Source organism: Staphylococcus edaphicus (assembly GCF_002614725.1).
Classification (GTDB): domain Bacteria; phylum Bacillota; class Bacilli; order Staphylococcales; family Staphylococcaceae; genus Staphylococcus; species Staphylococcus edaphicus.
In genome coordinates this window covers 114,543-172,213 of sequence record NZ_MRZN01000004.1, presented here as the reverse complement: position 1 = coordinate 172,213, position 57,671 = coordinate 114,543, and the positions used below count along the sequence as shown (strand labels likewise).

Annotated in this window: 54 protein-coding genes and 1 riboswitch (1 of these 55 only partly in view); of the genes, 35 read left to right on the top strand and 19 right to left on the bottom strand. The window is 33.1% G+C overall.

The window, feature by feature from the left end; all coding sequences use genetic code 11:
- The first annotated feature begins 48 nt into the window (after window positions 1–48).
- Complete coding sequence (locus BTJ66_RS04470; protein WP_099089776.1) at window positions 49–1,650, top strand: L-lactate permease; 1,602 nt, start codon at window positions 49–51, stop codon at window positions 1,648–1,650.
- Window positions 1,651–1,794: 144 nt separating this feature from the next.
- Here BTJ66_RS04470 and BTJ66_RS04465 read toward each other — a convergent pair whose 3' ends face one another.
- On the bottom strand, window positions 1,795–2,943 hold the full coding sequence (locus BTJ66_RS04465) for a glycosyltransferase family 4 protein (protein ID WP_099089775.1): 1,149 nt from the start codon (window positions 2,941–2,943) through the stop codon (window positions 1,795–1,797).
- A 392-nt stretch (window positions 2,944–3,335) separates the two neighbouring features.
- On the opposite strand from BTJ66_RS04465, the gene mqo reads away from it, so the two are divergent.
- Entirely contained in the window at window positions 3,336–4,814 is a 1,479-nt protein-coding gene (gene mqo / locus BTJ66_RS04460) for a malate dehydrogenase (quinone) (protein WP_099089774.1), read from the top strand.
- Window positions 4,815–5,055: 241 nt separating this feature from the next.
- On the opposite strand, the gene BTJ66_RS04455 is transcribed toward mqo, so the two are convergent.
- A complete protein-coding gene (locus tag BTJ66_RS04455; RefSeq protein WP_099089773.1) occupies window positions 5,056–6,438 on the bottom strand; it encodes a sensor histidine kinase in 1,383 nt (460 codons plus the stop codon).
- Entirely contained in the window at window positions 6,431–7,105 is a 675-nt protein-coding gene (locus tag BTJ66_RS04450) for a response regulator transcription factor (RefSeq protein ID WP_099089772.1), read from the bottom strand. Before BTJ66_RS04450 ends, BTJ66_RS04455 begins: the two co-directional genes overlap by 8 nt.
- 155 nt (window positions 7,106–7,260) lie before the next feature.
- On the opposite strand from BTJ66_RS04450, the gene BTJ66_RS04445 reads away from it, so the two are divergent.
- Together BTJ66_RS04445 and BTJ66_RS04440 are read left to right on the top strand one after the other, a co-directional pair.
- Complete coding sequence (locus BTJ66_RS04445; RefSeq protein ID WP_099089771.1) at window positions 7,261–8,313, top strand: ABC transporter permease; 1,053 nt, start codon at window positions 7,261–7,263, stop codon at window positions 8,311–8,313.
- On the top strand, window positions 8,313–8,981 hold the full coding sequence (locus BTJ66_RS04440; RefSeq protein ID WP_099089770.1) for an ABC transporter ATP-binding protein: 669 nt from the start codon (window positions 8,313–8,315) through the stop codon (window positions 8,979–8,981). Before BTJ66_RS04445 ends, BTJ66_RS04440 begins: the two co-directional genes overlap by 1 nt.
- A 164-nt stretch (window positions 8,982–9,145) precedes the next feature.
- Here the strand turns inward: BTJ66_RS04440 and BTJ66_RS13780 are convergent, their stop codons facing one another.
- Window positions 9,146–9,721 carry a YdcF family protein gene (locus BTJ66_RS13780; protein WP_238597582.1) on the bottom strand — a complete coding sequence of 192 codons (576 nt, stop codon included), beginning with the start codon at window positions 9,719–9,721 and terminating at the stop codon, window positions 9,146–9,148.
- Window positions 9,722–10,334: 613 nt separating this feature from the next.
- Here BTJ66_RS13780 and BTJ66_RS04430 point away from each other — a divergent pair.
- The 3 genes from BTJ66_RS04430 to BTJ66_RS04420 all read left to right on the top strand — a co-directional run bounded on the left by BTJ66_RS04430 (window position 10,335) and on the right by BTJ66_RS04420 (window position 13,953).
- Window positions 10,335–10,799 carry a MarR family transcriptional regulator TcaR gene (locus tag BTJ66_RS04430; protein WP_099089768.1) on the top strand — a complete coding sequence of 155 codons (465 nt, stop codon included), beginning with the start codon at window positions 10,335–10,337 and terminating at the stop codon, window positions 10,797–10,799.
- Between the two features lie 279 nt (window positions 10,800–11,078).
- Complete coding sequence (locus BTJ66_RS04425) at window positions 11,079–12,464, top strand: membrane-associated protein TcaA (RefSeq protein WP_099089767.1); 1,386 nt, start codon at window positions 11,079–11,081, stop codon at window positions 12,462–12,464.
- 268 nt (window positions 12,465–12,732) lie between these two features.
- The gene (locus tag BTJ66_RS04420; RefSeq protein WP_099089766.1) at window positions 12,733–13,953 is read left to right on the top strand and encodes a putative multidrug effflux MFS transporter TcaB; all 1,221 of its coding nucleotides are present in this window, start codon (window positions 12,733–12,735) and stop codon (window positions 13,951–13,953) included.
- A gap of 68 nt (window positions 13,954–14,021) precedes the next feature.
- Here BTJ66_RS04420 and BTJ66_RS04415 read toward each other — a convergent pair whose 3' ends face one another.
- Window positions 14,022–14,570 carry a TetR/AcrR family transcriptional regulator gene (locus BTJ66_RS04415; protein ID WP_099089765.1) on the bottom strand — a complete coding sequence of 183 codons (549 nt, stop codon included), beginning with the start codon at window positions 14,568–14,570 and terminating at the stop codon, window positions 14,022–14,024.
- Between the two features lie 129 nt (window positions 14,571–14,699).
- Between BTJ66_RS04415 and BTJ66_RS04410 the strand changes: the two genes are divergently transcribed.
- A complete protein-coding gene (locus BTJ66_RS04410) occupies window positions 14,700–15,347 on the top strand; it encodes an HlyD family secretion protein (protein ID WP_099089764.1) in 648 nt (215 codons plus the stop codon).
- Window positions 15,348–15,360: 13 nt separating this feature from the next.
- Complete coding sequence (locus tag BTJ66_RS04405; RefSeq protein WP_099089763.1) at window positions 15,361–17,268, top strand: DHA2 family efflux MFS transporter permease subunit; 1,908 nt, start codon at window positions 15,361–15,363, stop codon at window positions 17,266–17,268.
- Between the two features lie 107 nt (window positions 17,269–17,375).
- On the opposite strand, the gene BTJ66_RS04400 is transcribed toward BTJ66_RS04405, so the two are convergent.
- A complete protein-coding gene (locus BTJ66_RS04400) occupies window positions 17,376–18,017 on the bottom strand; it encodes a hypothetical protein (RefSeq protein ID WP_099089762.1) in 642 nt (213 codons plus the stop codon).
- Window positions 18,018–18,261: 244 nt separating this feature from the next.
- Here BTJ66_RS04400 and BTJ66_RS04395 point away from each other — a divergent pair, with 244 nt between their 5' ends.
- The gene (locus BTJ66_RS04395) at window positions 18,262–19,161 is read left to right on the top strand and encodes an alpha/beta hydrolase fold domain-containing protein (protein WP_099089761.1); all 900 of its coding nucleotides are present in this window, start codon (window positions 18,262–18,264) and stop codon (window positions 19,159–19,161) included.
- Between the two features lie 199 nt (window positions 19,162–19,360).
- On the opposite strand, the gene BTJ66_RS04390 is transcribed toward BTJ66_RS04395, so the two are convergent.
- Both BTJ66_RS04390 and BTJ66_RS04385 read right to left on the bottom strand, forming a co-directional pair.
- Window positions 19,361–19,777 carry a hypothetical protein gene (locus BTJ66_RS04390; RefSeq protein WP_099089760.1) on the bottom strand — a complete coding sequence of 139 codons (417 nt, stop codon included), beginning with the start codon at window positions 19,775–19,777 and terminating at the stop codon, window positions 19,361–19,363.
- A gap of 2 nt (window positions 19,778–19,779) precedes the next feature.
- Window positions 19,780–20,256 carry a thioesterase family protein gene (locus BTJ66_RS04385; RefSeq protein WP_099089759.1) on the bottom strand — a complete coding sequence of 159 codons (477 nt, stop codon included), beginning with the start codon at window positions 20,254–20,256 and terminating at the stop codon, window positions 19,780–19,782.
- 136 nt (window positions 20,257–20,392) lie between these two features.
- On the opposite strand from BTJ66_RS04385, the gene corA reads away from it, so the two are divergent.
- Together corA and fni are read left to right on the top strand one after the other, a co-directional pair.
- A complete protein-coding gene (gene corA / locus BTJ66_RS04380; protein WP_099089758.1) occupies window positions 20,393–21,340 on the top strand; it encodes a magnesium/cobalt transporter CorA in 948 nt (315 codons plus the stop codon).
- Window positions 21,341–21,407: 67 nt separating this feature from the next.
- Window positions 21,408–22,451, top strand: coding sequence for a type 2 isopentenyl-diphosphate Delta-isomerase (gene fni, locus BTJ66_RS04375; protein ID WP_099089757.1), 1,044 nt, complete (start codon window positions 21,408–21,410; stop codon window positions 22,449–22,451).
- Window positions 22,452–22,560: 109 nt separating this feature from the next.
- Here the strand turns inward: fni and gltS are convergent, their stop codons facing one another.
- Window positions 22,561–23,769 carry a sodium/glutamate symporter gene (gene gltS, locus BTJ66_RS04370; RefSeq protein ID WP_099089756.1) on the bottom strand — a complete coding sequence of 403 codons (1,209 nt, stop codon included), beginning with the start codon at window positions 23,767–23,769 and terminating at the stop codon, window positions 22,561–22,563.
- A gap of 280 nt (window positions 23,770–24,049) precedes the next feature.
- On the opposite strand from gltS, the gene BTJ66_RS04365 reads away from it, so the two are divergent.
- The 4 genes from BTJ66_RS04365 to BTJ66_RS04350 all read left to right on the top strand — a co-directional run bounded on the left by BTJ66_RS04365 (window position 24,050) and on the right by BTJ66_RS04350 (window position 27,150).
- Entirely contained in the window at window positions 24,050–24,373 is a 324-nt protein-coding gene (locus BTJ66_RS04365; protein ID WP_099089755.1) for a PadR family transcriptional regulator, read from the top strand.
- Window positions 24,366–24,926 (top strand): HAAS signaling domain-containing protein, encoded by a 561-nt coding sequence (locus tag BTJ66_RS04360; RefSeq protein ID WP_099089754.1) that lies wholly within the window; start codon window positions 24,366–24,368, stop codon window positions 24,924–24,926. Before BTJ66_RS04365 ends, BTJ66_RS04360 begins: the two co-directional genes overlap by 8 nt.
- Window positions 24,923–25,723 carry a DUF4097 family beta strand repeat-containing protein gene (locus BTJ66_RS04355; protein WP_099089753.1) on the top strand — a complete coding sequence of 267 codons (801 nt, stop codon included), beginning with the start codon at window positions 24,923–24,925 and terminating at the stop codon, window positions 25,721–25,723. Before BTJ66_RS04360 ends, BTJ66_RS04355 begins: the two co-directional genes overlap by 4 nt.
- A 101-nt stretch (window positions 25,724–25,824) precedes the next feature.
- Window positions 25,825–27,150, top strand: coding sequence for a Na+/H+ antiporter NhaC family protein (locus tag BTJ66_RS04350; protein WP_099089752.1), 1,326 nt, complete (start codon window positions 25,825–25,827; stop codon window positions 27,148–27,150).
- 115 nt (window positions 27,151–27,265) lie between these two features.
- Here the strand turns inward: BTJ66_RS04350 and BTJ66_RS04345 are convergent, their stop codons facing one another.
- Complete coding sequence (locus tag BTJ66_RS04345; protein WP_099089751.1) at window positions 27,266–27,877, bottom strand: DNA-3-methyladenine glycosylase; 612 nt, start codon at window positions 27,875–27,877, stop codon at window positions 27,266–27,268.
- A gap of 202 nt (window positions 27,878–28,079) precedes the next feature.
- Here BTJ66_RS04345 and BTJ66_RS04340 point away from each other — a divergent pair, with 202 nt between their 5' ends.
- The gene (locus BTJ66_RS04340) at window positions 28,080–28,796 is read left to right on the top strand and encodes a DUF805 domain-containing protein (RefSeq protein WP_099089750.1); all 717 of its coding nucleotides are present in this window, start codon (window positions 28,080–28,082) and stop codon (window positions 28,794–28,796) included.
- A 187-nt stretch (window positions 28,797–28,983) separates the two neighbouring features.
- Here BTJ66_RS04340 and BTJ66_RS04335 read toward each other — a convergent pair whose 3' ends face one another.
- Entirely contained in the window at window positions 28,984–30,600 is a 1,617-nt protein-coding gene (locus BTJ66_RS04335; RefSeq protein ID WP_099089749.1) for a ribulokinase, read from the bottom strand.
- Window positions 30,601–30,826: 226 nt separating this feature from the next.
- Between BTJ66_RS04335 and BTJ66_RS04330 the strand changes: the two genes are divergently transcribed.
- The 3 genes from BTJ66_RS04330 (at window position 30,827) to BTJ66_RS04320 (ending at window position 34,515) form a co-directional block, all read left to right on the top strand.
- Entirely contained in the window at window positions 30,827–31,726 is a 900-nt protein-coding gene (locus BTJ66_RS04330; RefSeq protein ID WP_099089748.1) for an ABC transporter ATP-binding protein, read from the top strand.
- Window positions 31,719–32,957: an ABC transporter permease gene (locus BTJ66_RS04325; RefSeq protein WP_099089747.1), complete on the top strand. Its 1,239-nt coding sequence runs from the start codon at window positions 31,719–31,721 to the stop codon at window positions 32,955–32,957. The genes BTJ66_RS04330 and BTJ66_RS04325 overlap by 8 nt, the downstream gene beginning before the upstream one ends.
- Before the next feature lie 532 nt (window positions 32,958–33,489).
- Window positions 33,490–34,515, top strand: a complete 1,026-nt coding sequence (locus tag BTJ66_RS04320; protein WP_193433009.1) for an aldose epimerase family protein — start codon at window positions 33,490–33,492, stop codon at window positions 34,513–34,515.
- A 157-nt stretch (window positions 34,516–34,672) separates the two neighbouring features.
- Here BTJ66_RS04320 and BTJ66_RS04315 read toward each other — a convergent pair whose 3' ends face one another.
- On the bottom strand, window positions 34,673–35,326 hold the full coding sequence (locus BTJ66_RS04315; RefSeq protein WP_238597583.1) for an MOSC domain-containing protein: 654 nt from the start codon (window positions 35,324–35,326) through the stop codon (window positions 34,673–34,675).
- A 163-nt stretch (window positions 35,327–35,489) separates the two neighbouring features.
- Here BTJ66_RS04315 and BTJ66_RS04310 point away from each other — a divergent pair, with 163 nt between their 5' ends.
- Entirely contained in the window at window positions 35,490–36,185 is a 696-nt protein-coding gene (locus BTJ66_RS04310; protein ID WP_167380375.1) for a ribose 5-phosphate isomerase A, read from the top strand.
- A 183-nt stretch (window positions 36,186–36,368) separates the two neighbouring features.
- On the opposite strand, the gene sdpC is transcribed toward BTJ66_RS04310, so the two are convergent.
- Entirely contained in the window at window positions 36,369–37,823 is a 1,455-nt protein-coding gene (gene sdpC / locus BTJ66_RS04305) for a peptidoglycan release complex CPBP-like subunit SdpC (protein WP_099089743.1), read from the bottom strand.
- A gap of 254 nt (window positions 37,824–38,077) precedes the next feature.
- On the opposite strand from sdpC, the gene hutG reads away from it, so the two are divergent.
- Window positions 38,078–39,007, top strand: coding sequence for a formimidoylglutamase (gene hutG / locus BTJ66_RS04300; protein WP_099089742.1), 930 nt, complete (start codon window positions 38,078–38,080; stop codon window positions 39,005–39,007).
- Here the strand turns inward: hutG and BTJ66_RS04295 are convergent.
- A complete protein-coding gene (locus BTJ66_RS04295; RefSeq protein WP_099089741.1) occupies window positions 38,997–39,872 on the bottom strand; it encodes a LysR family transcriptional regulator in 876 nt (291 codons plus the stop codon). The two genes, hutG and BTJ66_RS04295, sit on opposite strands and share 11 nt — an antisense overlap.
- Window positions 39,873–40,078: 206 nt before the next feature.
- On the opposite strand from BTJ66_RS04295, the gene hutU reads away from it, so the two are divergent.
- The 8 genes from hutU (at window position 40,079) to BTJ66_RS04255 (ending at window position 49,577) form a co-directional block, all read left to right on the top strand.
- Window positions 40,079–41,743 carry a urocanate hydratase gene (gene hutU, locus BTJ66_RS04290; protein ID WP_099089740.1) on the top strand — a complete coding sequence of 555 codons (1,665 nt, stop codon included), beginning with the start codon at window positions 40,079–40,081 and terminating at the stop codon, window positions 41,741–41,743.
- Window positions 41,740–42,978 carry an imidazolonepropionase gene (gene hutI, locus BTJ66_RS04285; protein WP_099089739.1) on the top strand — a complete coding sequence of 413 codons (1,239 nt, stop codon included), beginning with the start codon at window positions 41,740–41,742 and terminating at the stop codon, window positions 42,976–42,978. Before hutU ends, hutI begins: the two co-directional genes overlap by 4 nt.
- A gap of 118 nt (window positions 42,979–43,096) precedes the next feature.
- Window positions 43,097–44,275, top strand: a complete 1,179-nt coding sequence (locus BTJ66_RS04280) for a SulP family inorganic anion transporter (protein WP_099089738.1) — start codon at window positions 43,097–43,099, stop codon at window positions 44,273–44,275.
- Window positions 44,275–45,405: an amidohydrolase gene (locus BTJ66_RS04275; protein ID WP_099089737.1), complete on the top strand. Its 1,131-nt coding sequence runs from the start codon at window positions 44,275–44,277 to the stop codon at window positions 45,403–45,405. The genes BTJ66_RS04280 and BTJ66_RS04275 overlap by 1 nt, the downstream gene beginning before the upstream one ends.
- Before the next feature lie 75 nt (window positions 45,406–45,480).
- Window positions 45,481–46,362, top strand: a complete 882-nt coding sequence (locus BTJ66_RS04270) for an SDR family oxidoreductase (protein WP_099089736.1) — start codon at window positions 45,481–45,483, stop codon at window positions 46,360–46,362.
- A gap of 231 nt (window positions 46,363–46,593) precedes the next feature.
- Window positions 46,594–47,205, top strand: coding sequence for a flavin reductase family protein (locus tag BTJ66_RS04265; RefSeq protein ID WP_099089735.1), 612 nt, complete (start codon window positions 46,594–46,596; stop codon window positions 47,203–47,205).
- Window positions 47,206–47,338: 133 nt separating this feature from the next.
- Window positions 47,339–47,440: riboswitch (SAM riboswitch) on the top strand.
- Between the two features lie 116 nt (window positions 47,441–47,556).
- The gene (locus tag BTJ66_RS04260; RefSeq protein ID WP_099089734.1) at window positions 47,557–48,849 is read left to right on the top strand and encodes a Na+/H+ antiporter NhaC family protein; all 1,293 of its coding nucleotides are present in this window, start codon (window positions 47,557–47,559) and stop codon (window positions 48,847–48,849) included.
- 221 nt (window positions 48,850–49,070) lie between these two features.
- Window positions 49,071–49,577 (top strand): SRPBCC family protein, encoded by a 507-nt coding sequence (locus BTJ66_RS04255; protein ID WP_099089733.1) that lies wholly within the window; start codon window positions 49,071–49,073, stop codon window positions 49,575–49,577.
- A gap of 88 nt (window positions 49,578–49,665) precedes the next feature.
- Here BTJ66_RS04255 and BTJ66_RS04250 read toward each other — a convergent pair whose 3' ends face one another.
- On the bottom strand, window positions 49,666–50,439 hold the full coding sequence (locus BTJ66_RS04250; RefSeq protein ID WP_099089732.1) for a MurR/RpiR family transcriptional regulator: 774 nt from the start codon (window positions 50,437–50,439) through the stop codon (window positions 49,666–49,668).
- 216 nt (window positions 50,440–50,655) lie between these two features.
- On the opposite strand from BTJ66_RS04250, the gene BTJ66_RS04245 reads away from it, so the two are divergent.
- Window positions 50,656–52,239, top strand: a complete 1,584-nt coding sequence (locus tag BTJ66_RS04245) for an alpha-glucoside-specific PTS transporter subunit IIBC (RefSeq protein WP_099089731.1) — start codon at window positions 50,656–50,658, stop codon at window positions 52,237–52,239.
- 61 nt (window positions 52,240–52,300) lie between these two features.
- On the opposite strand, the gene BTJ66_RS04240 is transcribed toward BTJ66_RS04245, so the two are convergent.
- Complete coding sequence (locus BTJ66_RS04240; RefSeq protein WP_099089730.1) at window positions 52,301–52,831, bottom strand: hypothetical protein; 531 nt, start codon at window positions 52,829–52,831, stop codon at window positions 52,301–52,303.
- Between the two features lie 261 nt (window positions 52,832–53,092).
- Here BTJ66_RS04240 and BTJ66_RS04235 point away from each other — a divergent pair, with 261 nt between their 5' ends.
- The 3 genes from BTJ66_RS04235 (at window position 53,093) to BTJ66_RS04225 (ending at window position 55,044) form a co-directional block, all read left to right on the top strand.
- On the top strand, window positions 53,093–54,007 hold the full coding sequence (locus tag BTJ66_RS04235; protein WP_099089729.1) for a bile acid:sodium symporter family protein: 915 nt from the start codon (window positions 53,093–53,095) through the stop codon (window positions 54,005–54,007).
- Between the two features lie 196 nt (window positions 54,008–54,203).
- Complete coding sequence (locus BTJ66_RS04230) at window positions 54,204–54,848, top strand: HAD family hydrolase (protein ID WP_099089728.1); 645 nt, start codon at window positions 54,204–54,206, stop codon at window positions 54,846–54,848.
- 4 nt (window positions 54,849–54,852) lie between these two features.
- Window positions 54,853–55,044, top strand: a complete 192-nt coding sequence (locus BTJ66_RS04225) for a hypothetical protein (protein WP_099089727.1) — start codon at window positions 54,853–54,855, stop codon at window positions 55,042–55,044.
- Window positions 55,045–55,133: 89 nt separating this feature from the next.
- On the opposite strand, the gene BTJ66_RS04220 is transcribed toward BTJ66_RS04225, so the two are convergent.
- From BTJ66_RS04220 to BTJ66_RS04210, 3 genes are read right to left on the bottom strand one after another with little or no spacing between them, the layout of a single operon-like run.
- Window positions 55,134–55,319: a hypothetical protein gene (locus BTJ66_RS04220; protein ID WP_099089726.1), complete on the bottom strand. Its 186-nt coding sequence runs from the start codon at window positions 55,317–55,319 to the stop codon at window positions 55,134–55,136.
- Entirely contained in the window at window positions 55,316–55,675 is a 360-nt protein-coding gene (locus BTJ66_RS04215; RefSeq protein WP_099089725.1) for a hypothetical protein, read from the bottom strand. Before BTJ66_RS04215 ends, BTJ66_RS04220 begins: the two co-directional genes overlap by 4 nt.
- 56 nt (window positions 55,676–55,731) lie before the next feature.
- Window positions 55,732–56,577, bottom strand: coding sequence for a formate/nitrite transporter family protein (locus tag BTJ66_RS04210; RefSeq protein WP_099089724.1), 846 nt, complete (start codon window positions 56,575–56,577; stop codon window positions 55,732–55,734).
- Between the two features lie 405 nt (window positions 56,578–56,982).
- Between BTJ66_RS04210 and BTJ66_RS04205 the strand changes: the two genes are divergently transcribed.
- Window positions 56,983–57,671 carry the beginning of an amino acid permease gene (locus BTJ66_RS04205; RefSeq protein WP_099089723.1) on the top strand. The gene runs 700 nt beyond the window's last position, so the window shows 689 of its 1,389 coding nt (coding positions 1–689); its start codon is at window positions 56,983–56,985; its stop codon lies off the right edge, out of view.

The following is a 57,671-nucleotide window of genomic DNA, read 5'->3' as shown; positions in this document are numbered from 1 at the left end:
AGCTTTTTTATACTCAACAATAAATAAAGAAAGTAGAAGTGAGTCGAAATGTTCGTAGATACGTTTAACCCTTTTGATAACGTACTGTTATCATCAATTGTTGCAGCAGTACCTATTGTATTATTTCTTTTATGTTTAACTATTTTTAAAATGAAAGGGATTTATGCATCGATTACTACTGTAGTTGTTACGGTTATCATTGCGATAGTCTTTTTCAAACTTCCTGCAAATATTGCCTCAGGAGCTGTTGTAGAGGGATTTTTCCAGGGTATAATTCCGATTGGTTATATTGTTGTGATGGCAGTGTTACTTTATAAAATCACAAATGAGACAGGCCAATTTGATACGATACAAGATAGTATATCAAGTATTTCGCAAGATCAACGTATTCAATTGTTATTAATTGGATTTGCATTTAATGGATTTTTAGAAGGAGCAGCTGGATTTGGTGTTCCTATCGCTATTTGTGCGTTATTGCTTACACAATTAGGATTTGCACCATTACAAGCAGCCATGCTTTGTTTAATTGCAAATGCTTCAGCTGGTGCATTTGGTGCTATTGGTTTACCAGTAACAGTCATAGATACATTAGGCTTACCTGATAATGTGTCAGGGATGGCGGTTTCTTCTATGTCTGCTTTAACACTTGTTTTTATGAATATGCTTATACCATTTTTATTAATATGGATTATTGATGGCTTTAAAGGAATTAAAGAAACGCTACCAGCTATACTTGTGGTCTCTATTACATTCACGGTGCTACAAGCAATAATTACTGTGTTTATAGGTCCAGAATTAGCGGATATTATACCGCCATTAGGGGCAATGATGGCGCTTGCATTATTTTCTAAAAAATTCCAACCAAAACATATCTTCAGAATTAATAAAGACGAAAAGCCTCAAAAAATAAACAAACATCATCCTAAAGAAATTGTGTATGCATGGAGTCCTTTCGTTATTTTAACTGTCGTTGTCATGATTTGGAGCGCGCCTTATTTTAAATCTTTATTTGCGCCAGGTGGTGCTTTAGAAGCGTTAGTTTTCAATATATCATTACCAGGTACTTATAGTGAAATAGCTAATAAAGCCATTACATTACCACTCAATATAATCGGACAAACAGGAACAGCTATTCTACTCGTCATAATTATCACCATTTTGATGTCAAAAAAAGTTCAATTTAAAGATGGTGGACGTTTGTTTATCGTTGCATTTAAAGAGTTATGGTTACCAATTATTACTATTTGTTTTATTTTAGTTATTTCAAAATTAATGACCTATGCTGGTTTAAGTAATGCAGTAGGTGAAGGCATAGCTAAAACTGGTAGTATTTTCCCATTGTTATCACCAATACTAGGATGGATTGGTGTGTTCTTAACAGGTTCAGTAACGAATAATAATACATTATTTGCACCAATTCAATCAGCAGTTGCAAGTAATATTGGCGCGAGCGGTGCATTACTAGTGTCTGCAAATACTGTTGGTGGGGTTGCAGCAAAATTAATCTCACCTCAATCAATTGCTATTGCCACAGCTTCGGTACAACAAGTTGGTAAAGAATCAGAATTACTTAAAATGACACTGCGTTACAGTGTGGCTTTACTCATCTTTGTATGTATTTGGACATTCTTATTAAATATTTTTATATAGAATCACAGAGCTTTCAAGACAATTTACTTCTATAATAAATTATTGCTACAAAATCCCTCTAAGTAGACATTTACATGTCAGCTTGGAGGGATTTTAACTTATGTGTATAAAGATAAAATAATATAAAAGTCAGTACGATCAATATTATGTGTCAAGCATGTGTCTGAATGAGAGATATATGGCATCTGGTCCATAATTCTCAACTGTTTGATAACCATTTTCGATAATGACTTGATCTTTAAATTCTTGATTAATAAGGCGTCTTAATTTATTAGATAAAGCATTAACACTTTCATGTTCTACTAAATAGCCATTAACATTATTGTTAATAATAGAATCAGGTCCCACATTGCCATCAAAACTTATAACTACGCTACCTTGATTCATTGCTTCTAATATAACCATACCAAAGCCTTCATTACGTGAGGGAATGACTGTAAGTTCACTTTTTGATAATTGTTCATTCAATTGTTGTGTTGATCCTTGAAGAAAAATAATGTCTTGTAGATTATAGTTATGAATCAACTTGGATAAATTACCTTGTTCATGCCCCTCACCGTATATATGGACTTGGTAACCCAATTGTCTCACGTTTTGTTGAATAGGATTTATGCTTTCTATAAGTAGGTCAAATCCTTTTTCATATTCCAAACGTCCGGCAGCGCAAATACGTTTCTCTTTATTAGCATGTAAACGCGTTTCATTAATTATATTTGGAATTACAAAAGTTGGGATGTGTATATAATCTTGGTATTTTATTTTATCTGCTTCTGTTAATGTTGTTAATTTATCTAAATTTTTATAGGCATTTATGATTTCTTGTTGATAAGCTTCAGGATGTGCATCGAAATTCATGTGTTCCATACCAACTTTTTCACATTGTCTAGGTGCATGTTTAGAAATAAGAATATTGAAACTAGCACGTGTTCCAATTAAGACATCTGTATTGGTTTGTTTAATTGCTTTAATCATTTTCTTTTCTATATAATGTGAAAATTGATTAAGACCTGGTTCATATTGAGAAATATGTTTTGGTTTTGAAAATGGTGTCCATTTAGTAATACGATTAAAAAAGATGTCTTTAAAGTTAAAAGGATGAAATTGATAATTAATTATAGATTTAACTTTAATTGCTGGATTGATGTCGAAATAAGGTGAGGTATCTCCCTTGAATACGGAAACAATTTCTACATGATGTCCTTTTTCAGCCAGCACATTAGCCATTTGAGAGATAGATTTTACTGTTCCACCCATTGCATAAATGTTATGCATGAAAAAAGTGATTGATTTCATAAAAACCTCCAGTAGTACTTTACTTAAATTGAAATACATTATAGCACGAAATGTGTCGTTTATATGTATGTTTTAATATGTTTTGAAACATTGTATTAAATAAAGTATACCTTGTTTTAATAAGTATAATCATTAAATTATGATATATTCTAGTTAACACATATTAACAAAATTTGTGTAGAATTACTGAAAGCCCTTTTTTCATGTGCCAATTACGTATATAATTAAAGAGGTATGAAGTAATCGTATTATTGCATTACATACATAAATGACAATAAGACGAATTTTTTATTTTTAAGTTATAGAAAACGCTTTACTAATTTAATATATGAATTTTAAAAGTAAAGATAACGTTTCTATTAAACACATATAAAAGGGGGACTGTATTTGTTATGAGTACACAACATAGCAAAACAGATGTCATCTTAATTGGTGGCGGTATCATGAGCGCAACATTAGGAACGATTTTAAAAGAACTCGCACCTGAGAAAGAAATTAAGATGTTTGAAAGATTATCAACACCTGCAGAAGAAAGTTCTAATGCTTGGAATAATGCTGGAACAGGGCACTCTGCATTATGTGAATTAAACTATACAAGTGAAAATAAAGACGGCACAATTGATATTAAAAAAGCTGTTAAAATTAATGAGCAATTCCAAGTATCAAAACAGTTTTGGAGCTACCTTGTTAAACAGGGGCAACTCGACAACCCAGAAGCATTTATTAAGCCGGTACCGCATATGAGCTTTGTGCAAGGTGTTCAAAACGTAGACTTTTTAAAAAAACGTGTAGAAAGATTAAATAAAAATATATTGTTTAGAAATATGGTTTTGACTGATGATAAGGAGAAGATTGCTGAATGGACGCCTTTAATTATGGAAGGTCGTACATCTAATATTCCAATGGCGATGAGTTATGACAAAACAGGCACAGATGTTAACTTCAGTGCATTAACTAAAAAATTATTTGAAAATTTAGAAGATAAAAATGTAACTCTAAATTATAATCATGAAGTCGAAGACATTAAACAACGCAAAGATGGGGTATGGGAAGTTAAAGTTAAGCAACTTGACACTAACATTGTCGAAATTGTTGAAAGTGATTTTGTGTTTATTGGCGCAGGTGGCGCAAGTTTACGATTATTGCAAAAAACAGGTATTAAAGAATCAAAACATATTGGTGGTTTCCCAGTAAGTGGATTATTTTTAGTGTGTAGAGATGAAGCAATTACTAAAAAACATTTAGCGAAAGTATATGGTAAGGCACCAGTTGGCGCGCCGCCTATGTCTGTACCGCATTTGGATACAAGATATATAGATGGCAAACGTACTATTTTATTTGGACCGTTTGCTGGTTTTTCACCTAAATTTTTAAAAACAGGATCAAATATGGATTTAATTAAGTCTGTAAAACCAAATAACTTGATTACGATGTTATCTGCAGGAATTAAAGAAATGAGTTTAACTAAATATCTTATATCACAACTGACATTATCTAATGAAGAACGTATGGAAGATTTGCGTCAATTTGTTCCCAATGCCAAGAGTGAAGATTGGGAAATTGTTGTCGCAGGCCAAAGAGTTCAGGTGATTAAAGATACTGATCAAGGTAAAGGCACATTACAATTTGGTACAGAGGTGATTACTTCTGAAGATGGTTCGTTGTCTGCATTATTAGGTGCTTCACCAGGTGCTTCTACTGCAGTAGATATCATGTTAGATTTATTGAAACGTTGTTATAAAGATGATTTTAGTGGTTGGGAAGAAAAAATTAAAGAAATGGTTCCTTCTTATGGTATGAAATTATCCGATAATGAAGCGCTTTATACACAATTGAATAAAGAAATTACCAAATATTTGAAAATTAACTAATAGCATATTGAACTTACGGAATAGTATTTGAAGGGAGTTTATTTTCTATTTAATTAATAACAAAAAGGCTGAGACATTCAATGTCTCAGCCTTTTTGTTATTATATTGACAGTAGTTGACCGGATTGAACATTAATGCCTCACTTCTCAATTTATTGAGTTAGTGAGACTGATATATGCGTAGTAGCTCGGATAAACCTCTATCCTCGTCATCCATGTATGGGAGAAAGTTTTAAAATCAATCAGCTTTCTGTACGATTCCTATTTAATAGAGTAATTGTAAAAGTAGTGCCTTGATTTTTTTCACTTTCAACAGTTATCGTTCCGTTATGAAGTTCAAATATGACTTTAGCTATAGCTAAGCCTAGACCATTACTATTATCATGATTACTTGCCTTATAGAATCTTTCAAATAGACGAGTTTGCGTTTCTTCACTCATACCATGTCCATCATCAGTGATTTTACAAGTAATGGATTTAACAGTTTGGCTAAGTGTGATATCAATCGTGCCACCTATTTTAGAATATTTTATCGCATTCGTAATTAAATTTTGAAATGCTTGGTGCAATAAACGTTCATTACCATTAATGTGAACATCTTCTAAATCAGACATGATAATTAATTCTTTTTCATTTGCAGAGAATTGTTCATGTCTTATTATTTTTTTGAGCAGTTGATTTAATAGAATGTCATCTTCAAATTCTAAATGTGCACCATTATCTATTTCTGACAACAGCAATAACTCTTTTGTTAATTCACTGAGTTGCGTTGTAATTTGATATATTTCTTCAATATATTGTTCTCGTTCATCATCGGTTTTAGCAAATTTTAGTTGATCTAATAAATGATGGATGTGTGTTAAAGGCGTCTTGATTTCGTGTGACACATTTTGAACGAAGTGTTGTCTCATATCATCTAATTGTTTTAGAGAAAGACGCATTTTATCAAAACGATATTGTAACGTGCCAAATTCATCTTGGCGTGTGACGTGAATCGCTGTATCGAAGTTTCCTTGCATCAAACGGTCTGTCGCATGTTTTAACTGTTGTATAGGCTTGATAATACTATAAGTAGATGAGATGACCAATATAATAGAGAATAATAGTAATAATGAGATTAAAATAGCCAGAAATATTCTGAATTCACTAAATGTTTTACCTATGTCAGGACGCATAAAGACTGCATAAGTTTGGCCATTAGATTTATAAGAAATACCAACTGTATTTTTGGTAGTATTTTCAAAGAAACCAGTAATAATAGGGTTATAAGGTAAATCTTTAATACCATGATAGTCTTGGCCATGTATTACAGATTCAGCAGTTTTCTTACTAATATTATCTTTTCTAAATTTAGTACCATAATAAGTACGCTTACCATTTTCAGAAATTGTCATCACTTGGTAGTTTAGCTCTCCCAAATGGTTGAAAAAGGGAGCAGATGCCTCGATTTGAGATTTCTTTTGATAGTGAATTGCTCCTTTCAATGTACGCATGATTTTAGCATCATTATTTTCTTTTAAGTAATTATGATAAATGATATTCGTACAAAGAAAACTTGCAATGGCGCAGAATACCATCACTGTGATTGTGTAAATGGCTATACGTGTATAGAGTGATTTAAACATGATCATCCACCTTATAACCAAGACCTCTAACCGTGTGAATTGTAACAGAAGCATTTAATTTTTCTAGCCTTTTTCTAAGTCGTTTGATATGAACGTCAACAGTTCGTTCATCTCCTTCATAGTCAAAGCCCCATATCTTTTCAATTAAAGCATCACGATTGAAGACTTGTCTAGGATTAGAAGCAAGTAAAAAAAGTAAATGAAATTCTTTGTTTGGCAAATTCATGGATTTTGTTGAGGACTGAATTTCTAAATAAGCTTGATTCAATGTAAGATTTCCTATTGATATTTCATTGTTAGCATTAATATTGTAACGTTTAAGCACAGCTTTTATTCTAAAAATGAGTTCCTTAACCTCAAAAGGCTTTGTAACATAATCATCCGTGCCAGTTAAATAAGCTTGTTCTTTATCACTTAAAGCGTCACGAGCTGTTAGCATAATGACCGGCATGTCGAAGTCCTCTTTTAAAATTTTACATAGTTCAAACCCGCTCATGCCACTCATCATCACATCTACAATTGCAATATCGACTTGATGCGTTTCAAGGTATGTTAAAGCATTTTCTGCACTAGCTTGAACTATCGTTTTCAAGCCTTCTCGTTCAATGTAGTTTGAAACGTAGGCTAATATTTTTTTGTCATCATCGACAATTAGGCAAGTTGGCATACGCTAGGCCTCCTTCTCAAGTATTATTGCCATTATAAACGTAACTTGTTACCTATACAAATAACAAAAAATGAAATGATTAACAAAAGTTCATATTGAGTTCACATACTAAGCATAAACTCTAGATATAAGTTTTAGAGAAGGAGTGGGGATTGATGAAATTAGCTTGGCAAGAAATTAAATATTATAAATTCCGTTATATTTTAATTATGTTAATCATTTTATTATTAGGTATTATGGTGCTATTTATAAGTGGCTTAGCACAAGGGTTAGCAAGAGAAAACGTATCGATGTTAGACAACATGAAATCAGAAAAATATGTGTTGCAAGATAATAAGCAACCACAAATTGAGAAATCGATTATTAATTCGGAACAACAAAATAAAATTGAAGATATTACAGGTCAAAAACCGTTGAAAATTGCATCTCAAACATTAAAAGTTGATAAAAACGAAGAAGATGTATTGATGACTAATACGGTTGAAAATGAAAAACCAGAATTAAAAGAAGGTAAGTATCCTACTAAAAATAATGAAGTAGCAATAAATAATAAACTTACTGCTGATGATATTAAAGTAGGAGATGAAATAAAGATAAAAGATGGTAAATCATTAAAAGTATCGGGTGTACTCAATGATACAATGTATTCTCATAGCTCGGTTGTTATGATGAATAACAGTGGATTTGACGAATTAAATAAACAGGCTAGTACAATGTATCCTGTTAAAGATTTATCAAAATCACAACAAGACAAAGTTAACGATATCACTGGTGTAAAAGTCTTTAGTGAAGATGACATTACAAGTGAAATTCCAAGTTATCAAGCAGAACAAGCACCCTTGAATATGATGATTGTAAGTTTATTCGTTATTTCAGCAATTGTACTTAGTGCATTCTTCTACGTCATGACAATTCAAAAGATACCAGAAATAGGTATTTTAAAAGCAATTGGTATTAAAACGAAACATTTATTAAGTGCTTTAATTATACAAATATTAATTACAACTATGATTGGTGTGCTCATTTCTGTGGCTATCGTAAGTGGTTTGTCATTTGTGATGCCAGTCTCTATGCCGTTTCATGTTACAGCTTCTAATCTATTATTAGTTGTAGGTGTGTTTATTGTGGTAGCCATTATAGGGGCAGCATTATCATTCATCAAATTATTTAAAGTAGATCCTATCGAAGCTATTGGAGGTGGAGAATAATGAGTTTACAAGTCAAAGATATTAAAAAATCATTTGGGAAAGGCCAATCAGAAACACCGGTATTGAAAGGTATCCATTTCGAAGTGAATGAAGGCGAGTTCGTCATTCTTAATGGTGCGTCAGGATCAGGTAAAACGACATTATTAACTATTTTAGGTGGATTGCTTTCACAAAGTAGTGGAGAAATTCTTTATAATGATAAACCATTATTTGATGGAGAACAAAAAGCATCAGAATTAAGACTAAATGAAATTGGCTTTATATTTCAATCATCGCATTTAGTCCCTTATTTAAAAGTCAAAGCTCAGCTTACTACAATTGGTAAAGAAGCAGGTATGTCTAAAAAAGAGGCCGACAACAGAGCTGAAACATTGTTGAAACAAATTGGTCTAGAGCATCGTCTTAACGTATTTCCACATATGTTATCTGGTGGTGAGAAACAACGTGTGGCTATTATGAGAGCATTAATGAATAACCCTAAAATAATCCTTGCCGATGAACCAACAGCAAGTTTAGATGCTGAACGTGCAACGGATGTGATTGAAATGGTTAAAGACCAAATACAAAGTAAAAAAATGATTGGTATTATGATTACGCACGATAAACGTCTATTCGAATATGCTGATAAGGTAATTGAATTAGACGATGGTGTTATTACTAATGCTTAAAGCGTAAACATAAGTTTTGGTAAACATTGTAAAAGAACTGTCGCTGAAGTTAAACAAACTTTAGCGACAGTTCTTTTTTGACTAGAGTTATAAACGCATTTATGAAACATAGCATATTGTGAAATTCAGCAGTATTGTAGTAATTTATTTTTCATACATATAATCTATATATTGGGAATAAACCAATAGGCAATAATAGAAATGAAAAACAATGTTGCAAAATAAATCGTGAGTAACAATTTATATTGATACATTAATGCTAAGAAATCACGAATTAATGCAACTTCAAAAAAGTGGTAGGGTGTATGGCTACCGACACCAGTCAATTTTAAATTGTACTTTTGTCCAAACCGTAATGCGCGCATAATATGGAATTGGCTTGTGACACAGACGATTTTAGGAACAGTATCAAATTGACTATCAATGAGCGATTTTGTAAATTGAATATTTTCTGACGTACTTGTGGATTGGTCTTCTAATACAATTCGATCTGGTTTAACGCCTTGACTAATTAAATAGCGTTGCATGGCTAAAGCTTCGGAAATAGGTTCATCAGGCCCTTGTCCACCACTTAAAATAAACGTAGCTTGAGGTTGTTGTTTATATAGAGTTAGGGCTTGGTCCAAGCGGCTACCTAACATAGGTGTCACATGCTCAGTAAATATACCAGCACCTAAGACAAGAATTGTATCAAAATTATATTTAGGTTTATTATTTAAAAAGTTTGACGAACAACTCACGTAACAAATGAAAGTAAATATTGTACTAAAAGCTATAGCAGAAATCCATAAAAAAATCACATTAATACCAAATGGAATAAAACTAATGTAAAAACATGCCAGAGTGAATACGCTGAGTTTGAAAACCACATAATAAAGGCGTTTTAAGAAGCGCGCGCTCATGCGATGTTGCATTAAATGTTTATGTTTAATATGTAGTAATAAGGCACCTAAAAACGTTACAATAATTAAATCAATGGGGATGGCATGCTCACCAATATGTATAACAACGACGCTATATCCTAGTATTACATTAGCAATATAGGTTGAGAGATGCGCGGAAAATTTAAAGTTTAGAAACATACATAGATATATGATAAATATAACCGTACAAATAGATAAAGTTAACATGCTCATGCCTCGCTCCAGATTAATATAGTATATTAAATGTAGTGTAATCTTTAAAAATAATCAAATTTAATCATTAATGCACAAGTGAGTAAGTAAAAAAATGAAATAATAAACGTATAAATTGCAATTTTCGCCTTTTATATATAATAAAATATTGATATCATTAACATAATATAAAAAACAAAATTAAACGACTTGAACTAGGATTATAGGGGTGTAAGTTATGGTGAAAAATTTAGGTAATCATATTGAATTTATGGGTGAATTTATTGATGATGTTAATACGCTATTAGCAAAGTTACTAAAAGCATTGAGAGAGCAATATAATGTTTCAAAAGAACAAGCTAATGTGATTTTGATGTTAGAAAGTGAAAAAACGATGACATTGACCGAAATTACAGAGAAACAAGGTGTTAATAAAGCTGCTGTAAGTCGAAGAATAAAAAAATTAATTCAGGCAGAAGTTGTAGCATGGGACAAAGCAGAAGAGCGTACAGATCAACGGTTAAAATATATTAAATTAACTGAAAAGGGTAAGCAATTTAACCGAGAAAGTAAATCTATTATCAACGAAATCGTGAGTGATATGTTACACGATTTGTCTGATGAAGAAATAGAGCAGGCAAGATATGTACTTGAAATTATTGATCGACGACTTAAACATTTTAATATAAAAAACCAATCCTAATCATGTTTGAGCTCGTCTAATATCAACATATGGATAACCTTTTTAGGAAAAGTGAAATAATTGTGTCTAGGTCATTGAAACTGCACTATTAGACTAGCGATGTATATCATTTTATCTTTAGGTTACATATAATATGGTAAGTAATATAAAATCGATTGTCAGCGATGTGTCATTTATATTAATAAAATTAGTAGTAGCAAGCTTTCATATTGTTTCATTTTAATTTATGATAAAATGATATGATGATGTATGAATTCATAAGAAAAAAGAGGTGATAAAATGCAGAAATGTCCTAATTGTGGTGGGAATATGAGAAATGGACAAAGAAAATGTGCACATTGTGGGCATCACATCACTGATGACAACACAGAAAAACTAACACGTTCATCAAAAGATAGTAAAAAAAGTGCAAATATAAGAGCGCGTAAAATTATTCCCTGGGGAATTGCATTCTTTATCATTATCTTACTTATCATTATCTTCTTCTTATTAAAAAACTTCAATTCACCTGAAGCACAATCAGAAATATTAATAAATGCAGTTGATAATAATGACACGCAAAAGCTTTCAACAATCTTAAGTACGCAGAATAATAGTGTAGATGAAACAGAAGCAACTGCATATATTAAATATATAAAAAATGAAATTGGTATGAATAAATTTGTAAAAGATGTGAACCAAAAAATTAAGAAATTAAATGAGAGCGAAACAAAAGAGGCTGATTTTGTAACTGCCAAAAATGGAGAAAATGTATTACGAGTCAGCAAAAATGGTAGACGCTATTTAATTTTTGATAATATGAGTTTTACTGCACCTACGAAAGAAGCTATCGTTAAACCTAAATATGATACTATATATAAATTTAAGTCTGATGATAAGCAAAAGAAAGTAAAAGCTGATAAAAATAAAACAACTTCGTTGGGTAAATTTATTCCAGGTGATTATATACTTGAGACTAAAAAAGAGACAGATAATGGCCAATTTGAGGGTCAATTAAAATTCAACTTTAATAATAGCAATAATGAAACAATAGATGTCCGTGAAGATTTCAATGAAGCTTATCTTCAAGTTGAATTAAGTGGTGCATCTAAAATTGATAAAGATACCGTGAAAATAAAAGTGAATGATAAGACATACGATTATGCTAAGGCGAAAGAAATTGGTCCTTATCCAAAAACAAAAGATATTACTATTTCTGCTGAAGGTGAAGCTAAGAAGAAAACATTTAAATCTGCAGAAACAATTGTGAAGACAGATAATCTAAAAGATAAAACCAAAGTGACATTAAATTTTGATGATGATGAAATACAATCCTATGTAGATAAAAAAGAAAAAGAAGAGAATAGCTTCAGAAACAAGGTGGCGAGTTTTTTCGGTAATTTCACTACTGCGATGAATAGTGCACATAGCCAAAGTGACTTTTCTTTAGTGTCAACTTATTTAAAGAAAAATACAGATAATTATAAATCGACAAAAAGTGGTGTGAAGTCTAATCGTGTTTTCTATACACCACAACCTCAAATAACTGAGATTGTTAAACAAGGTCATACGTTTTATGTTACTGCCCAAGCTTTGAAAGAGAATGGTCAATACGGAGAAGTTGATTACGAATTAGAGGGCGATGGAGATGCAGATAATTTAAAAGTTGTAAAATATTCAGAGTGACACGATAAAACTTATTTAAATGTTCAGTTATGAGCATGTTTCATAGAAGTCTAATCTAATAAATGTGTTAAATACCAAAAAACGAGATTCAGAAATCCTAATTTATAAATGGGTTTCGGTCTCGTTTTTTTATTTAAAGTCATGAAATATGGAAGCAAGTGTTTAAAAGTATCGATGTTAAAGATATAATAATGATAATTAATATAAATAGATTGTATTAAACTTTTATATAAGTGATAAGAAGTAGATTACTTTGAGGGGAACTGAAATGATTAATAAACAAGAACAACATAAGCAGTCAATATTTTTTGTCGTTATTTTAGGGGCTTTAACGGCAATAGGTGCATTATCTATAGATATGTTTTTACCAGGATTGCCTCAAATACAATCGGATTTTAGTACGACAACCTCGAATGCACAATTAACTTTATCATTCTTTATGATTGGTTTAGCTCTAGGAAATTTATTTGTTGGTCCAATTTCTGATGCAATAGGACGAAAGACACCATTAATTGTGTCGATGTCATTGTTTACATTGGCAAGTATAGGCATTATTTTTGTCGATAATATTTGGCTCATGATTGCTTTAAGATTTGTTCAAGGCTTCTGTGGAGGTGCTGGTGCAGTTATATCAAGAGCCATATCAAGTGATTTATATAGCGGAAAACAATTAACAAAATTTTTGGCATTGCTTATGTTAGTTAATGGTGTTGCACCTGTCATAGCACCTGCTTTAGGTGGCGTTATACTATCATTTGCTACTTGGCGTATGGTTTTTGTTATTTTAACTATATTTGGCATTTTAATGTTATTAGGTTCGCTATTTAAAATACCTGAATCTTTAAAATCAGAAGATCGTGACAGCCCACATGTTGGGAGCATTTTTAAAAACTTCAAACAATTATTAGTCACGCCACGGTTTGTATTACCAATGTTGATTCAAGGTGTAACATTCATTATGTTGTTTAGTTATATTTCTGCATCTCCATTTATTACACAAAGAATTTATTTTATGTCGGCGCAACAATTTAGCATTATGTTTGCAGTTATCGGTATAAGCTTAATTATTTCTAGCCAACTGACAGGAAAAATGGTTGATTATATAGATCGTCAAACATTATTAAGAATATTAACTATTATACAGTTATTCGGTGTCTTAATCGTAACCATAACATTGACAACGCATTTATCAATTTGGGTGTTATTTATCGGGTTTATCACACTTGTGGCACCAGTTACCGGCGTTGCAACTTTAGGTTTTGCAATTGCGATGGAGGAACGTACAGGTGGTAATGGCAGTGCTTCTAGTTTATTGGGATTAGTACAATCTTTACTAGGGGGGATTGTTTCTCCAATAGTGGGGATGATGGGGGAAAAGAGCTATATTCCTTACGTTACAATCATTGTGTTAGCGGGGATTATGTTAATTATTTTGCAGTTTATAAATTATTACGTATTTAAACGCATACCATCTCAAAATAGTAGATAATCCAAAAAGTGCACGGAGCAAACAGAATAGGTTGCTTCGTGCACTTATATGTTAATGGGTATGCGTGCTTACCGTCTTAGTTTAATAGCATTGGCTAGTAAAATTTGCGCAAGTTCATCAGGTGTTTCGATACACCCCTCACGTATCCAAAAGTAGACAATACCTATTTGTCCGCCAATAGCATACGTAACGAATTGTTTTTTCTTTAGTATCGTTGTATAGTCCACAAGCATATTAGTATAGGTCTCTTTAGTGATCTTTACATAGTCTGTAAATAAATCTCGATTAGGATGCGAAACAAAAATAGCATGGAAAAAACCGTAATGACGTTTTATATATGATAATATAATTTTGAAAAATTGGTAGAGTTTGAAATGATTTATTTCATCTTTACCGAAACTGAAGTAAAGGGCATTTAATAATTTCTTATATTTTTGAAGATGATATGTTTGAATGGTAGATAAAAGATCATATTTATCAACAAAATAATCATAAAAGGTCGTTCGATTAATCCCACTATATGCACAAATCATTTTAATGGTTATATCTTCAAAAGGATGTTCTTCTAATAAAGTAACCATATTTCGGATAATCTTTTTTTTGGCTTTCTGTTTCATATTATCTCCCTCAAAAATTGTATAAACTAATGTACCCGACACATTTTATAGAAGTGTCGGTGTTTTTTTGTTTTATATGTATCTATAATATATAAAGTGAATTTTAAAAGCAAATAGGAGGAAAGAGTAATGAAGAAAATGGTATTAATTAACATCGTTACCATTGTAGTTCTTGTAATTATAGGAGTAGTCGGTTTCCATTTTTATAATCAAGCTACAGGATTTGTAAGTACTGATAATGCGAAAGTAGATGGGCAACAAATTAAAATATCTGCACCAGCATCAGGTGAAATCAAATCATTCGATGTAAAAAATAACGAAAAATTGAATAAAGGTGATAAAGTTGCTGAAATCGCAGCTAAAGGTGAAGATGGCCAATCACAAAATATGGATGTTAAAATGCCACAAGATGGTACAATCGTAAAAACAGATGGCATGGAAGGTTCTACGGCTCAAGCAGGGACTCCAATTGCTTATGCTTATAATTTAGATGATTCTTACATTACTGCAAATGTGGATGAAAAAGATATTGCAGATGTTGAAGAAGGCAAAGATGTAAATGTAAAACTTGACGGCGAAGATGCTGAACTTAAAGGTAAAGTAGAAGAAGTTGGTAAAGCTACAGCTTCAAGTTTCTCAATGATGCCTTCATCAAACACTGATGGTAATTATACAAAAGTATCTCAAGTTGTACCTGTGAAAATTTCACTTGATTCAAAACCATCTAATAATGTTGTTCCAGGAATGAACGCTGAAGTTAAAATTCATAAAAATTAAGGGGGGTCTTTAAATGACAATGGCCTTCATTATAATTTACGTAGTCATAGCGCTCATTTTAATTGGTTTACTCAATGTGTTTCTTTCAAAAAGAAAGCAAAATAAAGTAAGCCGACAAGTGGAACAAACAAAGCATGAAAGTAATATTTCTAATGAAAATTATCAATCTAAATTTAAAGTAAACGATACGGAAGATTCTGATGAATCATCCAAGGAGTCAAATTTAACAAGCGAAGTTGAGAACGAAAGTAAAAGCGAAAGTAAATCTTCAGATGATGAAGATAGCACGTTTGATTCTGTAATTAATGATACAGAAGTAGAACAGCAAAATGATTCAGATCACGAAGCGATTAATCCAAATTCTGAAGAAGCTAAAGTAAATGAAAAGCTAAAGGAGAAACATAGCTCATTTATGTTTGGTAAAGGTACGAGTCAAGGTAAAGTGCTGGTTGCCATGATTTTTGGTATGTTTATAGCGATATTGAACCAAACATTACTTAATGTAGCGCTACCTAAGATCAATACGGATTTCAATATTTCGGCTAATACTGGTCAATGGTTAATGACAGGGTTTATGTTAGTAAATGGTATCTTAATTCCTATCAGTGCCTACTTATTCAATAAGTATTCATATCGTAAACTGTTCTTAGTTGCCATGACCTTATTTACTATTGGTTCATTGGTATGTGGTCTTTCAGGATCATTTACCATTATGATGGTAGGTCGTGTATTACAAGCTATTGGTGCAGGCATATTGATGCCATTAGGTACAAACGTGTTTATGACGATTTTCCCACCTGAAAAACGAGGCGCGGCAATGGGAACACTTGGTATTGCCATGATTTTAGCACCAGCTATTGGTCCAACATTATCAGGTTATATTGTGGAAAATTATCACTGGAATGTAATGTTCTATGGTATGTTCATTATTGGTTTGGTATCTTTAGCAATTGCGTATATTTGGTTTAGAGTCTACCAAGTAACAACAAATCCAAAAGCAGATGTACCAGGAATTATTTTCAGTACCATTGGGTTTGGTGCGTTACTATATGGGTTCAGTGAAGCAGGTAACAATAGTTGGAGTTCACCAATCGTAGTGATTTCATTAATAGTAGGTGTAATCTTTATAATTGCCTTTGTAATCAGAGAACTTACGATGCGTGTGCCTATGTTAAGCATGGAAGTATTAAAATACTCAGGCTTTACGCTAACGACAGTAATCAATATGATCGTTACAATGAGTTTATTTGGTGGTATGATTCTCTTACCGCTATACTTACAAAACTTAAGAGGATTCACACCAATTCAATCTGGTTTATTATTATTGCCAGGTGCCTTAATAATGGGCGTTATGGGTCCAATTGCTGGTAAATTACTAGATACAATTGGTATAAAACCATTAGCCCTCGTAGGTACTGCAATAATGACATATGCTACATGGGAATTAACGAAATTAAATATGAACACAACTTACGGGCATTTAATGTTAATTTATATTATTCGTTCATTCGGTATGAGTTTTATCATGATGCCTATAATGACAGCAGGTATGAACTCATTACCGCAAAGGTTGATTGCGCATGGTAATGCATTATCAAATACGTTAAGACAACTTGCAGGTTCTATTGGTACAGCATTGTTAGTAACAGTTATGTCAACGCAAACTACGCAATATGCTGCGGGTTATGCGCAAGATTTAGATAAAACGAATCCATTTATTAAAGACCGTTTACAAGAAATGGCTCAAGCAATGGGTGGCGAACAATTAGCTACTTCTCAAGTGCTAGAATTTGTTCAAAAACTTGCTTCAATTAATGGTGTGAATAGTGCATTCTTAATTGCAACCGTGCTAAGTGCACTTGCATTTATTTTAAGTTTATTCTTAAGAGGTAAAGATCACTATATGTCTAAAGAAAGCTAAACGTGCCATATTTTATATGAAAGTTACGATTTAAAGTATTAACAAAAGCCGCCTCCAATATTCATTGGAAGCGGCTTTTTTCATGCTTATGTTTAGCTTATGTCATTTTAAGCTCGATTACGTATTTTACGATTTCTGAAAAACATACTAATTAACAGAAGTGCTATACTACATCCCAATAAGATAAATGCATTATGAATTGCATCTGCTTCCGTTAAGATTTGATTTGGTTTAACAGACATATAATATTGGTTCAGAGAATCTGAAATTCTTGAGGCGATATTTTTGATAAGATAAGAAAAACCAAATGTGATGACTAACATAATTATAATAACGAATATATTCACCACTTTTAAGACGGTTCTGTTAAATAATAGTGTAAAGAAAGTTAATACTAAACTTAAGATACAGGCAATGAAGAACACGTAAAATACTAGAATCAAGCGATCGATGCTTGTTTGTAAATTATCAATCGAGTCGACATTTATATTTAAGTTAGAAATATCATTAATTGTAGTTTGGAAATTAGTAAGCTTATGAAAATTGAATGATTCTTGCGCAAACACTAAATTGAAAATGGGCTCTTTATACATACTATAACCAGCTATTGCAACTAAAATAAATACAATAGTTTGAATGATTAGGCTAACCCATGATTTTTTCTTTTTTTCAAAATGTTTCCCACGTTGCATGGGTTCACTTGTTAGAGTATGTTCAAAATCTTTAAATTGATGATTTTTCTCTACCATTTGTTACTCCTTTCATTACTATAGAAATTAGCATCTATTTATTTTATGACTTTTGCTTTGTTATAATATGCAATAACTGTTACATTTGAATTATTGAAAGCTAAACATTAAATTAACTAATTTATATTATAACTGTATTTTTTTGTCATTGTATTAATTTTACCATATTATTAATTTTAGTTAGTAGGTAAGATGAACACATGCTTATAAGTTAAAGAATAAACAAAGACAGGATTGATTATAAATGAAATCAAGGCTAGCAACGAAGTTCGTAAATAAGTATTTATTGCCACATCGATCTATCATTTTTAATACAGATCAAGCGTTTGACCAATTTTTAAGTGATCATGAGAAAATTAATAAAAAAAAACATAAACAGCCAGAAACATTGAATGTTAAATCTGATTTAGACAAAGAAATGTTAGGGGATATGCAAGTTTTTCGGTTTCGTTTTAGACATAGTCATGAGAAAAAAATACTCTATATACCTGGGGGATATAATACATTACAACCATCGGCTTTTCATTGGAGATTCATGGACAAATTATCATTGAGTACGTTATGTGAAGTTGTGATGCCAATTTATCCTAAGGCACCTAGTTACCACATAGATGACACCTATGATGCTATTTTTGAAATGTACAATAAATTGTTAACTGAAGTTAATAGCGAAGATATCGTTGTAATGGGAGACGGTACTGGTGGTGCATTAGCGCTTAGTTTTATACAACAACTAAAAGCCAGCCATCAAGCACTACCAAGTAAATTGTATTTGATTTCACCACTATTAGATGCGCAATTAGATAATAAAGATATTACAGATTCATTAGATAAAAAGGATGTCATCCTTGATAAAACGGGTATCCAACGTATCTTAAGTGTATGGTCACAGAATCTGCCATTAGATGATTCCCGTATTTCGCCAATCTATGGCGAATTAACCGACTTGCCTCCAGTATATATGTTTGGTGGTGCATATGAAATTTATTTACCAGATATGCAAAGATTTGCTAATATCTTAGCGGACAATTCACAGGAAATTCACTTTTATGAGTACAAAAAAATGGTTCATGCTTTCCCATTATTACCTATAAGAGAGTCACATAAGGTTGTGAAACAAATTGTAGAGACGTTGAAACATTAAATGATTTATAGCTAAACACATTAAAACAGGCTGAGACTATTGAAGTCAAAGCTTGTTTTTTAGTTGTAACAAATGATGATGTAAGATAGCTTAACTATAGAGAGACGCTGAGTAATAGCTAAATTAAGTAGGTTGAATATTTTAATTGTAAAAGCATTGAAAATCTATCTTATTTGGCTATCATTTTGTGAACATATATTTAGAACGAATGATTTAAGATGGTTGAATGAATAGTGTCGATAATTAATTTTTGGCCCATTAATGTATAATGATGCGCTAAAACAGCATCATAATCTTCAGTAGGCTGTTCTAGATTTTTGAACTTGGTAGCTGATAATTCGAATTCTCTGATTATATTGGCGCTATATTCAGTGAAATTGAGTTTGAAAGACGTATCGTCAGAATAGTTTTTAAGTATCATATCTATCGCATCAATAGCTTTCTTCTGTCCTTGTAAATAACTTATATCTAAACCACGTTTAATTAACTTATTATCTGGTCCATTTAAGACGAGTTGCTTATTTTTATTTAATTCGCTCAGTTCATATTTGGTATCATCAAATAAATCATATAATTGTGATTCAACTGCTGTGTGTATACTTGTAGTCTTATTCATATCTAGTCTCCTTTTCTTGAAATACTGATACGATGGCCCAATTGTTTTGGCCAATCGATTAATTGTTGATTATCATAATAAGTGCTAATTTGTTGGGCGTATGATTCAGGAAATGGTGCAGTTTTTTTAGTAGACCGATTGATGCCCAACATGAGTGCTTCATTTGTAGCAACGATTGTTCCCTGTTCATTTGTCATAATAGAAAAGAAATGAACACTTTTTTCATTATAATCATATAAATGAATGGTAATATGATAGTTATCACACCTTTTTAATTCGAAAAGGTATGCAGTGTGTTCTTCAACTGTAAACAGCGTATAGTTCAATGTTTCACGTTCATCTAAAGATAGACCGTGTTGATAATTGAATTGGTTAATTGCATCGCTAAAGACAATATTATAGTGGGCATCGTGCATATGACCATTATGATCAATCATGTCCTCACTAACTTGTTGACTCACTGTAAAAGGATTTTCCATGAATACAACTCCTCATATTTTGAAAATATAATTAAAGTTTAACATGTTTTAAGTAATGTTTTACAAAAGAAATCTAAAACATAAACACTTGCTATTTTCATGGTAAAATAAAGAAAATGAATTCAGGAGGGAAATAATGAGTATAACAATTAAATATCAAACTTCTGAACAATCGTTAGTGCAGGTGGCACATTATAAAGAGATACCAAAAGAGGCTACAGTGATTTGGTATGATTTTAACGAGCCAACCGAAGCTGAAAATGATATTTTACAAGCGCATTTTAACTTTAATAAACTTGAAATTGAAGATACGATTAATGGTACACCGAGAGCAAAATATAAAGCGTACGAAACCTATCAATATCTAGTTTTTCATGGTCTTAATGCTCAATATAGTAGTGATAAGGCATTAAATTTATATATAAAAGATAATATATTGATTACATATCATCACAGACCTTTTGCGATATTAGAGGATGTAGAACAAATGATTGTGAATCAGTTTAATAAAGAATTAGATACATCTGATGTAGTTCTTTATATTTTAGATAAAATGGTAGATAACTATTTTAAGCATATTTATGATATAGAAGATAAAGTTTTTTCATTTGAGGATCAAAATATAAGTGGCCAATCAATTCAACATATCATGGAAGATGTATTTAAAATTCGAAGTAATATAATAAAAATGAAACGTATCATTTATCCGATGAATGAATTAATCGATAATATCCAAGAAAGTAAGCTATTGCTTGTAGATAATAAAAATCATATGTATATTCAACATATAGAAGACCATATAATCAAACAACAAAATATTTTAAAAACTGCACAAGAAATGACGAATGAGATAAGAGATAACTATTCTTCTTATACGTCTTTTAAAATGAATAGCATTATGCAAGTTCTTACATTAGTATCTGTAATTTTTTTACCATTAACGTTAATTACAGGCATATATGGTATGAATTTTATAAATATGCCTGAACTTAGGTGGCATTATGGATATTATATTGTTTTAGGCATCATGTTGGCGATTAGTCTAGGATGTATTTATTATTTTAAAAAAGAAAAATGGTTTTAATACGGAATTAGCAATGCTGTTTGATATAGCCGACACATTATAAATTGATTGAAAGTAGGAGTAGAAGATGAGCGATAATAAAAGAGAACAAAGAAAAAATGAACATGTAGAAATTGCTATGGCACAAAAGGATGCCACGATTTCGGATTTTGACGAAATACGATTTGTACATCATTCCATACCTAATATAGATGTAGATGATATAGATTTAACGAGTCATTTAAAAGACTTTACATTAGATCAACCCTTGTATATCAATGCCATGACAGGCGGTAGTGAATGGACTAAGCAAATAAATGAGAAATTGGCTGTCATAGCACGTGAAACAGGTATAGCAATGGCTGTAGGTTCTACACATGCAGCATTAAGAAACAGTAAAATGGCTTCATCTTTCAGCGTTGTTAGAGAAACGAACCCTGAGGGGATTATTTTCAGTAATGTCGGGGCAGATGTGCCAGTAGAGAAAGCAGTGGAGTCAGTAAAATTACTTGATGCACAAGCACTTCAAGTTCATGTGAACGCGCCACAAGAACTTGTTATGCCTGAAGGTAATAGAACATTCTCTACTTGGATGGACAATTTGGCTCAAATTGTCACGCGTGTCGATGTACCTGTTATTGTAAAAGAAGTTGGGTTTGGCATGAGCAAGGAAACGATTAAAGCGCTCAATGAAATAGGCGTGAAATATGTCGATGTCAGTGGTAGAGGTGGCACAAATTTCGTTGATATTGAGAATGAAAGACGCACATATAAAGATATGGATTATTTAGGTATGTGGGGACAAACGACTGTAGAATCATTGTTAGAGAGTACATCGTACCAACAAGATATGGATATCTTAGCAAGTGGTGGTGTTAGAACGCCTTTAGACGCAGTGAAATGTTTAGCACTAGGCGCAAGTGCTGTAGGGATGTCCCGCCCTTTTTTAAATCAAGTTGAAAATTATGGCATTACTGAAACGCTTAATTATACAGAACAATTCACTGATCATATGAAGAAAATTATGACGATGCTTGATGCCAAAACAATTAAAGATTTAACACAAGCACAAATGATATATAGTCCTAAGTTACAATCTTGGATTGAACAAAGAGGCTTGGATATTAGATAATTTGAAATGAAAATGGATTTTGTAAAACCTTAAAGAAATATACGAGAAAAAAGCAACGCCTATGTATGGACTATAGGTGTTGCTTTTCTTTGTTCAAATGTTCTGTAGTTTAGCTAAAGACATTTATAAATGTCGTCACAATTGGTACACCAAGTAAATCAATTAAGAAAGCTCCAACGATAGGTACTACGAGGTACGCCTTTGGTGATGCGCCATATTTTTTTGTGATAACATCTAAGTTGGCCATCGCATTTGGCGTTGCTCCTAAACCATGGCCAATAAAACCACCAACCATAACTGCAGCGTCATAGTTTCTTCCTAAACCGTGGAATAACACAAAAATCGAAAACAAGACGATAAATATAACTTGAACAAAGACGATGATAATTAAAGGTATTGCTAATTGATATATTTCGGTAAGCTGAATGCTCATTAATGCTATGGATAAAAACAAGCTAAGCGATATGTCACTTATACTATCGATGATTTTCATATCAATTATATTCAAGTTATTATATTCTGAAATGTTTCTAATAATCACAGCAATAAACATTGCACCAACATAAATTGGAATATTGATACCAGTTAACGCTGTAAATGTGTTTCCTAAATATGATCCGATAGCCATACAAATAGCAACAATTGAAAACTGTAATAAAAAAACTGTTGTGGGTGCCATGCGTTTATGTAGATGTTCATTGCTTTTATTCTCACCATAATCCTTTGTATGCGATTCTGCATATTCAGATTTTAAGTTGTATTTATTAATTAAAAATTTTACTACTGGGCCACCGATTAATCCACCTGCGACAAGACCGAGTGTCGCTGCTGCTAATGCTGCAGTTAATGCAGAATCAATCCCTGCCTGTTGTATTGTTTGACCATATGCCGCAGCATTACCATGGCCCCCTTCCATTGACATTGAGCCTGCTGTTAATCCGAGTAATGGCGGAATATTGAGTATTTTTGCTAAAGATACACCTATTAAATTTTGACAAACTGCTAATATGCCACAGAATACAAAATAAAATATAAGTACTTTACCACCTAATTTAAGCAATTTAAGTGAAGCACCTAAACCAATAGTTGTGAAAAAGGCTAACATAAAGAAATTTTGAATGAATTCTGAATCTAATTTTATTGTTAATAAGTTAGCTGACTGCAAAATTGCGACAACGATGGCAAATAATAAGCCCCCGATGACAGGTGCTGGGATACACAATTTTTTCAATATATGAACATGATTGACTATGTATACACCAAGTAGGTATAAAATACTTGCGAGTGCTAAAGTGGTAATTGCATCTAGCTCTAGCATTTTTAGTCCTCCTTAATACATTAAACAGGCATCATATATGGTATGAATACCGCTTTTAGTAAGCGCTTACAAAACCCCGTATTTTTCATTATACATTTTTAGAAAGCAGAATGATAGTTTCAACTACAATGAAGTATTAGATAGTTAATAATAATAGCAAATGAGTGAAAAAGCACAATTTACTATTCAGTACCTTGCAATGTACAGTAGTGTGTGGTATATTTTGTGGGCATACTACTGTACTATGTATAGTACTGATTTTGCTATAGGGAGGACTTCAATGAACAGTCAATTTAAAAAGGGTGCACTAGAACTTATTGTCTTATTAATAATTAAGAGAGAAGATCAGTATGGCTATTCACTGGTACAAAATGTTTCAAGGCACATGACAATTGCTGAGGGAACCGTATATCCGTTGCTTAGAAGATTAGTGAAAAGTGGAGAGTTAACGACATATTATCAACCGTCTACTGAAGGGCCATCAAGAAAATACTACCGAATTACAGAACAAGGAGAACAACGACTAAATTTACTATTGACGGAATGGCAAGCATTTTCAGGTGCTGTTAATCAATTTATAAGGGAGAGTGAATCTGATGCGTAGAACAGAATATCTTAAGCAACTAAATAAACATTTGAAGCATTTAGATGATACAGAACGTCAAGATATAATCAATGAATATGACACACATTTTTATAGTGGATTAGAAGAAGGTAAGACAGAAGAGCAAATCGCTGATGAACTTGGAAATCCAAGACAATTGGCAAAAGAATTAAATGCCACTGCTGCAATAGAAAAAGCAGAAATGAGCAATAAATTTGGTGATGTCGGTCACGCAGTATTGGCTGTGATGGGCTTGAGTTTATTAAATTTCTTTGTCATATTGATTCCTTTTATCATTCTTTTAAGCATAGTTATTTCAATGATAGTTACTACACTATCGCTCATACTTTCACCTATCGGTATAATAATTAAAGGCGCTGTAGAAGGGTTTCAATCAGTATTATTATTAGATATTTTCGTGACAGGAACAATGTTTGGCTTCGGTCTCATACTTTTTGTTATGACTTATCTCATTACTAAGGGCTTTTATTTATTATGTGTGAAATATTTAAAATGGAATATTCATGTAATGAAAGGAAGTGCTACTAAATGAAAAAACCATTGATATTGATATTTATCGTTGGCGTAATCATCACGACAGTATGTGCAGTCGGAGCCATTCAACAATTTAAGATAGAAAATAAAAAAGCAAATCAAATAACGACGAACTTTGATGAAACTTATAATAAGCAAAATATTAAAAAGTTAGATTTAGATTTAAACCATAGTAATGTGAAAATAAAAAAAGGCAAATCATTCAAAGTAGTATCTAAAGGATCAAGTAAAAGAATTAAAATGAATGCCAAAATAAAAGATGGCACATTAGTCGTGAATGATCACAAAGACAAGTCAAATATTGATATTTCATTTTTAGACATGAGGTATAACGATATTGTTATTACCCTTCCACAAAAATTAAGCAGTTTAAAAATTAAATCAGATAATGGCAGTACAGATTTGGTTGATATTGCTGCAGAAAAGACAAAACTGGATACAGATGCAGGTGATTTAACAATCAAACATGCAACATTCAAACAACTTGTGGCTTCTGGAGATACGTCAGATATAAATATAGCACACACGCAATTTCAACGTGGAGATTTTAAAACAGATACAGGAAATGTCTTGTTAAGAGGTACACCAGCAGATAAACCAATTCAGATCAGTACGGATACAGGTGATGTGCAATTGATATATGGCAAAGAGAAACCTAAAGATAGTCAAATTGACTTTAGCAGTGATACAGGGAATTTAAATATAGAGGATCGACGATTAAAAAATAAAGAGATTGGCAATGGTATGTATCGTATAGCTATTAAAACGGATACGGGAGATGCAACAATTAAATAGTGTCTCTATTTTCAAGAGATAGTGTCAATTCAATGACATTATCTCTTTTTTGATTTACTATATATATCATATAAAAATCCTAGGCTATAAGGAGTCAATTTATGGAACAATCGTTACGAAGTGAAAAACAATATGGTGCATTAGCATTATTGCCATTATTAATATTCTTGGCACTGTATATTGGCGTAGGTATTACTTTTACAATTATGGGCAAAGAAGATGCATTTGATCAGTTACCACGTCATGTTGCTATTTTAATTGGAATTGTGATTGCGTGGACTTGCTATGATAGAAAAACAGCATTCACAAAAAAAGTGCAAATTTTTACTGAACACGCAGGTAACTCAGGCATAGTAAATTTAGGATTAATATTACTACTTGCTGGTGCATTTTCAACTGTGACCTCTGAAATGGGTGGAAAAACAGCTATGGTTAATATGGGGCTGTCTGTCATTCCACCGAGTTTACTTATTCCTGGTATATTCATTATGAGTGGATTTGCTGCATTAACTTTAGGTACGTCAACAGGCGCACAGGCAGCATTTATACCAGTAGGTGTTGCAGTGGCACAAGCTGCAGATTTAAGTGTTGCGGCAGCAGGTGCAGCAGTCATTGCAGGGGCATATTTCGGCGACAACTTATCTATTATATCCGATACTACCATTGCGGCAACGAATGGCGTAGGGGCTAAAATGAGGGATAAGTTTAAGATGAACGTCTTAATTGCCTTGCCAGCAGCAATCATTACAGCAGTTTTTTATGCTATTGTAGGTGGTACTGGTAAGGTAGAAGGGGACTTGAATTTTAACTTTATTAATATTTTACCGTATATTTTTGTGTTGATAGCTGCTATTGCAGGACTTGATGTTATTCTTGTGTTAATTATTGGCATTATTATGGCTGGAATACTTGGTATGGTGCAAGGTCAATTGGGCGTATTCCAATTTACTAAAGCGATTGGTGACGGTATGGAGAGTATGTTCACCATATTCCTTGTGGCCTTCTTGGTATCTGGACTTGTAGCATTAATTCGTTATTATGGTGGCATAGATTGGATTATTAAAGCGATGAAGGCGAAAGCCAAAGGACGCAAAAGTGCTGAGTATGTTATCAGCTTAATGTCTGGTGTTCTTTCAGCTGCTTTATCTCATAATACATTAGCAATTATCATTTCTGCGCCAATAGCTAAAGAGATTGGTGACGAGTATAAAGTACCACCGAAACGCATGGCAAGCTTACTAGATATTTTTGCTTGTTGTGCATTAATGGTATTACCACATGATTCTGGCATGCTGATGGTAGAACAATACGGAGATGTATCGTACTTAGAAGTGTTAAAATATTCATTTTATCCCGTGATTTTTGTGATTTGTACAATAATGACGATTCAGTTTGGTCTTTTAGACCGAGTTAAAAAACAAGACTAATATAACGGTATCCTTATATCATTTGAATGTTATTCATTTTATAAATAACAAAATATAAAAAGAAGGGTAATTTGATATCAAGTTAATAAACTGATGTTAAATTACCCTTCTTTTTTTATGCGCGCCAGGTGGATGATGGCTGACGCATATCTGATTTTTTCATGCGTGAAACATAAGGATTACCGCTTACAGTAAATCTTAATCTTTTGTGGGTCCATTCCCCTTTATTAGGAATGCCAATACGAGCGCTTTCCTCGATTTTCTCAGGATATTTACGGTTTTTGGTATCAATTTTTAGGCGGCCTTCATTTAATTTGGAACCATCTAAATGTCTAGGTATATTAAAGGCTTTTGTCCATTTTCCTGGGCCATTAGTAAGTTCGAAACCCGTTTTACCGCGATAATAAGACATTAACTCAATGCCTTCATCAGGCTCTACAGCTCTAATAAGTACGCCTTCAGGTTGTCCTTCGACTTGTGTTACGAAATTAATAAGAAGATGCGTATGCATCACATGTGCATAAATTGTACCACCGTTCTTATATAATGATGTCACTTTAGGTGTTCTTTTACCATTGTAACCGTGGGCCGCACGGTCTTTTCTACCTAGATATGCTTCTGTTTCTACAATATAACCAGTCAGTGTTTGTTGTTCATCTTGATAAATCACACGAACACCGAGTAGGTCTTTAGCAATGGTTATGGTATCATGTTGTAAAAAATCCATTAACTGTCCTCCACTTTTAATGATATTTAATTAAATTTTTTTAATTGTTTTTAAAATATTTGTAAAATTGTGTTACTAGTCATAAGATTATTTGTTACACTATTTATTATAAGATTAGTAAGGATTTTAGATACTATCACACAAAGCATAGTATAAGATAAACCTAATTGAAAACAAAATTATTATGAAATGAGGGGAAATAATGGAACGAAGCATTGGATTTGGTCAGGCACTGAAATTATTTTGGAAAAACTATGTTAATTTTAAAGGACGGTCACGCCGTAGAGAATATTGGTATATGGCACTATGGCACCTTATATTTTTGCTGCCATCATTAATTCTAGCTGTAGCAGGATTGATTACGTTGGGCACGGGTGCAGCATCTTATTCAGACGCCGCTATGGGCACAGGCATTATTGTTATGTTCTTAGGATGGATATATTCAATCATTTATGGATTGGCGACAATTGTACCAAACTGGGCAATTTTGATTAGAAGGTTTCATGATACGGGGAGAACGATGCTTATTCCATTAATTAATCTAGGTGTTATCGTCGTAAGCTATCCGATTCTAATCGCAATAAGCGTTCGAGATCCCGATTATACGAATCCAATTAACATAGTACTTGTTGTTATTATTTACCTTGCTTATTTGGCAATAAACATTTATATGATTGTTATATGCTGTCTTGATAGTGAAAGAAAAACAAATAAATATGGTTCTAGTCATAAATATGGCAATCATATTCAAACATCAGATAATAGATTGAACTCAACTAGTTATAATGATGCTTCAAAGCATGAAGAAACAAGTGAAAATGTAATACAGACAAATAATAATGAAAATCATAACGATGAAGCGCATCATCGTAGTGTTGATGATAAAAAAGCGCCAAATAATGACAATCTCAAGTCATAATGGATATAGATAAGCATAAAAAGAGTCTGGGGCATAAATAGAAGCCCTAGACTCTTTTTACATTTGGATTGGATATTGACTGGGAGAAATTGCACTTAAACTAAGTTTTTCACACCTAATCATTCTTACTGTTGCTCAACGAAAACTTTATTAAGTAATTCAATTTCTGCCCCTCTCCCGTTTTGTTTTAATGAATGTAGGATAAATGAGGATAATCTTTACCTAGTAAATCGTGTAATGCTTTGTAGCGCTCAAATAAGTGTTGATATTGTTTTACCTTTAAATCATCTGGCTGTTTGCGATAATAAACGGGCTGTTTCATATGTTTTACTGTTTCTTTTAATGTAGGATATGCGCCACCTACATTAGCTCCTAGCATAGCTGCACCAAGTGCTGTGGCATTACTTGAGTCAATGACCACTACTTCTTTATTCAGCACATTGGCATAGATATCAACTAAGAGTTCACTTTTTATCGGAATACCACCAGCTGCATAAACTGTTTGTACAGGAATATGATTATTTTCAAACTGTTGCATAATCATTTTTGTTCCAAATGCAGTGGATTCTAAATAAGCTTTGTGAATCATTTCAAACGGAGTTTGTAGTGTTAACCCGAAAATACTACCGGTTAGGTTGCTATCACTTAAAATACTACGATTGCCATTATGCCAATCAAGCACAGTAACGTGCTGTTTCTTTATTGGTATATCAGCAGCTAGCTTTTCTAAATATTCAAGAATAGAGATACCTAATTGTGCTGCCTTGTCGACGTATGATTTAGGGGCGAGACTTGCAGAATAATTAAATAAATCGCCGACAGCAGCTTGTCCTGCTTCATAAGCGTATAGACCTGGAATAATTGCATCTTTAACTGAACCAGTAATGGCAGGTATTGGTTCTTGTTTAGGGTCGAGCATAAGATGACATGTACTTGTACCAATAACAGGCGTGAATTCACCTTGTTCAATTGCACCAACGCCTAGTACGCCTGAGTGTGCATCGATGATGTATGGAGAAATTTGTACTTGTTTTGTTAGGCCCCATAAATCTTGATAATAAGGGCTTAAACTACCTGCACTTTCACCTATATTTACAACAGGTGCTTCACATTTGGATTTAACAATATCTGGTAATTCTTGGTCTATAGCTTCAAAAAATGAATAATTAAATCCATCTGTTTCGTTGTAAAAGCCTTTAAAACCAATACCACAATTAGAACGAATATTTTTATTAGTTAATAAACTTACTAAATAATCGCCTGCTTCCATGATATAAGCACTGCGCTCTAATATTTCAGGGGACTTATTTTTAACTTCTAATATTTTAGGAATCATCCATTCGCTGTTCACACTGTGTCCGTAGAAATCTAACCAAGAAGGATTTAATTTGTCACTCACTTGTTTCATATATGTTGCTTCATCTTGCGCACCATGATGCTTCCACAATTTCACATAGGCGTGTGGGTTATCTTCTAAATCTGGATCTAAATGTAATGGTTTGAAATCTTTATCTAAAAAAACGATTGTACAACTTGTGAAGTCTATACCGATACCAATTACTGAAGCAGGATTGACCTGGCTTTCTGACAAAACATATTTAACGCCTTCTTCTAAAATAGAAGTGTAATCTTCTGCATGTTGTAAAAAATAATTGTGTGGTAACTCAGTTCCGTTTAATGACCCTGAAATGGTACCATGTGGATATGTTTTTATATATGTAGAAATAATTTCACCATTCGTTGTATCCACTAAAAATACACGACCAGAAGCGGTACCATAGTCGATGCCGATACTATAAGTCATAGTTGCATTGCCTCCTAATTGTTTTGTAAACATAAGTCAAACGACTTTATTTAACCTATGATAGTGCTTACATTTTATAATGTAAAGTTAAGCTCATTATGATAGTGATAAGATGATTATTATCATATCAATTTTACATATACGTATATATAGATTAGAAATTCATATTTTGTAGTACAAATGGTATGATCAAGTTAGACAATATATAAGAGGGTGTGGAAATAAAATGTCATTAATTATTGACCATGTAACCAAAAAATATAAAGATTTTACAGCAGTGAATGATATGTCACTATCTTTAGAAAAAGGGAAAATGTTAGGATTTTTAGGGAGAAACGGTGCAGGTAAAACGACAACTTTTAGAATGATTCTAGGATTGACACCAATTACAAAGGGGCACATCACCTACAATAATAAAGTGATAGATCGTTCTCTATACAATCGTATTGGTTATCTGCCAGAAGAACGTGGCTTGCATCCAAAGATGAAAGTAGAAGATGAATTACGGTATTTAGCAACATTAAAAGGAATGAAATCCAAAGACATTACAAATGCCATAGACTATTGGTTGAATCGATTTAATATTAAAGAAAATAGAGAAAAGAAAATAGAGGCACTTTCTAAAGGTAACCAACAGAAAATACAATTGCTGGCAAGTATGTTACATAATCCTGAGTTACTTATTCTTGATGAACCTTTTAGTGGTTTAGATCCTGTGAATGTCGAATTATTAAAGTCTGCAGTACAAGATTTAAACGATGCAGGCACAACGATTATATATAGTTCACATAGAATGGAACACGTTGAGGAGTTATGTGACAATGTTTGTATTTTAAATAGAGGAGAACTTGTAGTGTCAGGACCTATAGATGAAGTGAAATCTAATCACGGAAATAAGAGCGTGGTGATTGAAACACATCATGAAATGCCTGAAATTGATAAAATAGCCGGTGTATTAGAAGTAGATAGAAGTAAGAGAGAGATTAAAGCAAAGATTGAGACAGAAGTTGTTGCAGAAAAAATTTACGACATTGTGACACAATATGGTTTCGTTAAACGCTTTCAAGTAGTGGAACCATCACTCAATGAAATATTTATAGATAAAGTAGGTGACTTAAATGGATAAATTTTTAGCAACCTTCTCGTTAACATATAAGAGCAAAGTTAAAACAAAATCATTTATGATTTTTACTGGTATTGTTATCGTCTTAATGCTTGCAGCATCTAATATAAACAAAATTATTGATTTCTTTGATGATGGCCCAGATAAAGTAGGTGTAGTTACCTCTGATAAGGAAATCTATAATGTTCTAAAAAAACAGGGCAATCAACTGGATGAGGGTGCTAAGTTTAAAAGGGTTTCTGAGAAGCAAGCGAAAGCACAAGTAAAAAAAGAAAAACTAGATAAAGCATATCTTATTAAAATGACGGATGGTAATAAACTTTCGGGAAAAATTTTAAGTAAAGATACGACTTCAGCACAACAAAAGCAAAAATTAAAGGCCGCTTTATCTACGATTCAAACGCAACTTGTAGCGGCAAATTTGAATTTGTCACAAAATGAACTGAAGCAATTACAATCTCAAAGTGAAGTAACTTCAGAAGTAATCGCAGATAATGCGAATGATTCAAACTTAAGCGAAGCACAAAAAGGATTTAATACTATAATGGTTTATGCAGGACTGATGTTAATTTTCTTTATAGTATTTAATTATGCCAGTCAAGTAGCTATGGAGATTGCTACAGAAAAAACATCCAGAGTGATTGAAATGATTATTACAAGTGTATCACCAGTCACACATATCTTAGCTAAGATTTCTGGTGTGATTGCTGTAGCAATTACGCAAATCGTTATTTTTATTGGTGTAGGTTTCATATGCTTCTTTGCATTCGACATCAGTGACATGTTGAAAGGATTTAAAATTGAGCCAAATGAATTAACGATGCAAATATCGATCGTGGGTATTATTTCACTGATCATTGGTATCCTTTCATATGTGATATTGGCAGCAATTTTAGGGTCTATTACTGCACGTATTGAAGATATAAATCAAGCTCTAATGCCAATGACTTTATTTAGCATGATTGCGTTCTATATCTCGTTATTTAGTGTCACGAATCCTGACACACAACTTACAAAGATCACTAGTTTTATCCCGTTATTATCACCGTTTGTGATGTTTGTACGTGTTTCATCACCTGATGTTGCTATTTGGGAAATTGCTGTGAGCATTATTTTATCAATTATAACTATTTGCATTCTCTTATGGATTGCAGTAAGAAGTTATAAAAATACGATTTTAAGCTTCGATAAAGGTTTTATGAACGCAATGAAACGTATTTTCAAAATAAGTTAATTTATTTAAATTGTTAACTGTCAACGAAGTGGTTGGCAGTTTTTTAATATGTTGCTTTATACAAGTGATTTGTGCGTTGGATAGGGGATGATTTGTCAGAAATTAGGATGAAAATGGAAAAATATATAACATTTTTTAATATAGTTTGATAGAATTTACGATTAGTATAGATAAATATTTGAATAAATTGTTACAATATAAGAAAGTAATATTAAGAAATGCAAATTGGGTGACTACATTCAAATATTACATAATTACTTTTTATTTAATACAAATGTTTTTATGCATGAGGGAAGCATAAAATCTTGTATGTATATTATATGTGGTATTTCACTTGCGTGAGATAGTTTAGTGGTTTTGAGCGATAGAATGAAGATTATCTCGTATTAGTAAATTAAAGGATATTGAATGATGCCTCAATACTTGCTCAATACCCCTTGAGTAATGTATTTCGAAGGCTACATTTATGATTAAACTTTATTCATGAGAAAACTTAATTTTAAATTGTGGGTTTGAAAGGGAGTAATTAATGATGTTTGCAAAAGTTGAAAGTCAAAATAATGGTATTGATTTGATAAAAATTGATAATGAAGAAACAAAAATTGTCTTTACAAACTATGGTGCGCGAATAGTGTCATGGAAATATGATGATAACAATATTGTGTTAGGTAATGTCGTTGAAGCAGATGAATTTTATGAAGCGAATCCTTATAATTTTGGTGCAACGGTTGGACGTTATGGTGGAAGAATTGCAAATGCAACATTTGAGTTAGATGGCAAAACATATCATTTAGATGCCAATAACGGTGCACATAATATTCATGGTGGCCCTAAAGGCATAGATAAACGTTTCTTTGATTATAAAATTGAAGAACAAGTCGGCCAAGTTAAGGTCATATTTACTACTATTATTAAAAGTTCAGATGATCATTTTCCAGGTGATATAGATTTAGAAGTGATACATACTTATGATGTAGATCATAAGTGGACAATTGAATATAAAGCGACATCAACTGAGAAGACACTATTTAATCCTATGAATCATGTCTATTTTAATTTGAATAGAGATAATAATGTGATTGATAATCACATTATTTCAAGTTCTAAATTAGATATGTATTTATTAGACGACGATAATATCGTGAAAAATATGGAACCATTGGATTTAGTTGATACATTTCATGACCAAAATATTCAATTTAAAGATATCTTTGACAGTGAGTATCCAATTGTAAAAGAGCAAATGCAACGCTTCGGCGGCATAGACCATCCATTTGATATTGGTGGTAATGAAATGACTGTTGAAAATAAACATTTCATCTTAAAAGTGAATACGGATATGCCAAATATTGTTATTTTTACATTTAATGATACTACTGGTTGGGATAGTGACTTTAATATTTATAAAGCACACTCTGGCTTTACGTTAGAAACACAATCTATTCCAAATGATATTAACTTATTGGGTGACCAAGCTCCCTCCATTTTAGAAGCTAACAAACCTTTTTACTCTAAAACATCATATAAAATTTCTGAAAAACAAGTGGCTTCTTTATAGTAAGCCTATTTTAAATGCTATTTAAGGAGCAAGGTGGTCATTTAATATAGACAACATAATAGGGCAGATATCAAACATCAAATGCTTAAAGTTGATGTTTGATATCTGCCCTTTGTGTTTAAGTTATTCAAAAATAATAGGCTTAATGCTTTATATATTATTTTTGCGCACGTTTTAAAAAACGTTCAAACTTGGCAATTCTATCTTTTGTTAAATAAGGGTTGTTTAAAGCGTAATGTAAACGTTCAATGTTTTTATTATCATTGTAATAGATATCATTAAGGTCATAAACTGAAAGTATGGAGGCTTTATCAGCTGATTTGATTAATGTTAAGTGGTCATTGTCATGTACATAGCCTTCCTTTAACACGCGGAAATAGAATCCAGTTCTACAAGATGTCGACATTCTTTTGATTAAATCAGGTATTTTGTATTTTTCTTGAATTTTCCAACAAGGTTCTCTGATTTCTGAAACTTCTAAAATGGCTTCACCAAGTTGAAATTGATCACCAAAGTGTACATTTTGTTCGTCTAAATCTGTCGCGGTTAAGTTTTCACCAAACATTGCATAATTTGGTAAATTGGGGAGATCTTGTTCCCAAAGTAAATAATTTTTCTTACTGTATAGACAAACTGCTTTATTTAAACCGCCATGTCCTTTGTATTCCTGTTCATCTTCAGCGAATCCTGTATAGGTTAACCACATTTTCCCGGAAATTTTTTCTTTGTTTAACGCAGACCGCATCGGCTTTTTGGAACTATATGGTAAATCTTGTATTTTACCAGTAGATATAGCGTCTAACTCATATATCATAATTTGGCACCTCCAACAGTTGATTGATTATTATTTTAAAACAATCGGCTCATTATGCAAGTGAATATTTGAATTCATTTTGAAAATTAGTTTTCTGCCTATGTATTTTAATGAATCTCATGTACAATATAGATAAAAGTACAGTATAAAAAGGGGAAGCATGATGGATAAGAAACAGCTGAAAATGAGCACATTTAATGATGCATTAGACCAAATTAAAGATGGTATGATTGTTGGTATTGGCTCTGGAACAACGATTGAATTGCTTGTCCCAAAAATTGCAGAGAAGCTGGAACAAGAACAAATACATATTATTGGTGTATGTACCTCAAACAAGACCGCGTTGATAGCTAAAGAATTTGGCATTCAAGTTATTGAAGTCAATGATGTAGATCATATCGACATTGCGATTGATGGTGCGGATGAAATAGACCATGACTTGAACTTGATCAAAGGTGGTGGCGGTGCGTTATTCAGAGAAAAAGTGATAGACGCTATGGCCGATAGATTTGTAGTGCTAGCCGATGATAGTAAGTGTGTAGATTATCTTGGACAAACATTTAGGTTACCTGTAGAAGTAGATAAATTTAATTGGCTACTTGTAGAGAAATGTATAAAAGCATACAATGACTTAAAAGTAACGCGCAGAATGGTCGACGACGTACCATTTATCACTGATAATGGCAATTATATCTTAGATGTTGAATTAAATGAAGGTATTCAGCCTTTCGATATGCATGAATTTCTAATTCACCTTATAGGTGTATTAGAAACAGGCTATTTTTTAAATGTAACTGATCAAGCAATTATAGGGACACCTACTGGAGTGAAAATAAAAAATAAATACTCAAAATAGAAAAAGACATAGCGTTTATACATTTGAGCGCTATGTCTTTTTCTATTTTTAAAATTGTAATGTTATGGGTGTTTAAGTTATTAAATTAAAAACCAACACTACAGCTATGTAAGGTTAAAAGATAGCGAAGCGTTGGTTTATAAAAATTTACAAGTCAGTTAAATATTTTCACAGCACATATCTTTAACGACGATGTCCACGTTTACTTTTCAAATCGAATGGAGAACGTTCATGTTCAGTTTGAGTTGAAGTCTCTGTATCCTCAACTTCATTATCTTGCTGATCACTAGGATGATGTTGTGAATTTGGATGAGTTGATGCATCATCGTTGTCATTATCGGTCATTGTACTCGCATCAGATACGACGGATGACTTTCGATTAGATGCATAGCGTGCGTTTGTTTTTAATTCATCTTGAGATGATTCAGGATGTGCTTTTTCGGTAGATGCTTCTACCGCACTATTAGCACTTGTATTTGAATGGCTAGCATGATCTTTTATTGAATCATCTGAACTCAATTCTGATTTATTTAATGAAGCGCTTGGTGTATTTTCTTGGATGATATTTGAGCTACTGCTATCTTTATTTGAATGATCATGCTCAGCATCTTGTAATGACTTATGTGGTTCAGTTTGTTTTTGTGTATCAGGTACACTATTGTCATTTTCAAAAGATTGTTGCGTATCATTCGTTTGCGATGAATCAGCAGCAGAAGTGCTTGCAAAATCAGATGAGTCTTCTGTTTTGTTCGTTTGTTGATGCGTACCGTTGTCATCAAGTGAATCTTTTGTCTCTTCATCAGTTTCATTAACATGATCAAGGTAATTATTTTCCTCTACTTCGTCTAAATTCCGTTTGGTAAAGAAATAAAGGATTGTGCGGATGATTAGGCTGATCAAAATATAAAGCACAGCTACCGCAACGGTTGATAGAGCAATTACTTTCATGGCGAATATTTCGCCCAATTCTTCATTGAACAAGAATACAAGTCCAAATGACATGGCTGCATGGAATAGCGTTGCAATGTAAATCGTGCGGCCTTTCGTTGCACGTATTAACTCACCCACAATCATAGAAAATGCAAATGAATATAAAAAGCTATATATTGCAAAATCAAAACTAAAAGCAATGTTTACATTCCAAATTGCATACATAAAACCAACTATAATAGATGCGAAGAATGTGTTCATTTTAGTTTCGACAATATGTTGCAGGTAAGAACGGAAACCTAATTCTACTAAAAAGGCCATCACAACTTGTCCTATGATAATTGAAAAGATTGAAACAGATAAATCTTTAGATTGTAAAAGTACAAAGCTATCAGAAAAGATATTAAAGCTTGCCATAGCTATAATGAAAATAACAAGAGGTAAAATTAATGCTAAAATGGCACGTTCAATCACCTTTAAGCTAATTGTAAATTTTAAACTTGCTAGTTGAATACCTCTGTGTTGAAATACGACAATACAAATAAAAGCCGCTATGAATGGTGCTAGGGTACTCATATCAAAGACAAAACCTTTGAATGGGACAGAACCTTGTAAATCTTTAAGTATAATAGGTAATGCATAAGCAATAATAAAGAAAATAAATATCATCATTGCCCATTGAAAACCTGGTATACGTTTTGTATTCATTATGTAACCTCCAATAGGGTTCAGAAAAATCATTTGTACCTAATTATACATATTTATGGTAGAGAAATAAATTAAATTCCTGATTTATCATTGAAATGTAATAGTTTTAGATAATCTAACACAAAATTGAAATATTTATTACGAATTTTTGAAATTATAATAATAGTAAGTGGGTAAATATAATTATAAATTGAATTGAGAAAAATGTAAGCGTATACTTTTAGATGACCGTACATATTTAAAGGAGGAGAATTATGTATAAATTAGCACAACGTGATCTTTGGACTGGAAGAATTGATAGTGAAACGGATGAATCGCAATTTAGACACTTTCAAACAATAAATTTTCGTAATATTAAAGATAATTACAGTGAATCACGTCAAGGTGTAGGTATACTAGGTTATGCGGTAGACAAAGGAGTAGAATTAAATAAAGGACGTACTGGCGCAAAAGAAGGGCCAGATGCAATTAAAAAAATCTTTGCTAATTTGCCAGTAATTCGAAAGTGTAATGTATATGATTATGGCAATGTCGAACACGATCATAATAGATTAGAAGATACACAACAAGAATTTGCACATTACATTGCTAAGTCAATTAAAAACCATAAACAAACATTCTTGCTAGGAGGCGGACATGATATTGCCTATGCACAGTATTTAGGCACGAGAGAGGCATATCCTGATGCATCCATTGGTGTGATTAATATAGATGCACATTTTGATACGAGAGAAGAATCGGGTTCTACATCTGGCACAAGCTTTAGGCAAATTCTCGAGCAGGATAAAGCGGCAGATTATCTTGTGTTAGGAATACAGCAAGGCGGTAATACACAAGCGTTATTTGATTATGCTGAGTCAAAAAATATCGGTTATGTTTATTCAGAAGAATTACTTCACCAAATTTCTCCTCCAATTAAGGATAAGGTAGAACGTTTTGTACATGATCATGACGTTATCATGTTTACAATATGTATGGATGTGATAGATAGCGCCTTTGCACCAGGTGTTAGTGCAAGTGGTGTTCTTGGATTGTCTCCGCATATTGTACTTGAATTAGCTAAACGCATTATTCCAAATGACAAAGTATCAACGATTAGTATTGCCGAAACAAATCCAAAATATGACGTAGATAATAGAACGGCAAAATTATCAGCTAATTTCTTACATCATTTTATTCTTTAAAATTCCAGTAATGAACACATTGTTCTATGAAAGAAAGCACGCGAGACGAGTGCTTTCTTTTTTTTAAATAGTTGATATATATAGAGCGACTTAACGTAGGTCGTATATCTAATGCATCTAAATCTCTTGCATTAAACGATTGATAATAAACTCTCGGAATAACAGCATAGCCCAAACCTCTGTGCACAAAGTTTGTAGCAGCTTCAAATCGATCTGCTTCAATGATGATATTAGGATGTAAATTCATTCGGTTAAAATAGTCATCAAGATGTTTGCGCACTTGAGACCCTTTAGTGGGTAAGATTAACGGCAACGATGCAATAGAAGTCGTATGTGCATGAGGAAATGCATTTTTAGGTGTGAGTAACACATAGGATTCCTCATACAATGGAACAGACGTAATATCAACATGATTCATTTGTTCGTTGGAGAAAGCGACATGAATATCAAAGTTTATGAGCAATTCGATTATTTTACTTTGATCATGAATTTCAGACACAAGATAAGTTTGATCTGTATATTGTTTGGAATGTGCAGATAACACTTGTGAAAGCCATTGGTTCGTGGACTCTAATATAGATATTTTAATTTTAGGCGCATGTCCCATGTTAAGATCATACATTTTTTCGATGGTTTGGTGGTAGTTTTGTATAAGTTGTTGCGCGTAATTATAAAAATGAATCCCTTTTTCAGTGATTTTAATATCTTTCGTGGTGCGCATAAACAGATCATAACCGAGGTCAGCTTCCATTTTCTTAATGGTAGTTGTCAGTGAAGGTTGACTAATGTGTAAAAAATTAGCTGCCTTTGTAAAACTATTATATTTCACAACGGCAACGAAGTATTCTAACTGAATAATTTTCATGTGTGGTACTCCTTTAATATTTATCTTATAGCTTTAAACTATAAATAATTAGTTTATTTATATTGGTAGTCTATATAGTAACATACTATACTGTTCAATATAGAGGGAAACATATTTATATTACTTATCACGATGGCACGTTTACGAACGTATTTTGGCATAGTTAAACAAAGGATAAGTTCATTATAAACAAGGAGTGATTTTTCATGAGAAAAATAGTAGCAAAAAAAGGTTTAGACATTGAATGTAAAGGTTGGGAACAAGAGGCAGTACTTAGAATGCTATACAACAATTTGGATCCTGAGGTAGCTGAGCGTCCTGAAGATTTAGTCGTTTATGGTGGTATCGGTAAAGCTGCACGTAATTGGGAAGCATTTGAAGCTATCGAAGAAACATTACGTTCATTAGAAGCGGATGAGACGATGTTAGTACAATCTGGTAAACCGGTTGCTGTATTTAAAACACATGAAGAAGCACCACGCGTGTTAATTTCTAACTCAGTATTAGTTCCAGAATGGGCAAACTGGGATCATTTTAACGAATTAGATAAAAAAGGGTTAATGATGTATGGTCAAATGACGGCAGGTAGTTGGATTTATATCGGTTCACAAGGTATTGTACAAGGTACATATGAAACATTTGGAGAGCTTGCTAATCAACACTATAATGGGAAATTAAATGGCACAGTTACGTTGACGGCAGGTTTAGGCGGTATGGGCGGCGCTCAACCTTTAGCCGTTACGATGAATGGTGGTGTTGTCATCGGTGTCGATGTCGATGAAACACGCATTGATAAGCGTATTGAGACGCGCTATTGTGATGTTAAAACACATGATTTAGATGAAGCTTTACGTTTAGCAGATGAAGCGCGTAAAAAAGGCGAGCCTTTATCCATTGGTTTAGTAGGTAACGCTGTCGATACGCACAAAGCCATTTTAGACAAAGGGTTTAAAATTGATATCGTGACTGATCAAACAAGTGCACATGATCCACTTAATGGTTATGTACCTCAAGGTTATTCGTTAGCAGAAGCTGAAGCAATACGTGAAAAAGATCCTAAACAATATGTAAAGGAAGCGCAAGCTTCTATGAGAAAACATGTTGAACTGATGCTTGAATTCCATAAGAAAGGCGCAGTTGCTTTTGATTATGGTAACAATATTAGACAGGTTGCATACAATGACGGATTAGAAAATGCATTTGACTTCCCAGGATTTGTGCCTGCCTATATCAGACCGTTGTTCTGTGAAGGTAAAGGTCCATTCCGTTTTGCAGCGTTAAGCGGAGACCCAAAAGATATTGAGCGTGCAGATGAAGAAATGAGAAAAATTTTCCCAGATAACGAAAAATTAATTCGCTGGTTAGATTTAGCTCAAGAAAAAATCGCTTTCCAAGGTTTACCTTCACGAATTGCTTGGTTAGGTTATGAAGAGCGTGCCAAAATGGGGTTAGCATTAAATAAACTTGTGAGAGATGGTGAAATTTCAGCGCCAATCGTAATTGGCCGTGATCATTTAGATTCTGGCTCAGTTGCGAGTCCAAACCGTGAAACAGAAGGCATGAAAGACGGTTCTGATGCCGTAGGTGATTGGGCAATATTAAATGCATTGATAAATACAGCGGCTGGTGGTTCATGGATTTCTTTCCATCACGGTGGCGGTGTTGGTATGGGTTATTCCTTACATGCTGGTATGGTTGTAGTAGCTGATGGTTCAGAACGTGCAGACAGAAGATTAGGACGTGTATTAACTACAGATCCGGGTATGGGTGTAGTGAGACATGCTGACGCGGGGTATGAATCTGCTATTAATGTTGCAAAAGATAAAGGTATCAAAATACCGATGATTACAGGTAAAGGAGACAAATTATGAACGATTTAATCATTCAAAACATTAAAGAATTAATTTTACCAAAATCTACTGAACGGCCATTAAAAGGAAAAGAACTAGACGAATTGAATATAGTTAAAAATGGGACAGTTGTTGTTAAAGATGGCAAGATTGTCTATGCTGGAGAACATTCAGATGCTTATGAAGCAAATGAAACAATTGACGCTACAGATAAAGTAGTTTCACCAGCTTTAGTTGAAGCACATACACATCTTGTTCATGGAGGCTCACGTGAACATGAAATGTCACTAAAAAGACAAGGTGTTTCTTATTTAGAAATTCTTGAACAAGGTGGGGGCATCTTGTCTACAGTTGAAGCAACACGTGAAGCGACTGAAGAAGCATTGTTTAAAAAAGCTGAAAAAAATCTCTTAACAATGATTGAGCATGGTGTGTTAGCTGTTGAAAGTAAAAGTGGTTACGGATTAGATAAAGAAAATGAACTAAAACAATTACGTGTGTCTAATCGTTTAGCTGAAAAATACAACTTAGACATGAAACACACTTTCCTAGGTCCACACGCCGTACCAAAAGATGCTGAATCTAATCAAGTATTCTTACAGGAAATGATTGATTTATTACCAGAGGTTAAACCATATGCAGATTTTGCTGATATTTTCTGTGAAACTGGTGTATTTACAGTAGAAGAGTCAAAGAAATATATGGAAGCAGCCAAAACATTAGGTTTCGATGTGAAAATTCATGCAGATGAAATCGATCCTTTAGGTGGATTAGAGTTAGCAATTGATGAAAATGCAATCTCTGCAGACCATCTTGTGGCTTCCAGTGAAGAAGGTAAAGCTAAACTTAGACATAGCGATACAGTCGCAGTACTACTTCCAGGCACAACTTTCTATTTAGGTAAAGAATCTTATGCAGATGCACGAGGCATGTTAGACAATGGTGGAGCAATAGCTATAGCGACTGATTTTAACCCAGGTAGTTGTGTAACAAATAATTTACAACTTGTAATGTCGATTGCCGCTTTAAAACTAAAATTATCTCCAAATGAAATTTGGAATGCCGTTACAGTCAATGCTGCTAAAGCAATTGATGTAGACGCAGGTACAATCAATCAAGGAGATAAGGCGAATATTGTGATTTGGGACGCACCTAATCATGAATATATTCCTTATCACTATGGTATCAACCATGCTGAAAAAGTAATCAAAGATGGCAAAGTATTGATTGATAATCGTATAAACTTGATACAGTAAGTGATTAATGAAAAGCTGAGTCTTTAAGACTTAGCTTTTTTGATTCAAACATAGGCAGAGTTGATTAAATATTTCGACAATTATGATACCATATAATTAAAGCATTATGGAGGTGACAATGAATGTGCGTCACGTAAATTACATAAATCAATGGTATGGAGCATTAGTCACCAATATGCTTACAGGTATTCTGTTAGCACTTGCGTTATTACCAGGTGCCATTGCATTTTCCTTTATTGCGGGTGTTAGCCCAACAATAGGATTGTTGAGTACTGGTCTCATGATGCTAGTTATTAGTATTACTGGTAATCGCACACTAATGGTGTCTGCACCTAGTAGTGGTGTGTCATTAGTTGTTGCGCCCCTTATGGCAAGCCACGGGATGTCGGCAGTGATATTGGCTACGTTATTTATGGGAATGATACAAATTATTATTGGTATTTGTCGAACGAACAAATTGTTAGATTATATTCCTACTGGCGTGGTCATTGGTTTTATGAATGCATTAGGTGTTTTACTCTTTACATCGCAACTGAAGAACATATTTAATATTTCTAATGCGACCTACGTTATAGCGGTGGCATCTTTTTTAATTATTTGGATAGCCCAACGGTATATCAAACTCGTCCCGGCTCCCTTAATTGCCATTATTATCTTGACCATATGCGCATGGATGATTAAACAAGATATATTATATGTGCACCATCTGGCCCCAATACACACGCATATACCTACGTTATCTCTTCCAAATGCTTTATACGATATGGATACGATAGCTATATCATTATTATATGGTTTAACCATGGCAATCGTTGCTGTTGTACAAACCACATTAACTGCACGGATGATGGACGAGGTTACTTCCACTAAAAGTAACAAAAATAAAGAAACTATAGGTCAAGGTATTGCTAATGCAATCGTCGCTTTATTTGGCGGCTATGGTGGTAGTGCATTGGTGGGTCAGTCACGTTTTAATACAACGATGGGTGCTACTACGAGAGTATCCACAATGGTTACGGGTGCTTTTTTACTTATCAGTTTATTTGTTTTTGGAGATATCATTGGTCAAATACCAATGGCAGTGTTAGCGACAGTGTTAATTACCATTTCTCTTAATACGTTTGACAGAAGAACGATTTCATTTATAAAACTGTCACCGTTTACGAATGGCGGTATGGTTATTGTTACTATGATTATTATTTTAATTACGAATAACTTAGCCGCAGGCGTGGTTATTGTAAGTGTAATATATTATTTGATTCAAGGTTTTAAAAAAAAGAAAGGACGTGACATGTAATGCCACAATATGAAGATTATATAAATTGGAGAAGAACATTTCACCAATATCCAGAGTTATCTGATGCGGAATATGACACAACCAAACGAATCAGAGATATCTTGGAAGCATTAGATATTAAAGTTTTAGATTTACCCTTAGAAACCGGTCTTGTAGCAGAAATTGGCCAAGGTGATACACTAGTTGCGGTAAGAACAGATATCGATGCGCTGCCAATTGATGAGCAAGTAAAACATGAATTCACTTCTACAAATAAAGGTGTAATGCATGCGTGTGGACATGACATTCATATGGCTAGTGTCTTAGGTGTAGCCGCTAAGTTGAAAGAAATGGAAAACCTTTTAAATGGGCGTGTACGCATTATTTTCCAATCAGCAGAAGAGTTAGGTTATGGTGCTCTAAATATTGCTAATACAGGTGCTATAGATGGTGCGAAAGCAGTGTTAGGATATCATAATTATCCAACTTTAGATATCGGGGAGTTTGCGGTGAAATCAGGTGTTATTACCTCTTCTGTAGACCGCTTTGAATATAAAATCAAGGGTAAAGGTGCACATGCTGCCAAGCCAGAGCAAGGTAACGATCCGATGATTGTATTAGGTCAGTTGATCAACAGCGTTCAATCCATTGTCAGCAGAAATTTATCTGCGTTTGATAATGCAGTTGTGACAATTGGAGAAGTATCTTGTGGTAATACTTGGAATGTTATTGCAGACGAAGCTTATGTTCAAGGCACTGTAAGAAGCTTTGATGAAGATAAACGCTTATTAATTGAAGAGCGATTAAGATCGATTGGAAGAGGACTTTCAGAAGCATTTGGTGTAGAAATTGAAACACTTTATCATCGTTTACCAGGTGCTGTAATAAATGATGATAAATTAACTAATGATGCCATAGAGGTAGCCCAAGAGGTTGGCTATAACGTGAGTATCATGGACCAACCATTAACGATTGGCGAGGATTTTTCAGGTTTCTCGAACAAATATCCAAGTGTATTTGTCTTTATAGGTTCGAACAGTGAATATGATTTACATCATCCAAAATATGATCCAGATGAGCGTATTTTAGAAAAAGTACCGGACTATTTTGTTACATTTGTGCAGAAGCTTTTAGATGATAATGAACGATAAAGCCTTAAATAATGTATTAAGCTAAAGAAAAAGTGGGTATTTAATTATTAGTTCATAATTTAAGGAGTGTTCATAATGGCAAGCCAAGATCCAAGAACTAAATTTTCAAATAAAGATTTTCCAAAACAGGAACAACCAGTTCCAGGTTTGCAGAATAAATTAGAACCAAAGCCAGATTGTGGTGAAACGTCATATATTGGTTATGGCCGTTTGAAGGATTATAAGATGTTAGTAACCGGTGGAGATTCAGCAATCGGTAGAGCAGCTGCAATTGCCTATGCTAAAGAAGGTGCAGATGTTGCAATTAACTATCTTCCTGAGGAACAGCAAGATGCCGAAGAAGTGCAACAAGTTATTGAAGCAGCAGGGAGAAAAGCTGTTTTAATTCCAGGTGATATCAGGAATGAGCAATTTAATTACGATTTAGTTGAAGCGGCTTACAAAGCACTTGGTGGTTTAGATAATGTGACAATTGTTGCTGGCCATCAACAATATAGAGATAACATTAAAGGATTTGACACAGCTTCATTTTCAGAAACATTCGAGACCAATGTATATCCAATTTTTTGGACTGTTCAAAAAGCAATAGATTATTTACAAGCAGGTGCTACAATCACACTGACGTCATCAGTGCAAGGTTATCATCCTAGTCCAATCTTACATGATTATGCTGCTTCAAAAGCAGCAATCATTTCGTTAACAAAAAGTTTATCTGAAGAGCTGGGCGAAAGAGGCATACGTGTGAACTGCATAGCTCCAGGTCCATTTTGGTCTCCTTTACAAATTTCTGGTGGACAACCCCAATCAAAAATTCCAAACTTTGGACAAAAAGAAGTCATGGGAAGAGCGGGGCAACCCGTTGAACTGTCAGGTACGTATGTCCATTTAGCAGCTGAGGAATCTAGTTACACAACAGGACAAGTATATGGTGTGACTGGTGGAACACAATTAGATTAAGTTATGTTTATGTCATAAGTTTAGTTTAATGAATGGGAGTGGGATGAAATTGTGATGTCCCATCCGCTTATGGCTATCCATAAAAGTTGATTAACTATGTTCATGAAACGAGTATCAATTTGTGACATTGACCTATGAGTTATCGATGTGTGAGCGAGAATGAGAAATCAATTTAAATATTTGGTTTCTATCTCGCTTTTTCTTATTTTTGGGAAAGGAAGTAGACCAATTATGAAACAATATAATGCGAATGCATTAACCAAACAACAAAATTACAAATTGCTTAGTGGCAGCATTATCCCAAGACCCATTGCATTTGTAACTACGCAAGATAAAGACGGACGTTTAAATGCTGCGCCCTTTAGTTTTTTTAACGTAGTGTGTAGTGCGCCGCCTATGATTATGATCGCTACAACACGTTCGGAAGGGAGACGCAAAGATACATCTTTGAATATTGAAGATACAGCATCGTTTGTAGTGCATATTACAGATGAAGAGACGGTTGAACAAATTAATAAAACTGCTGCACCCATTGAGAGGACGCAAAATGAATTGGATCGAACACAATTAACATGTATTGAGTCGGAGTTAATCCCTGTTCCTGGTATTGAGCAAGCTAAGATCCGAATGGAATGCAAATTAGACAGAATCATTTCATTAGGCGATAAGCAAGAAGGTTCTGATTTAATTATTGGTGAAGTTGTGATGTATCATATAGATGAAACTGTCTATATTGATGATAGTAAAATAGATCCTCAAACGCTAAGTCCTGTGGCTCGTTTAGCTGGAAATGATTATGCATCACTAGGTAAATCATTTACGCTTAAGCGACCAACAGAATAATAAATCCAATGTGTGATAATGTAAGACGTAAATAGATGGATTAATGTTAAGATATATTAAAGTTTAGACAAGAATTAGGAACAGTAATTGACTAAATCTATTTAATACTGTACTGTAAAAAAATAAATTAAATAACTTATCAAGAGAAGTGGAGGGACTGGCCTGTTGATACTTCGGCAACATGATGATGCGTGTGCCAATTCCAGTAGCATTTTATGATGCTAGAAGATAAGAATAAATGTACAAAGTTTACTCTTTCTTCTGTGTAGAAAGAGTTTTTTTATTGTGTAAGTTTATTTAATGACAGAATAATGCATATTCAGGTTAAACTTAATAGAAAGTTGGTTTTGTATGGAGGAGACAAAGAAAGGCAATGCTTGGGCACTTATACCATTAATTATATTTGTTGGGATGTTTTTAGGTGTCGGTATTATTACAGGCGATTTCACTACAATGCCCCTAAACGTTGCTATATTAGTAGCTTCAATTGTGGGACTTGTATTAAATAGAAAAGAATCATTTCAAAAAAAGGTTGAGATTTTTACAAAGGGTGCAGGTCATTCTAATATTATTCTAATGATGCTCATTTTCTTACTAGCAGGCGCTTTTTCACAAACGACTGAAGATATGGGTGGCGTAAAATCTACAGTGAATTTAGGATTATCTTTGATTCCAGAGAATTTAATCATTGTAGGACTATTTGTTATTTGTATGTTTGTTTCATTATCAATGGGTACATCAGTAGGCACAGTAGCAGCTATCGCGCCTGTTGGGTTTGGACTAAGCCAAGCAACGGATGTATCTGCAGCAATAACAATGGCAACTGTTGTAGGTGGTGCGATGTTTGGTGACAACTTATCAATGATTTCAGATACGACCATAGCTGCGGTAAGAACGCAAAAGACCAAAATGAGTGACAAGTTTAAAGTGAATATTAAAATTGTACTACCAGGTGCTATAATTACGGTAATTGTACTTTGGTTTTTAACGAATGGTGCACAAATTGATGCGACTAAGAGCTATGATTATGATTTAATAAAAGTGATACCCTACTTATTTGTACTGATACTCGCATTATGTGGTGTCAATGTTATTATTGTACTAATTGGTGGTATCATGCTTTCTGCCATTATTGGTTTATTTTATGGTACATTTGATTGGACCGAATTATTGAGTTCCATTTCAAAAGGGATAATTGGTATGGAAGATATTGCTATTATTGCACTGTTAATTGGTGGCCTAGTGGCATTGATACAACACAATGGCGGCATAACATGGTTACTTAATTTTGTGCGAAATAGAGTGAAATCTAAGCGTGGCGCAGAGTTAGGGATTGCTAGTTTAGTTAGCGTTGCAGATATTTCAACAGCAAATAATACAATTTCTATATTAATGGCAGGCCCTTTAGCTAAAGATATTTCTGATGAATATGGTGTGGATCCCCGTAAATCAGCCAGTATTTTAGATATGTTTGCAAGCTGTTTCCAAGGGTTATTACCTTATAGCCCACAATTAATTGCTGCAGCAGGTGTAGCATCTATATCTCCATTTGAACTAGTACCGTTTGCTATTTATCCAATGATATTAGGTATTTGTGGCATCATCGCAATATGTTTCAGATTACCGAGATTAGATAAAAATTAAAAAAAGATTGAACAAGGTGCAAATATCAATTCAAACATACAGTTTATTATTTATTTTGGAATGCAAAATTTTGACGTTTACTGACTATTAACGATAAACTAGAGTTATTAAGGGCTTAATAAATGGATAGAAATGATTGAAATCTTAAGTTATTATAGTTAAGAAGTCTTACATCATGCGTTAAAATAGAAATAAGGGTGAAAGTAGGTGAACAATACATCATGGCTAAATATAATGTAGAGAATGAAAATGTTGAGATACGTCTTGAACGATTATTCAAAGTTGAACCAGAATTGTTATATCAAGCGTGGACGGATGAACGTTTTCTGAAGCAATGGTTTATGACATCGGAGAGAACAAATAAGTCTATCCAAGTAAACGCTGAGCAAAATGGTAACTATAAAATAATTGATGTCCGTAAAGGTAAAGAAAATATAGTTCAAGGATCTTATCTTACGTTAACGCCCTATGAATTTATTGAAATGACGATTGGTATGCCAGAGTTAAGTGATTCTGAAGATACGATTGAAGTGGAAATTTTCGAGAGAGAGCCAGGTATAACGCAAATGGTTTTTAGTTATACTGCATTTGTACCTAGAGAACGTAGGTTGACAACTTTAGAATACAAACAAAAGAAAAAAGAATATCATGATTCCACGGCACATGGTTTTGAAATGTTATTTGATCAACTACAAATTGCATTAGAAACATTTGAGGCAGATTTATAAAAGACATTAAACTTTATTTATCGTCATAAAATATTAAAGGACTTATAAGCACGCAGATACAATTGTGCTTGTAAGTCCTTTTTTTTATTCAAAACCTATCTGCGTTGAGTTCACCTTGCTCTTGACGTTCATTGTATTTACGTAATAATGTTTCGAAAAAGATGTGATAGCTGATAAAGCTTGAGTAATCTATACCATCTACAAGATAAAATGTATTACTAGATACATAGATATTATAATTCGCTTTTTGTGCGAGTGTATTATCTTTTAATGTTGTCACTGAGAAAAAATATTTTTGGCGTAGTTGTAGTAGGTTAGTGATGTCGGGCAATTGTTCAGTTTCACCAGAGAGTGAAATAATGAAAAAAATATCTTTCGGTGTTGTTTTATTTAACACCATTTTAAATTCATGTACATCATGTAAGACGATAATACTTTTATGAATTGTTAATAAAATACGTTGAGCTTCTTGAGCAACATTCATTTGTGCTAATCCTGTACCGTAAAGGTACACAGTTTCGGCTTGGTTAATTTTATTAGTAATCAGTTCATAATCAATGCGTTCTAAATAAGTAAAAGTATTCTCAATTTCTTGTTTAAATCCCTCGATAGAGTCAGAGGGTAATTGATGTGTTTGTTCCGTTTCAAATTTTAAATAAGATTTAAAATCACTGTAGCCATCAAAACCCAGCTTTCGAGTAAATCGATGAATAGTAGCATTGGATGCATGGGTATAAGTGGCTAGTTCATGTATTTTCATCGTTTTACATTGATTAATATGTGTATTAATAAAATGTGCGATATGCAAGTCATTTTCATTTAATTTACTAAAGTTGTTATTTACGCGTTCATCTAAAAACAATTGGTTCACCTCTTACTCTATGAAAATATTTTCAACTTTTGAAAATATAATCTGATTATACAAAATTATTCCGAATGGCGTCAAACCATTGTTTAAATGTAAGCGTTTCCTATAATGGTATGTGTAAGCAATTAAAATAAAAGTGAATGTATCAATGTGATATAAATTGTCGAAATTGAGAAGATTTTAATGGATAAGAAATGAGGGAATACAGTTATGAACACAATTAAACGATTTGGTAGTGCAATGATTGTACCTGTTTTAATGTTTGCTTTCTTCGGTATTGTACTAGGTTTTGCAACATTATTTAAAAACCCATCAATTATGGGGAGCATTGCTGAAGATGGAACGACGTGGTTTAAGATTTGGTCTGTAATTGAATCGGGTGGATGGACGATATTCAATCACATGGAAATCGTTTTTGTTGTAGGTTTGCCATTATCATTAGCTAAGAAAGCACCGGGACATGCTGCATTAGCAGCCTTAATGGGTTACTTAATGTTCAATACATTTATTAATGCTTTTCTTACACAATGGCCGCATACATTTGGGGCTAATTTGGAAAAGGGAGTTGAGAATGTAACCGGTCTTAAAGCAATTGCAGGTATTGAGACATTAGATACTAATATTTTAGGTGGTATTGTTATTTCAAGTATAGTGACTTGGATACATAATCGATATTATAGTAAACGTCTTCCTGAAATGTTGGGGGTATTCCAAGGACTAACATTTATCGTTACAATTTCATTTTTTGTCATGTTACCTCTTGCATTAATTACTTGTATTATTTGGCCTACTGTACAAAGTGGCATTTCTTCATTACAAGGATTTATTATTGGGTCAGGTTATATTGGCGTATGGTTATACCATTTCTTAGAGAGAGTGCTGATACCAACTGGTTTGCATCACTTCATTTATGCACCTATAGAAGTAGGGCCAGTAGTGGTTAATCACGGTTTGAAGGCAGAATGGTTTGAACATGTTAATGAGTTTGCTAAAAGTACTAAACCATTAAAAGAACAATTCCCTTATGGATTTATGTTGCAGGGTAATGGTAAAGTATTTGGAGCCATTGGTATCGCTTTAGCAATGTACTCAACAACACCTAAAGAGAATAAAAAGAAAATTGCTGCATTATTAATACCAGCAACACTAACTGCAGTGGTTGTAGGCATTACAGAGCCCTTAGAGTTTACATTTTTATTTATTGCACCATATCTATTTGTATTACACGCATTATTAGCTGCTACTATGGATACTTTAATGTATGGCTTTGGTCTCGTAGGTAATTTTGGTGGTGGACTGTTAGACTTTTTCGCAACAAACTGGATTCCATTAGCACAGAATCATTGGTTAACTTATGTATTCCAAATCATCATTGGACTAGTATTCACAGCAATTTATTACTTCTTGTTCAGATTTTTAATTTTGAAATTTAACATTCCACTTCCAGGACGCAAAAAAGACGAAGAAGATGTGAAATTGTATAGCAAACATGATTATAAAGATAAGAAAGTAGCCACGGAAACAACGTCATCTACAGGTAATGAATACAATGACAAAGCAATTTACTATCTAGAAGGATTAGGTGGCAAAGAGAATATTAAAGATGTAACAAACTGTACGACACGTTTAAGGTTGACAGTGAAGGATGCTGATAAAGTAGAGGATAGTGGCTATTTCACTCATAATCAAATGTCCCATGGGTTAGTTAAGCGAGGTACGAATGTGCAAGTGGTCGTAGGTATGTCTGTGCCTCAAGTGAGAGAAGCATTTGAAAATATTATCAATGATGTATAGTAATGAATAAGAAAAGTGCCTAAGACATTACATGATGTCGTAGGCACTTTTTATATTGGAATTAAGAAATTCTCACTTTGTGTAATAAGCGTGGTTGATAAACTGCTCCGAGAATGTCTATATTGTGTGTCGCAATTAAATTGATTAGTTTGGCAAATACAGATGGTGAACAAGAAACATTGATTTTGTTTCTATTGAAGGTATAAGATATATAGTCAGTTTGATTGAGTAGATTCATGATGTCGATGACTTTATCTTTTATAAATGCATCATGCAAACCATCTACGATTAGTTCAAAACGCTTAGATGATAATAACAAGTGATCTAATGCTAATAGTTCATCTGAATTGGCATTTTCAAGTATTTGATAAATGGCATAATTATGAAAACTTAAAAAGCTAATCATATAAGGCAACTGTTGCTTAGGTAAATTTATTTCTAAAGCATATAAATTGTTCTTTTTAAAAATTGTAAATTTAAAAGAATTACAAAATTGAATTTGTTTTAAAAGTTTTGATAAGTGTTTTCTTGTCGTGCGCTTATCAAGACCATCAATGTTTAACACAAACGTTTCGGTTCTATCTAAAAACATATTATACCCCCAATATCTATATAAAGTGTTTTATCGCTATTAATCATAATATTCTATTACGCTTAAATTTTTACAAGTTTATATTTCTATTAGATTGTACCACTCTTTTTTGAAGTAAGCACTAGGTCTTAAGAACGAAGTTGAATTTTTTTAACTAATATAGTTATTATTGAATTTAGAATATTTAGAATATTTAGTTGTTTAGCGGTTTAAAATATGATACATTTTTCTTTGTTAATACATAAAGGGAAGTGTTTAAAGATGTTATCAAAAGTTAGTAAGTTTGCCACCAACACATTCTTATTATGGATGTTGATTGCTGCAATTATTGGATTTATTTTTCCAAATCAGTTAGCTACATTAAGTGGATGGGTACCGTATTTGCTAGGTATTGTTATGTTAGGAATGGGGTTAACTATTGATCCAAAAGACTTTAAGATTGTATTTCAAGCACCACGTACAGTTATTATTGGTGTTATATTACAATATACAATCATGCCATTAACGGCGTTTTTAATCGCAAAACTGTTTCATTTGCCACCAGAAGTTGCTATAGGTGTTATTTTAGTAGGATGCTGTCCGGGAGGGACGTCGAGCAATGTGATGAGTTATTTGGCTAATGCCAACGTCGCTTTATCTGTCGCAATCACAAGTGTATCAACCTTGTTAGCACCGATTTTGACACCAGCATTAATATATTTGTTTGCGCATGAGTGGTTGCAAGTTTCATTTATGAGCATGTTCTGGTCAGTAATTCAAGTCATATTAATACCAATCATGATTGGTTTTATATTACAAAAAGTATTTAAAAACTTTGCGGCTAAATCTGCTACGGCTTTACCCATTGTATCTGTAGTTGCAATTTCATTGATTTTAGCTTCAGTGGTAGGCGGTAGTAAATCACAGATTCTTGAAACGGGCTTATTAATCTTTGCTGTTGTCATCTTACATAACATAGTAGGTTATACACTCGGCTATACGTTAGCACGTTTGTTCAAGCTTGATAGAGCAGATAAGAAAGCTGTTTCTATTGAAGTAGGTATGCAAAATTCTGGTTTAGCAGTGTCTTTAGCGACTGTCCATTTTAGTCCATTAGCCGCTGTGCCGGGTGCTGTATTTAGCCTTATACACAATATTACAGGACCAATCTTAGCAAAATATTGGAATAAACGTTAAAAGAGAAATTATATAAAATAGCGTAAGTACAAAATAAAACGCATTCATCATGTAGTTTGTTTATGTACTTACGTTTTTTTATGCTGCAAATAAGTAAGGTGAAAGAGATTAATTACTGCTGAAATTATGATAAGCTAACATTATATAGAAACTGTTTTAATTATTTAATAGTGAAGTGGTTATTGGAGGAATAGAGATGTATAAAGCAGTGGTGTTCGATTTTGATGGTACGATTGTTGATACAGAAAAACACTTATTTGAAGTTATCAATAAACATTTAGAACAACATAATTTAAAACAAATAAGCTTAGATTTTTATCGTCAATCTATTGGAGGTGCTGCAACAGCATTACATAATTATTTGGAAGAAGTACTTGGAATAAGCAAAAAAAATAAAATTTATGAAGAGCATAACCAAACGAGTGTAAATCTACCTATCATCAAATCTATACACATATTAATGGATTATTGTAAGCAACGACATATACCAATGGCAATCGCAACGAGTAGTTACCGTGAAGATATTCAACCAACTTTTACTAATTTAGGTTTAGGTGCTTATATTGATATCATTGTTGGACGTGAAGATGTTGCAGCAATTAAACCTAATCCAGATCCATATTTAACAGCAGTTCAAAAGCTAAATTATAATCCTACAAATTGTCTAGCAATCGAAGACTCTGTTAATGGAGCTACAGCTGCAGTTACTGCAGGTCTAGATGTCATTGTTAATACAAATGAAATGACAGAACTACAAGATTTTAGTGATGTTGCTTATTTCGGTAAAGATTTATCTGCAGAAGAAATTATAAAATTATGTTTTGAAAATAATAGAGGGTAATATAATGAATAATTATTTAATATTATTTTTTGTAGGAGGACCTATTGTATTAGCGATTGGAAATTTAGTATTAGGGCCTATTTTTAATAAAAAGATTCCGTTTCATATTCAATTTCGTTCATTTATGGTGGGCACGTTAGTATATTTATTATGTGCTGCAGTACTTTATTATTTTGTGTTACAAGATCAATTTTGACTATTAAAAATGGCTGCCGTGGTAAACACACGACAGCCATTTTATATGTTATTACTAATGTTGATTTCAAAAGTTTATTTAATACTTAACTATGATAAGAATTTGAATATGAGTGTCACTAATACAAGAACTAATAATATAGCATCAATTCCAACCATAATGGCAAAACGTGGATTCTTTTCACCTGATGCTTTTGACTTTTGAACAGCTTTTAGATTTGGAATTAAGCTTACCACTAATAAAATAATTACAACAATGCCTAATATAATACTCAATGACTATCACCACCATTTTTATTTTTTGCAATGAATTCCCATACATAACCGGCAGCAATACCGAGAATTAACCCAATCACTATGCCTGCTTTCATGGCAGAGAAAATGGCGCTAATAAGTATGGTAATGAGTAAAGCAATAGGGATTGTGATACCAAATTTATATTTTCTTTCAGGCGAGTTTACTATAGAGAATAGTGCATAATATAAAATGCCGAAGACAATAATGACAAGGACACTTTTTAATATCTGTTGCACAATTGAACTATCGGACCCACTAAAATAATTTATTATAAAAAATAATACACCAAAAATGATGGAAATCGTAAGTGTACGTTTCAGTAAGTAATGATTCATATATAACTCCTTTGTACTAAAGTCTATTAAAGATTATAACATACAAAGTATCAAAGCTAGTGTCTAACTGATTTACGTGAAACTTCATGATCGTATTGATGATGGTCATTTAAATAGGCATAGAATAAACCTATGATTAATCCACCGCCGATATAATTTCCAATGCCGGCTCCAATCAGATTGACAACGACAGGTATTAACGCTAACGCATTGCTATGATACACAATGCCACCAGCGAAAAGGACTGAATTGTACACAACGTGTTCATACCCCATAAATGCAAAAATGGATACTCCAAACATCATGACAAACATTTTGGCTAAAATATCATCAATTTGCATAGCGATAACTAAAGAAATATTTATGAAGAAATTTGCAAAAATACCTTTAATAAGAATAGCGATAAAGCCTGCCGATAACGTTTTATGTTCAATAGTTGTTTCCAGGTGAGTGAACATTTCAGCGGTCATGACATCAGATCCTCTTAAAATTAAAAAGAAAATCACACCACCTAAAACATTACCAATAAAACAAAGCATGAAAATTTTCAAAACACGACTTGGGCGTATTACACGATAATATAAACCAACTGTGAAATACATAAAATTGCTTGTAAGTAATTCTGAATTAGTAAACAGTATTAAGACTAGCGCAAAACTAAATGCAACAGCAGCAATTAAATTGATTAAACCTGCAGGAATATGTGTATCAAGCGAAGCTCTAATAAGTAATACAAATACAGTGATTACGCCTAATATAAAACCAGCCATAATGGCTCGGAGTAAATAACGTTTGAAATAAAAGCTTTGAAGAATATCTTTGGTTCTTATTGTATCTACGACATGTTTGATCCAAGCTTTACCATAGAAGACTTTATCCCATTTAACATTTTTATCATTCAATTTAACATCCTCGCTTTCTTTAATTAAGCATAAGTATACTACGATTAGGAATATTTGTGAGTGAATTCACATACTGTTCATTTATTTATGATTGAGCATAAAGCTAAATGTATTTTTACATAAAAGCAATTATGTCAGATGAGTCGTTTTGAAATGAATGTTCAATCTATATAAACCTATAGTCAAGTGATCATTACCATAGAAAAATATCGATTTATAGCTAAAAAAATAAAATAATAAAAAAAGACTTTGCTTTTTAATCTAAAATCGCATACAATTGATGACGGAATGTAAACACTTACATAATTCAAAATAATTGTTTTAATTTTTTGAATTTATAGTATAATAGCGACATAATAAGTGAATTGGATTTCACTTATAATTGAAAGAGATGGGGTTTGAAAGATGGAAGAAAATAATGAATTACAAAGGGGATTAGGTGCGCGCCAAATGCGTATGATAGCACTTGGTGGAACAATCGGCGTTGGATTGTTTATGGGGGCAACAAGCACTATAAAATGGACAGGCCCTTCTGTAATATTCGCTTATTTAATTGCAGGTATCTTTTTGTTTTTAGTAATGAGAGCAATGGGAGAAATGGTTTACTTACATCCAACTTCTGGTTCTTTTGCTAACTTTGCAAGTGATTACATACATCCAGTAGCTGGCTATCTAACAGCTTGGAGTAATATATTCCAATGGGTTGTCGTAGGTATGAGTGAGGTAATAGCTGTTGGGGAGTATATGAATTACTGGTTCCCAGATTTACCACAATGGATTCCAGGTGTAGTAGTTGTTGCACTTTTAGCAGGTGCGAACCTAGTATCTGTTAAGGCCTTTGGCGAGTTTGAATTCTGGTTTGCAATGATTAAAGTTGTAACTATTATATTAATGATTGTTGCTGGTTTCGGATTAATTTTCTTTGGACTAGGAAATGGTGGAGATGCAATTGGGCTCTCTAACTTATGGTCACATGGTGGCTTCATGCCAAATGGTTGGATTGGATTTTTCTTTGCATTGTCAATCGTTATTGGTTCGTATCAAGGTGTGGAATTAATCGGTATTACTGCTGGTGAAACGAAAGACCCACAGAA

Bases quoted from the DNA above. Each gene is read 5' to 3' on its own strand.
- BTJ66_RS04470 (WP_099089776.1), top strand. From the start codon at position 49: ATGTTCGTAGATACGTTTAACCCTTTTGATAACGTACTGTTATCATCA.
- BTJ66_RS04465 (WP_099089775.1), bottom strand. From the start codon at position 2,943: ATGAAATCAATCACTTTTTTCATGCATAACATTTATGCAATGGGTGGA.
- mqo (WP_099089774.1), top strand. From the start codon at position 3,336: ATGAGTACACAACATAGCAAAACAGATGTCATCTTAATTGGTGGCGGT.
- BTJ66_RS04455 (WP_099089773.1), bottom strand. From the start codon at position 6,438: ATGTTTAAATCACTCTATACACGTATAGCCATTTACACAATCACAGTG.
- BTJ66_RS04450 (WP_099089772.1), bottom strand. From the start codon at position 7,105: ATGCCAACTTGCCTAATTGTCGATGATGACAAAAAAATATTAGCCTAC.
- BTJ66_RS04445 (WP_099089771.1), top strand. From the start codon at position 7,261: ATGAAATTAGCTTGGCAAGAAATTAAATATTATAAATTCCGTTATATT.
- BTJ66_RS04440 (WP_099089770.1), top strand. From the start codon at position 8,313: ATGAGTTTACAAGTCAAAGATATTAAAAAATCATTTGGGAAAGGCCAA.
- BTJ66_RS04430 (WP_099089768.1), top strand. From the start codon at position 10,335: ATGGTGAAAAATTTAGGTAATCATATTGAATTTATGGGTGAATTTATT.
- BTJ66_RS04425 (WP_099089767.1), top strand. From the start codon at position 11,079: ATGCAGAAATGTCCTAATTGTGGTGGGAATATGAGAAATGGACAAAGA.
- BTJ66_RS04420 (WP_099089766.1), top strand. From the start codon at position 12,733: ATGATTAATAAACAAGAACAACATAAGCAGTCAATATTTTTTGTCGTT.
- BTJ66_RS04415 (WP_099089765.1), bottom strand. From the start codon at position 14,570: ATGAAACAGAAAGCCAAAAAAAAGATTATCCGAAATATGGTTACTTTA.
- BTJ66_RS04410 (WP_099089764.1), top strand. From the start codon at position 14,700: ATGAAGAAAATGGTATTAATTAACATCGTTACCATTGTAGTTCTTGTA.
- BTJ66_RS04405 (WP_099089763.1), top strand. From the start codon at position 15,361: ATGACAATGGCCTTCATTATAATTTACGTAGTCATAGCGCTCATTTTA.
- BTJ66_RS04400 (WP_099089762.1), bottom strand. From the start codon at position 18,017: ATGGTAGAGAAAAATCATCAATTTAAAGATTTTGAACATACTCTAACA.
- BTJ66_RS04395 (WP_099089761.1), top strand. From the start codon at position 18,262: ATGAAATCAAGGCTAGCAACGAAGTTCGTAAATAAGTATTTATTGCCA.
- BTJ66_RS04390 (WP_099089760.1), bottom strand. From the start codon at position 19,777: ATGAATAAGACTACAAGTATACACACAGCAGTTGAATCACAATTATAT.
- BTJ66_RS04385 (WP_099089759.1), bottom strand. From the start codon at position 20,256: ATGGAAAATCCTTTTACAGTGAGTCAACAAGTTAGTGAGGACATGATT.
- corA (WP_099089758.1), top strand. From the start codon at position 20,393: ATGAGTATAACAATTAAATATCAAACTTCTGAACAATCGTTAGTGCAG.
- fni (WP_099089757.1), top strand. From the start codon at position 21,408: ATGAGCGATAATAAAAGAGAACAAAGAAAAAATGAACATGTAGAAATT.
- gltS (WP_099089756.1), bottom strand. From the start codon at position 23,769: ATGCTAGAGCTAGATGCAATTACCACTTTAGCACTCGCAAGTATTTTA.
- BTJ66_RS04365 (WP_099089755.1), top strand. From the start codon at position 24,050: ATGAACAGTCAATTTAAAAAGGGTGCACTAGAACTTATTGTCTTATTA.
- BTJ66_RS04360 (WP_099089754.1), top strand. From the start codon at position 24,366: ATGCGTAGAACAGAATATCTTAAGCAACTAAATAAACATTTGAAGCAT.
- BTJ66_RS04355 (WP_099089753.1), top strand. From the start codon at position 24,923: ATGAAAAAACCATTGATATTGATATTTATCGTTGGCGTAATCATCACG.
- BTJ66_RS04350 (WP_099089752.1), top strand. From the start codon at position 25,825: ATGGAACAATCGTTACGAAGTGAAAAACAATATGGTGCATTAGCATTA.
- BTJ66_RS04345 (WP_099089751.1), bottom strand. From the start codon at position 27,877: ATGGATTTTTTACAACATGATACCATAACCATTGCTAAAGACCTACTC.
- BTJ66_RS04340 (WP_099089750.1), top strand. From the start codon at position 28,080: ATGGAACGAAGCATTGGATTTGGTCAGGCACTGAAATTATTTTGGAAA.
- BTJ66_RS04335 (WP_099089749.1), bottom strand. From the start codon at position 30,600: ATGACTTATAGTATCGGCATCGACTATGGTACCGCTTCTGGTCGTGTA.
- BTJ66_RS04330 (WP_099089748.1), top strand. From the start codon at position 30,827: ATGTCATTAATTATTGACCATGTAACCAAAAAATATAAAGATTTTACA.
- BTJ66_RS04325 (WP_099089747.1), top strand. From the start codon at position 31,719: ATGGATAAATTTTTAGCAACCTTCTCGTTAACATATAAGAGCAAAGTT.
- BTJ66_RS04320 (WP_193433009.1), top strand. From the start codon at position 33,490: ATGTTTGCAAAAGTTGAAAGTCAAAATAATGGTATTGATTTGATAAAA.
- BTJ66_RS04310 (WP_167380375.1), top strand. From the start codon at position 35,490: ATGATGGATAAGAAACAGCTGAAAATGAGCACATTTAATGATGCATTA.
- sdpC (WP_099089743.1), bottom strand. From the start codon at position 37,823: ATGAATACAAAACGTATACCAGGTTTTCAATGGGCAATGATGATATTT.
- hutG (WP_099089742.1), top strand. From the start codon at position 38,078: ATGTATAAATTAGCACAACGTGATCTTTGGACTGGAAGAATTGATAGT.
- BTJ66_RS04295 (WP_099089741.1), bottom strand. From the start codon at position 39,872: ATGAAAATTATTCAGTTAGAATACTTCGTTGCCGTTGTGAAATATAAT.
- hutU (WP_099089740.1), top strand. From the start codon at position 40,079: ATGAGAAAAATAGTAGCAAAAAAAGGTTTAGACATTGAATGTAAAGGT.
- hutI (WP_099089739.1), top strand. From the start codon at position 41,740: ATGAACGATTTAATCATTCAAAACATTAAAGAATTAATTTTACCAAAA.
- BTJ66_RS04280 (WP_099089738.1), top strand. From the start codon at position 43,097: ATGAATGTGCGTCACGTAAATTACATAAATCAATGGTATGGAGCATTA.
- BTJ66_RS04275 (WP_099089737.1), top strand. From the start codon at position 44,275: ATGCCACAATATGAAGATTATATAAATTGGAGAAGAACATTTCACCAA.
- BTJ66_RS04270 (WP_099089736.1), top strand. From the start codon at position 45,481: ATGGCAAGCCAAGATCCAAGAACTAAATTTTCAAATAAAGATTTTCCA.
- BTJ66_RS04265 (WP_099089735.1), top strand. From the start codon at position 46,594: ATGAAACAATATAATGCGAATGCATTAACCAAACAACAAAATTACAAA.
- BTJ66_RS04260 (WP_099089734.1), top strand. From the start codon at position 47,557: ATGGAGGAGACAAAGAAAGGCAATGCTTGGGCACTTATACCATTAATT.
- BTJ66_RS04255 (WP_099089733.1), top strand. From the start codon at position 49,071: ATGGCTAAATATAATGTAGAGAATGAAAATGTTGAGATACGTCTTGAA.
- BTJ66_RS04245 (WP_099089731.1), top strand. From the start codon at position 50,656: ATGAACACAATTAAACGATTTGGTAGTGCAATGATTGTACCTGTTTTA.
- BTJ66_RS04240 (WP_099089730.1), bottom strand. From the start codon at position 52,831: ATGTTTTTAGATAGAACCGAAACGTTTGTGTTAAACATTGATGGTCTT.
- BTJ66_RS04235 (WP_099089729.1), top strand. From the start codon at position 53,093: ATGTTATCAAAAGTTAGTAAGTTTGCCACCAACACATTCTTATTATGG.
- BTJ66_RS04230 (WP_099089728.1), top strand. From the start codon at position 54,204: ATGTATAAAGCAGTGGTGTTCGATTTTGATGGTACGATTGTTGATACA.
- BTJ66_RS04225 (WP_099089727.1), top strand. From the start codon at position 54,853: ATGAATAATTATTTAATATTATTTTTTGTAGGAGGACCTATTGTATTA.
- BTJ66_RS04215 (WP_099089725.1), bottom strand. From the start codon at position 55,675: ATGAATCATTACTTACTGAAACGTACACTTACGATTTCCATCATTTTT.